At 65.4% G+C, this 54,678-nt stretch carries 52 protein-coding genes and 5 pseudogenes; 34 read left to right on the top strand and 23 right to left on the bottom strand.

The window, feature by feature from the left end; all coding sequences use genetic code 11:
• Positions 1–491, bottom strand: a pseudogene (locus tag K1Y73_RS07540) (IS3 family transposase); the annotation flags it as partial.
• A 265-nt stretch (positions 492–756) separates the two neighbouring features.
• On the opposite strand from K1Y73_RS07540, the gene K1Y73_RS07535 reads away from it, so the two are divergent.
• Positions 757–1,437 carry a GntR family transcriptional regulator gene (locus tag K1Y73_RS07535; RefSeq protein WP_225027607.1) on the top strand — a complete coding sequence of 227 codons (681 nt, stop codon included), beginning with the start codon at positions 757–759 and terminating at the stop codon, positions 1,435–1,437.
• Positions 1,438–1,456: 19 nt separating this feature from the next.
• On the opposite strand, the gene K1Y73_RS07530 is transcribed toward K1Y73_RS07535, so the two are convergent.
• The 3 genes from K1Y73_RS07530 to K1Y73_RS07520 form a co-directional block, all read right to left on the bottom strand.
• On the bottom strand, positions 1,457–2,242 hold the full coding sequence (locus K1Y73_RS07530; RefSeq protein WP_225027606.1) for an SDR family oxidoreductase: 786 nt from the start codon (positions 2,240–2,242) through the stop codon (positions 1,457–1,459).
• Between the two features lie 22 nt (positions 2,243–2,264).
• A complete protein-coding gene (gene hydA / locus K1Y73_RS07525) occupies positions 2,265–3,689 on the bottom strand; it encodes a dihydropyrimidinase (RefSeq protein ID WP_225027604.1) in 1,425 nt (474 codons plus the stop codon).
• 182 nt (positions 3,690–3,871) lie between these two features.
• Positions 3,872–4,798, bottom strand: a complete 927-nt coding sequence (locus K1Y73_RS07520) for a dihydrodipicolinate synthase family protein (protein ID WP_225027603.1) — start codon at positions 4,796–4,798, stop codon at positions 3,872–3,874.
• A 371-nt stretch (positions 4,799–5,169) separates the two neighbouring features.
• Between K1Y73_RS07520 and K1Y73_RS07515 the strand changes: the two genes are divergently transcribed.
• The 4 genes from K1Y73_RS07515 to K1Y73_RS07500 all read left to right on the top strand — a co-directional run bounded on the left by K1Y73_RS07515 (position 5,170) and on the right by K1Y73_RS07500 (position 9,316).
• Positions 5,170–6,162 carry a Bug family tripartite tricarboxylate transporter substrate binding protein gene (locus K1Y73_RS07515; protein ID WP_225027601.1) on the top strand — a complete coding sequence of 331 codons (993 nt, stop codon included), beginning with the start codon at positions 5,170–5,172 and terminating at the stop codon, positions 6,160–6,162.
• A 72-nt stretch (positions 6,163–6,234) separates the two neighbouring features.
• On the top strand, positions 6,235–6,696 hold the full coding sequence (locus tag K1Y73_RS07510; RefSeq protein ID WP_225027599.1) for a tripartite tricarboxylate transporter TctB family protein: 462 nt from the start codon (positions 6,235–6,237) through the stop codon (positions 6,694–6,696).
• Between the two features lie 2 nt (positions 6,697–6,698).
• Positions 6,699–8,204 carry a tripartite tricarboxylate transporter permease gene (locus tag K1Y73_RS07505; protein WP_225027597.1) on the top strand — a complete coding sequence of 502 codons (1,506 nt, stop codon included), beginning with the start codon at positions 6,699–6,701 and terminating at the stop codon, positions 8,202–8,204.
• Between the two features lie 26 nt (positions 8,205–8,230).
• Positions 8,231–9,316: a pyridoxal phosphate-dependent aminotransferase gene (locus K1Y73_RS07500; protein WP_225027595.1), complete on the top strand. Its 1,086-nt coding sequence runs from the start codon at positions 8,231–8,233 to the stop codon at positions 9,314–9,316.
• A 40-nt stretch (positions 9,317–9,356) separates the two neighbouring features.
• Here K1Y73_RS07500 and K1Y73_RS07495 read toward each other — a convergent pair whose 3' ends face one another.
• Entirely contained in the window at positions 9,357–9,773 is a 417-nt protein-coding gene (locus tag K1Y73_RS07495; protein ID WP_225027594.1) for a VOC family protein, read from the bottom strand.
• A 33-nt stretch (positions 9,774–9,806) separates the two neighbouring features.
• Positions 9,807–11,135 carry an LLM class flavin-dependent oxidoreductase gene (locus tag K1Y73_RS07490; RefSeq protein ID WP_225027592.1) on the bottom strand — a complete coding sequence of 443 codons (1,329 nt, stop codon included), beginning with the start codon at positions 11,133–11,135 and terminating at the stop codon, positions 9,807–9,809.
• A 128-nt stretch (positions 11,136–11,263) separates the two neighbouring features.
• On the opposite strand from K1Y73_RS07490, the gene K1Y73_RS07485 reads away from it, so the two are divergent.
• The 6 genes and pseudogenes from K1Y73_RS07485 to trxB all read left to right on the top strand — a co-directional run bounded on the left by K1Y73_RS07485 (position 11,264) and on the right by trxB (position 15,091).
• Positions 11,264–11,971 carry an RraA family protein gene (locus tag K1Y73_RS07485; protein WP_225027591.1) on the top strand — a complete coding sequence of 236 codons (708 nt, stop codon included), beginning with the start codon at positions 11,264–11,266 and terminating at the stop codon, positions 11,969–11,971.
• A 470-nt stretch (positions 11,972–12,441) separates the two neighbouring features.
• Positions 12,442–12,624 (top strand): AAA family ATPase, encoded by a 183-nt coding sequence (locus K1Y73_RS07480; protein WP_225027589.1) that lies wholly within the window; start codon positions 12,442–12,444, stop codon positions 12,622–12,624.
• Positions 12,621–12,743: pseudogene (locus K1Y73_RS22115) on the top strand (ATP-binding protein); the annotation flags it as partial. The gene K1Y73_RS07480 and the pseudogene K1Y73_RS22115, both read left to right, overlap by 4 nt.
• 125 nt (positions 12,744–12,868) lie before the next feature.
• A pseudogene (locus K1Y73_RS07470) lies at positions 12,869–13,183 on the top strand (transposase); the annotation flags it as partial.
• A gap of 139 nt (positions 13,184–13,322) precedes the next feature.
• On the top strand, positions 13,323–14,084 hold the full coding sequence (locus tag K1Y73_RS07465; RefSeq protein ID WP_225027588.1) for a glutaredoxin domain-containing protein: 762 nt from the start codon (positions 13,323–13,325) through the stop codon (positions 14,082–14,084).
• A gap of 41 nt (positions 14,085–14,125) precedes the next feature.
• Positions 14,126–15,091 carry a thioredoxin-disulfide reductase gene (trxB, locus tag K1Y73_RS07460; protein WP_318248224.1) on the top strand — a complete coding sequence of 322 codons (966 nt, stop codon included), beginning with the start codon at positions 14,126–14,128 and terminating at the stop codon, positions 15,089–15,091.
• Here the strand turns inward: trxB and K1Y73_RS07455 are convergent.
• The gene (locus K1Y73_RS07455; RefSeq protein ID WP_225027587.1) at positions 15,088–15,978 is read right to left on the bottom strand and encodes a LysR substrate-binding domain-containing protein; all 891 of its coding nucleotides are present in this window, start codon (positions 15,976–15,978) and stop codon (positions 15,088–15,090) included. The two genes, trxB and K1Y73_RS07455, sit on opposite strands and share 4 nt — an antisense overlap.
• 220 nt (positions 15,979–16,198) lie before the next feature.
• Here K1Y73_RS07455 and K1Y73_RS07450 point away from each other — a divergent pair, with 220 nt between their 5' ends.
• The 4 genes from K1Y73_RS07450 (at position 16,199) to K1Y73_RS07435 (ending at position 22,895) form a co-directional block, all read left to right on the top strand.
• Positions 16,199–17,371 carry a PrpF domain-containing protein gene (locus tag K1Y73_RS07450; protein ID WP_225027586.1) on the top strand — a complete coding sequence of 391 codons (1,173 nt, stop codon included), beginning with the start codon at positions 16,199–16,201 and terminating at the stop codon, positions 17,369–17,371.
• 181 nt (positions 17,372–17,552) lie between these two features.
• The gene (locus K1Y73_RS07445) at positions 17,553–18,698 is read left to right on the top strand and encodes an acyl-CoA dehydrogenase family protein (protein WP_225027585.1); all 1,146 of its coding nucleotides are present in this window, start codon (positions 17,553–17,555) and stop codon (positions 18,696–18,698) included.
• A 10-nt stretch (positions 18,699–18,708) separates the two neighbouring features.
• A complete protein-coding gene (locus tag K1Y73_RS07440) occupies positions 18,709–20,835 on the top strand; it encodes an acetate--CoA ligase family protein (RefSeq protein WP_225027584.1) in 2,127 nt (708 codons plus the stop codon).
• Positions 20,832–22,895: a 3-hydroxyacyl-CoA dehydrogenase NAD-binding domain-containing protein gene (locus K1Y73_RS07435; RefSeq protein ID WP_225027583.1), complete on the top strand. Its 2,064-nt coding sequence runs from the start codon at positions 20,832–20,834 to the stop codon at positions 22,893–22,895. The genes K1Y73_RS07440 and K1Y73_RS07435 overlap by 4 nt, the downstream gene beginning before the upstream one ends.
• A 29-nt stretch (positions 22,896–22,924) precedes the next feature.
• Here the strand turns inward: K1Y73_RS07435 and K1Y73_RS07430 are convergent, their stop codons facing one another.
• Positions 22,925–23,359 carry a PaaI family thioesterase gene (locus K1Y73_RS07430; RefSeq protein ID WP_225027582.1) on the bottom strand — a complete coding sequence of 145 codons (435 nt, stop codon included), beginning with the start codon at positions 23,357–23,359 and terminating at the stop codon, positions 22,925–22,927.
• A gap of 166 nt (positions 23,360–23,525) precedes the next feature.
• Here K1Y73_RS07430 and K1Y73_RS07425 point away from each other — a divergent pair, with 166 nt between their 5' ends.
• The 3 genes from K1Y73_RS07425 (at position 23,526) to K1Y73_RS07415 (ending at position 26,547) form a co-directional block, all read left to right on the top strand.
• Positions 23,526–23,975, top strand: coding sequence for a tripartite tricarboxylate transporter TctB family protein (locus tag K1Y73_RS07425; RefSeq protein ID WP_225027580.1), 450 nt, complete (start codon positions 23,526–23,528; stop codon positions 23,973–23,975).
• The gene (locus tag K1Y73_RS07420; protein ID WP_225027579.1) at positions 23,975–25,501 is read left to right on the top strand and encodes a tripartite tricarboxylate transporter permease; all 1,527 of its coding nucleotides are present in this window, start codon (positions 23,975–23,977) and stop codon (positions 25,499–25,501) included. The genes K1Y73_RS07425 and K1Y73_RS07420 overlap by 1 nt, the downstream gene beginning before the upstream one ends.
• 86 nt (positions 25,502–25,587) lie before the next feature.
• Entirely contained in the window at positions 25,588–26,547 is a 960-nt protein-coding gene (locus K1Y73_RS07415; RefSeq protein ID WP_225027578.1) for a Bug family tripartite tricarboxylate transporter substrate binding protein, read from the top strand.
• A gap of 69 nt (positions 26,548–26,616) precedes the next feature.
• Here the strand turns inward: K1Y73_RS07415 and K1Y73_RS07410 are convergent, their stop codons facing one another.
• From K1Y73_RS07410 to K1Y73_RS07395, 4 genes are read right to left on the bottom strand one after another with little or no spacing between them, the layout of a single operon-like run.
• Entirely contained in the window at positions 26,617–27,177 is a 561-nt protein-coding gene (locus K1Y73_RS07410) for a carboxymuconolactone decarboxylase family protein (RefSeq protein ID WP_225027577.1), read from the bottom strand.
• A 12-nt stretch (positions 27,178–27,189) separates the two neighbouring features.
• Complete coding sequence (locus tag K1Y73_RS07405; protein WP_225027576.1) at positions 27,190–28,185, bottom strand: D-2-hydroxyacid dehydrogenase family protein; 996 nt, start codon at positions 28,183–28,185, stop codon at positions 27,190–27,192.
• The gene (locus tag K1Y73_RS07400) at positions 28,182–29,246 is read right to left on the bottom strand and encodes an AbrB family transcriptional regulator (RefSeq protein WP_225027575.1); all 1,065 of its coding nucleotides are present in this window, start codon (positions 29,244–29,246) and stop codon (positions 28,182–28,184) included. Before K1Y73_RS07400 ends, K1Y73_RS07405 begins: the two co-directional genes overlap by 4 nt.
• A 37-nt stretch (positions 29,247–29,283) precedes the next feature.
• Entirely contained in the window at positions 29,284–30,162 is an 879-nt protein-coding gene (locus K1Y73_RS07395) for an SDR family NAD(P)-dependent oxidoreductase (protein ID WP_225027574.1), read from the bottom strand.
• A 76-nt stretch (positions 30,163–30,238) separates the two neighbouring features.
• On the opposite strand from K1Y73_RS07395, the gene K1Y73_RS07390 reads away from it, so the two are divergent.
• The 4 genes from K1Y73_RS07390 to K1Y73_RS07375 all read left to right on the top strand — a co-directional run bounded on the left by K1Y73_RS07390 (position 30,239) and on the right by K1Y73_RS07375 (position 34,452).
• Positions 30,239–31,168: a LysR substrate-binding domain-containing protein gene (locus K1Y73_RS07390; RefSeq protein ID WP_225027573.1), complete on the top strand. Its 930-nt coding sequence runs from the start codon at positions 30,239–30,241 to the stop codon at positions 31,166–31,168.
• Between the two features lie 110 nt (positions 31,169–31,278).
• Positions 31,279–32,103, top strand: a complete 825-nt coding sequence (locus K1Y73_RS07385; RefSeq protein WP_404819066.1) for an SDR family NAD(P)-dependent oxidoreductase — start codon at positions 31,279–31,281, stop codon at positions 32,101–32,103.
• A 114-nt stretch (positions 32,104–32,217) separates the two neighbouring features.
• Positions 32,218–33,600, top strand: a complete 1,383-nt coding sequence (locus tag K1Y73_RS07380; RefSeq protein WP_225027571.1) for an MmgE/PrpD family protein — start codon at positions 32,218–32,220, stop codon at positions 33,598–33,600.
• Positions 33,601–33,636: 36 nt separating this feature from the next.
• On the top strand, positions 33,637–34,452 hold the full coding sequence (locus tag K1Y73_RS07375) for an enoyl-CoA hydratase/isomerase family protein (protein ID WP_225027570.1): 816 nt from the start codon (positions 33,637–33,639) through the stop codon (positions 34,450–34,452).
• A 158-nt stretch (positions 34,453–34,610) separates the two neighbouring features.
• Here the strand turns inward: K1Y73_RS07375 and K1Y73_RS07370 are convergent, their stop codons facing one another.
• The 3 genes from K1Y73_RS07370 to K1Y73_RS07360 all read right to left on the bottom strand — a co-directional run bounded on the left by K1Y73_RS07370 (position 34,611) and on the right by K1Y73_RS07360 (position 37,383).
• On the bottom strand, positions 34,611–36,701 hold the full coding sequence (locus tag K1Y73_RS07370; RefSeq protein ID WP_225027568.1) for an acetate--CoA ligase family protein: 2,091 nt from the start codon (positions 36,699–36,701) through the stop codon (positions 34,611–34,613).
• A gap of 203 nt (positions 36,702–36,904) precedes the next feature.
• On the bottom strand, positions 36,905–37,090 hold the full coding sequence (locus K1Y73_RS07365) for an IclR family transcriptional regulator domain-containing protein (RefSeq protein ID WP_263626553.1): 186 nt from the start codon (positions 37,088–37,090) through the stop codon (positions 36,905–36,907).
• A gap of 17 nt (positions 37,091–37,107) precedes the next feature.
• Positions 37,108–37,383, bottom strand: coding sequence for an IclR family transcriptional regulator domain-containing protein (locus K1Y73_RS07360; RefSeq protein WP_225027567.1), 276 nt, complete (start codon positions 37,381–37,383; stop codon positions 37,108–37,110).
• Between the two features lie 81 nt (positions 37,384–37,464).
• Between K1Y73_RS07360 and K1Y73_RS07355 the strand changes: the two genes are divergently transcribed.
• From K1Y73_RS07355 to K1Y73_RS22105, 5 genes and pseudogenes are all read left to right on the top strand, one after another.
• Entirely contained in the window at positions 37,465–38,196 is a 732-nt protein-coding gene (locus tag K1Y73_RS07355) for a 3-oxoacid CoA-transferase subunit A (protein WP_225027566.1), read from the top strand.
• Positions 38,193–38,866: pseudogene (locus tag K1Y73_RS07350) on the top strand (3-oxoacid CoA-transferase subunit B). The gene K1Y73_RS07355 and the pseudogene K1Y73_RS07350 overlap by 4 nt, the downstream one beginning before the upstream one ends.
• 1 nt (position 38,867) lies before the next feature.
• Entirely contained in the window at positions 38,868–39,029 is a 162-nt protein-coding gene (locus K1Y73_RS22110; protein ID WP_318248223.1) for a hypothetical protein, read from the top strand.
• Complete coding sequence (locus tag K1Y73_RS07345) at positions 39,026–39,886, top strand: thiolase family protein (protein ID WP_318248222.1); 861 nt, start codon at positions 39,026–39,028, stop codon at positions 39,884–39,886. Before K1Y73_RS22110 ends, K1Y73_RS07345 begins: the two co-directional genes overlap by 4 nt.
• On the top strand, positions 39,777–40,067 hold the full coding sequence (locus K1Y73_RS22105; RefSeq protein WP_318248225.1) for a thiolase family protein: 291 nt from the start codon (positions 39,777–39,779) through the stop codon (positions 40,065–40,067). Before K1Y73_RS07345 ends, K1Y73_RS22105 begins: the two co-directional genes overlap by 110 nt.
• Before the next feature lie 84 nt (positions 40,068–40,151).
• Here the strand turns inward: K1Y73_RS22105 and K1Y73_RS07340 are convergent.
• The 8 genes and pseudogenes from K1Y73_RS07340 to K1Y73_RS07305 all read right to left on the bottom strand — a co-directional run.
• A pseudogene (locus K1Y73_RS07340) lies at positions 40,152–40,388 on the bottom strand (bifunctional hydroxymethylpyrimidine kinase/phosphomethylpyrimidine kinase); the annotation flags it as partial.
• 136 nt (positions 40,389–40,524) lie between these two features.
• Complete coding sequence (locus K1Y73_RS07335; RefSeq protein ID WP_225027565.1) at positions 40,525–41,400, bottom strand: aldo/keto reductase; 876 nt, start codon at positions 41,398–41,400, stop codon at positions 40,525–40,527.
• A gap of 406 nt (positions 41,401–41,806) precedes the next feature.
• On the bottom strand, positions 41,807–42,598 hold the full coding sequence (locus tag K1Y73_RS07330) for an enoyl-CoA hydratase/isomerase family protein (RefSeq protein ID WP_225027564.1): 792 nt from the start codon (positions 42,596–42,598) through the stop codon (positions 41,807–41,809).
• Positions 42,599–42,619: 21 nt separating this feature from the next.
• Positions 42,620–44,224: an AMP-binding protein gene (locus K1Y73_RS07325; RefSeq protein ID WP_225027563.1), complete on the bottom strand. Its 1,605-nt coding sequence runs from the start codon at positions 44,222–44,224 to the stop codon at positions 42,620–42,622.
• Positions 44,225–44,252: 28 nt separating this feature from the next.
• The gene (locus tag K1Y73_RS07320) at positions 44,253–45,554 is read right to left on the bottom strand and encodes a TRAP transporter large permease (protein ID WP_225027562.1); all 1,302 of its coding nucleotides are present in this window, start codon (positions 45,552–45,554) and stop codon (positions 44,253–44,255) included.
• Positions 45,551–46,066: a TRAP transporter small permease subunit gene (locus tag K1Y73_RS07315; protein ID WP_225027561.1), complete on the bottom strand. Its 516-nt coding sequence runs from the start codon at positions 46,064–46,066 to the stop codon at positions 45,551–45,553. Before K1Y73_RS07315 ends, K1Y73_RS07320 begins: the two co-directional genes overlap by 4 nt.
• Before the next feature lie 84 nt (positions 46,067–46,150).
• On the bottom strand, positions 46,151–47,245 hold the full coding sequence (dctP, locus tag K1Y73_RS07310) for a TRAP transporter substrate-binding protein DctP (protein ID WP_225027560.1): 1,095 nt from the start codon (positions 47,243–47,245) through the stop codon (positions 46,151–46,153).
• 79 nt (positions 47,246–47,324) lie between these two features.
• Positions 47,325–48,086, bottom strand: coding sequence for a PaaI family thioesterase (locus K1Y73_RS07305; protein WP_225027608.1), 762 nt, complete (start codon positions 48,084–48,086; stop codon positions 47,325–47,327).
• A 241-nt stretch (positions 48,087–48,327) separates the two neighbouring features.
• Here K1Y73_RS07305 and K1Y73_RS07300 point away from each other — a divergent pair, with 241 nt between their 5' ends.
• The 7 genes from K1Y73_RS07300 to K1Y73_RS07270 all read left to right on the top strand — a co-directional run.
• Positions 48,328–48,777, top strand: a complete 450-nt coding sequence (locus tag K1Y73_RS07300) for a MaoC/PaaZ C-terminal domain-containing protein (protein WP_225027558.1) — start codon at positions 48,328–48,330, stop codon at positions 48,775–48,777.
• A gap of 51 nt (positions 48,778–48,828) precedes the next feature.
• Complete coding sequence (locus tag K1Y73_RS07295) at positions 48,829–50,430, top strand: acyl-CoA carboxylase subunit beta (protein ID WP_225027556.1); 1,602 nt, start codon at positions 48,829–48,831, stop codon at positions 50,428–50,430.
• Between the two features lie 3 nt (positions 50,431–50,433).
• Complete coding sequence (locus K1Y73_RS07290; protein ID WP_225027555.1) at positions 50,434–52,386, top strand: acetyl/propionyl/methylcrotonyl-CoA carboxylase subunit alpha; 1,953 nt, start codon at positions 50,434–50,436, stop codon at positions 52,384–52,386.
• Positions 52,386–52,844, top strand: coding sequence for a MaoC family dehydratase (locus K1Y73_RS07285; RefSeq protein ID WP_225027554.1), 459 nt, complete (start codon positions 52,386–52,388; stop codon positions 52,842–52,844). The genes K1Y73_RS07290 and K1Y73_RS07285 overlap by 1 nt, the downstream gene beginning before the upstream one ends.
• Positions 52,841–53,593, top strand: coding sequence for an SDR family NAD(P)-dependent oxidoreductase (locus tag K1Y73_RS07280; protein WP_225027553.1), 753 nt, complete (start codon positions 52,841–52,843; stop codon positions 53,591–53,593). Before K1Y73_RS07285 ends, K1Y73_RS07280 begins: the two co-directional genes overlap by 4 nt.
• Positions 53,594–53,714: 121 nt before the next feature.
• A complete protein-coding gene (locus K1Y73_RS07275) occupies positions 53,715–54,317 on the top strand; it encodes a TetR/AcrR family transcriptional regulator (RefSeq protein WP_225027552.1) in 603 nt (200 codons plus the stop codon).
• Between the two features lie 9 nt (positions 54,318–54,326).
• Positions 54,327–54,678: aldolase/citrate lyase family protein (locus K1Y73_RS07270; RefSeq protein ID WP_263626552.1), on the top strand; the 352-nt coding region annotated here is incomplete at its 3' end.

Below are 54,678 nucleotides of genomic sequence, written 5' to 3'. Positions count from 1 at the left end.
GGCCCCGAAGGTATCGGACAGAAAGTCCAGCGACCAGCGCTGGTTCGGCCGCATCGGCACCGGCATTGGCGTGCGACTGCCACGCGCCCGTTTGCGGCCACAGCGTCGACGCACCGACAGGCCCTCTTCCCGATAGATGCGGCAGAGCTTCTTCTCGTTCATGATCATGCCCTTGCGCTCCAGCAGGATGCCCACACGCCGATACCCGAAGCGGCGACGCTTCTCGGCGATCTTGTGCATCTCCTCACGGATCTCCGGGCTATCGGGCGGTCGTTCACGCCGCACCGTCTTCGGATCGACACCGATCAGGACGCAGGCCCGACGTTGAGAGATCGGATGATCTTTCATCGCCCGCAACACCGCGTCCCGCCGCGCCATCGGTGTCGTCAGGCCTCAGCCATGGTCCTCGGACCAATGGCGTCCCATGACTTCGATCCCAAGAGATCCTTCAGAACCACGTTATCCAACATCGCATCCGCCAGCAGGCGTTCCGACACCCGCGCCGGGGCAGGGTCTTGGGAGATTAAGCAGCGCGGCGGATAGTTATGATCGTGCCGCCCTTTCCGTCAACCGAGATTTACATGATGTATCGCCAACGCTCGTAGCGGGACACTATTATTGCAACAATCTTATACATATCATAGCCAGCAACGCGCCATTCGAACGTCTGAGCTTGGTGCTTTCCATCCGGCCTTTGTATAAGGGCGGCAGGATCAAGGGAGGCCGCAGATGCCGAGGCCGCGTATGACGAGCAGGATGGACGAGGTCACGGAGCCGCTTGTTCCGGCCGATAAGGCGGGGGTCTCGCTGTCCCGTGTCGCCTATGATGCGGTCCTGCGCCAGATCCTGACCGGAACGCTGCGCGGCAATGACGTGGTGCAGGAGGGCAAGCTGGCGGCCGATCTGGGCCTGTCGCGCACCCCCATGCGCGAGGCGATCGGCAAGCTGGAGGGCGAGGGATTCCTGGTCCGCAACGGCCGCACCCTGATGGTGCAGGAGCTGACGCTGACCGATTACCTGGAAATCGTCCACATGCGGCGCTGCCTGGAATCGGAAGCCATCGCCATCGCCATCGATTCCGTGGGCGAGCCCGATTTCACCGAAGACTTCCTGCAGGGCTTGCGCGACGAATTCGAGGCGCTGCCGCTGGATGCCGGGCAAGAGGCCTATTGGATGATCGACACCCGCCTGCATGGCGCGATCCTGCGCGCCTCGCACAGCAAGCTGTTGCACAACTATGTGCTGTCGCTGCGCCAGCGCACCCTCTTGTTCGGCAGCGACCGCCAGCAGGCCCGGCTGGAGGTCGGGCGGGACGAGCATCTGGCGATCATCGACGCGCTTCTGGCCCGCGACCGCGAGGCCGCCGTCGCCGCGATGCGCCGCCATCTGGACAACATTCGTGACGACGCGCTGCGCAGCCTGTGGCGGTTCGGCTGAGCCGCCACAGGCTTCCGCTTCAGCCGATCGAGGTGATCTGGCCGCCATCAATGCGCAGGAACGATCCGGTGATGAACCCTGCCGAACGCCCGGCCAGGAAGGCCGCCGCCGCGCCGAACTCCTCGGGCGTGCCGTAGCGGCCGACCGGGATCCGCCCCCAGGATTGCGCCCGTACGGCGTCCAGGCTTTGCCCTGTCCGCGCCGCCGCGCCGCCGTCGATCTGCGCCACGCGGTCGGTGTCGATGCGGCCGGGGATCAGCACGTTGACGGTGACGCCATCGGCGCCCACCTCGCGCGCCAGCGTCTTGCTCCACCCCGCCGTCGCCGGGCGGATGGCGTTCGAGACCGCCAGATTGGCGATGGGCTCGACCATGCCCGAGGAACCGACGGTCATGATCCGGCCATAGCCCTGCGCGCGCATCTTCGGCAGCAGGCGCATGGCCAGGGTGACCGGGCCCATGAACAGCTGCTGGAAGGCGGTGGCATAGGCCGCCATCTCCACCCCCGTCGCCGGGCCCGCCGCGGGGCCGCCGCTGTTCAGCACCAGGATCCCCGCGCCACCGAACTCCGCCTCGACCGTGTCGGCCAGGGCGTTCACGCTGGCCAGATCGGCGGTGTCACAGGCCAGGCCCACGCAATCCAGCCCGATCCCGGCCGCCGCCGCCTTGGCCTCGGCCAGGGTGCGCGAGGTCAGGATGACCCGCACGCCTTCCGCCGCCAGCGCCGCGCTGATGCCGCGCCCGATGCCCTTGCCGCCGCCCAGCACCAGGGCCGTCTGCCCGGAAATTCCAAGTTCCATTGTCATCCTCAACCGTTTGGGCCACCGTTCAGACTGCTTTCTCTTGCCAGATCGCCGCGTCGCCCCCGCCGCGCGGCAGGAAGCGGCCATGACCGGGCTGCACCTGCAGCCGGTCCTCATTCACCACCGGCTGACCGCGCAGGTAGACCGCCTCCACCGCGCCGATCAGGTCCCGCCCGGGGTAGGGCGTATAGCCCGTGCCATCCTGCACCGTGTCATCCGACAGGACCGTGCGGGCTTCGGGGTTCCACAGCACCAGATCGGCATCCGCTCCCGGCGCGATGCGCCCCTTGTCCTGCAGATTGTAGATCCGCGCAGGAGCCTCTGCCCCCAGTTCGGCCACCTGCGGCAGGGTCAGCCGCCCGCGCATCGCCGCGTCAAACAGCAGCGGCATGCGGGCGCCCAAGCCGGGCATGCCATTGGCCATCTGCTTGAACGTGGCCCCCGGCCCGGCCGCCAGCTTGCCCGAGGCGTCATAGCGGAAGGGCGCATGGTCCGAGGAGACCAAATCCAGATCGCCCGCCCGCAGCGCCTGCCAGAGGGCGGCCTGATCCGCCTCGGTCCGCAGCGGGGGCGAACACATCCATTTCGCGCCCTCGGTCCCCGGCTTGTCCATCACCGCATCGGTGAGGAACAGGTAATGCGGGCAGGTCTCGGCCCAGAGGGTCGCGCCCCGGGCGCGCGCATCGCGGATCAAGGATAGCGGTTCGGCGGTGGAGACGTGGAAGATCATCACCGGATGGCGCACCAGCTCGGCCAGAGCGATCAGGCGGCCGATGGCTTCGTATTCGGCCAGGCGGGGATGCGACTCGGCCTGATGGCGGGGGGCGGTCTTGCCCTCGGCCAGAAGGCGGGCGGTGGCCCAGTGGATCATGTCGTGGCTCTCGGCATGGACGCAGACCTGCGCGCCCTCGGCCTTGGCCACCTGCAAGAGCTTCAGGATCCCGGCATCGTCGACGATCAGCGGGTCATAGGTCATGAAGACCTTGATCGAGCCATGGCCGCTGCGGATCAGCGCGGGCAGATCCTTCTGCACCGTCTTGGGCGAGGGGTCGGTGATGATCATGTGGAAGGCATAGTCGACCAGCGCGCCCCGGTCGGCGCGCAGGTGGTAGTCCTGTACCACTTCGGCCAGATCCATGCCGCGATGCTGGGCGGCGAAGGGGATGATCGTAGTGGTGCCACCGAAGGCCGCCGCGCGGGTGGCGCTTTCCCAGGTATCGGCGTTCATGATGCCGGCGGCGGTCATCTGCTCGACATGGCAATGGGAATCGACCCCGCCCGGCAGGACATAGCGCCCTTTGGCCGAACGTTCGACACGCCCTGCGGGCAGGTCCGCGCCCAGGGCCGCGATCTTGCCGTCCCGCACCGCGACATCGGCGGTGACCACGCCCGAGGCGGTGACGACCTGCCCGCCGCGCAACACAAGATCATAGGGGGCGCGCTCTGCCATGCCTGCCTCAAACCTGTCCCTGTCCAAAGCCGGTTCTCACCCGATGGTGTGCTCGTGGCAATACGTTCCGTATACAAATCGTATAGCAACGCACGAAATCTTCGCCGCGGGGCCTGTCTGTGCGTACGCGAGCCGTGTCACCGCATGGAAAAAAGGCGCCCCGCAAGACGCCCTTGTCGGTCTCAGAGCGCCGCGCGTTTGTCGGTGCGGGCGATGCGGGCCAGCATATAGTCCACCTCTTCCCGCGCACGGGCCGACAGCGTGCTGCCCGGCTTGCGCTGCACATCATGGGCGATGGCCCCGCGCCCGGCGAGAACGTATTTGCGCACCGCCAGACCGACGCCCGGCTGCTGTTCATAGCGGATCAGCGGCAGGTGGGCGTCGAACAGGTCATGCGCCGCATCGCGCTGCCCGGCCTGTTGCAGATTGAACAGCTCGACCAGCATGTCGGGGAAGCCGTAGCCGGTCATGATCCCGTCCGATCCGCGCTCGCCCTCGAAATCCAGGAACAGCCCGCCATTCGCCGTCAGCATGGACACGCGGCGCATCTGGCCCCCGTCCTGCAGGGCGCGCAGCCTCGACAGTTTCTCCAGCCCCGGCCAGTCTTCGGCCTTCAGCATCACGCAGGAGGGCAGCTCTTCGACGATCTTCGCGATCAGCGGCACCGACATCTGCACCTGCAGGGTCAAAGGATAGTCCTGCAGGGCCCAGGGGATATCGTTGCCCACCGCCTCGATGCACTGGTGGAAATAGGTCAGGATCTGCTCATCGGTGCGCAGGTTGGGCGTGGGGGCGATCATCACGCCCGCGGCGCCCGCCTCCATCGCCTGCCGGGCCAGCAGGCCCATGCCGGTCAGGTTAGGGCTGGAAACGCCCACCACCACCGGCACGCGCGAGCGCGCGATCACCTGCCGCGCGATGGACAGGCTTTCCGGCCCGGTCAGCTTGTTCGCCTCGCCCATGATGCCCAGGATGGTCATCCCGGTGGCGCCTGCGTCCTGATAGAAATCGGTCAGCCGGTCCAGCGAGACGGTGTCGATGCTGCCATCGAGCAGGAAGGGCGTCGCGGCGATCGGGTAGACGCCGGAGGTTTCGGCACTGAATGTCATCGAAGCTCTCACAATGCATGGTTTGCGCGGGCCTGTCCCGCCAGGTCCGCGAAAGGCGCGGGATGTGGTCGACAGGATGGCAGATGCGGGAACGGATGGGGATATCGTCGTGCGGTGTTTGTATACGATGTGGATACCATGGAGCATCGCCTGCAGGGATCGAAGCCCGCCTTAGCGACGAATCGGCCCCCGGGGCCATCGAACTCCTGCACAGGGATTGGGCAGAGGGAAAAATTCTTGCTCAGGGACCCACCGGAGAACAGTTTGCGCCTGGGTGGAATAATATAAGAATAACCCACGTATCCCATTTGGACACGTGACCCGCTATCAGATCCTCAGGAAGAGTTCCGGACCGACAGGAGATGCGCGCCATGAAACTCACTGGTTACATCCGCAAGGCCGTGTGGGGCGTCACCGCCTCGCTAATAGCGATGACGGCCAGCCCGCTGCTGGCTGAAACCGATTACCCAACCCGCCCGGTGACCATCCTGGTCGGCGCGGGCCCCGGCGGCGGCAATGACCTGGCCGCCCGGCTGATCGCCGACGACCTGACCAAGACGCTGGGCCAGGCCTTTGTCGTCGAAAACCGCCCGGGCGCCTCGGGTGCCCGCGCGGCGGAATACATGATGACCCAGCCCGCCGATGGCTACACGCTGCTGCTGGGCAATACCGCGACCCAGATCTACAACGCGATGCTTCTGGCCGACACGACCTTCGACCCCGACCGCGACAGCGCCCTGGCGGGAATGTTTGGCAAAAGCAGCAATGTTCTGGTGGTGAACAAGGATCTGCCGGTGAATTCGGTGGCCGAGCTGGTGGCGCTGGCCAAGGAAAAGCCCGGTGAGCTGAACTACGGTTCGGCCGGGGTGGGCGGCTCGATCCACCTGGCGGGCGCCTATTTCACCCAGCTGGCCGAAATCGACGCGGTCCATGTGCCGTTCAAATCCGGCGCCGAGATGATGACCGACATCATCGCTGGCAACACCGATTTCGCCATCGACAACCTGGCGACCTCGTTCAGCGCCATCTCGAACGGCGATCTGAAAGCCCTGGCCGTGACCAATGCCACCCGCTGGGACTCGCTGCCTGACGTGCCCACCATGGCGGAGGCCGGCTATCCGCAGCTGGACCTGACCTCGTTCTACAGCCTGGTCGCCGCCAAGGACACGGATCCTGCGGTTCTGGACAAGCTGAACACCGCCATCGCTGCCTATGTCGCCAGCCCCGAAGGGGCCGAGCAGCTGGGCCGCATCGGTGCGGTGCCCTTCGATCTGTCCCCGGCCGATTATCCCGCGTTCATCACCACCCAGGGCGAGATCTGGCGCGCGATGATCGTGGCCGGTGGCACCACCCCGCTGAAGTAAGACCGCAAGTTCCATGGGACGCGCCGCGCCTTCGGCGCATCCTTTCCGTTTCGAACCGACAGGAACCCGCCCATGTCAGTCATCAACAAGGAGGTCGGCTGCGGCCTTTTCTTCATAACGGTGGGCGGGCTGTTCCTGCAGCAGGCCTCGGGGCTGGAGATCGGTTCCGTTCGCAGCATGGGTCCGGGCTATATGCCGGGCGTGCTTTCCATCCTGCTGATCGTCATCGGGCTGATCGTCGCGGGCAAGGGGATCTGGACCGCGCGTGAGGTGCTTCCCAAGCTGCCGCTGCGCGCGCTGATCTTCATCCTCGTCCCTCCACTGCTGTTCGCGCTGATGATCGGGCCCTTCGGCCTGGCCCTGTCGATGTTCGTCCTGGCCGCCTGCGCCGCGATGGCGGACCGCACGACGCGCCTGCCGCAGGCGGTGCTGATCGGTCTCATCATGTCGGCCCTTTGCGTGACGCTTCTGGTCTGGGCGCTTGGCGTGCCGATCCGCGTCATCGGGCCCGCGCTGCAATTCTGGGGGGGGTGAGCATGGATCTGCTGAACAACCTTGGCATGGGGTTGGGCGTCGCCCTGCTGCCCGAGAACATCCTGTTCTGCTTCCTCGGCGCGCTGCTGGGCACGCTGGTCGGCGTTCTGCCGGGCGTTGGCCCCGCCGCGACCATCGCGATCCTGCTGCCGCTGACCTACGCGCTGGATCCCTCCACCTCGATCATCATGCTGGCGGGCATCTATTACGGGGCGCAATATGGCGGCTCGACCACCGCGATCATGATCAACCTGCCGGGCGAGACCTCGTCCATCGTGACCGCCATCGACGGCTACCGCATGGCGCGCAAGGGCCGGGCCGGGGCCGCGCTGGCGGTTGCCGCCGTCGCCTCGCTGTTCGCCGGGACCGTCTCGACCCTGGTCCTGGCCGTCTTCGCCCAACCGCTCAGCCGGGTGGCGCTTAACTTTGCCGCACCGGATTATTTCGCGCTGATGGTGCTGGGGATGCTGGCCTGTGTCGCCCTTGCCAGCGGGTCGCTGCTGAAATCGGTGGGGATGAGCATCGCGGGCATCCTGTGTGGCTTGATCGGGACGGACATCTACAGCGGCACCTCGCGGCTGACCTTCGGGCAGTTCAGCCTCTATGACGGGATCAGCATCATCGCCATCGCCTCGGGCGTCTTCGGCCTGGCCGAGATCCTGCGCAATCTGGAGGGCGGATCGGGCAGCAGCACCACGCTGCGCCTGACCGGAAGCCTGATGCCGACGCGCGAGGAAGCGCGGCGGTCCGTCATGCCGGCGATCCGGGGCACCGGGATCGGCACCGTGCTGGGCCTCTTGCCCGGCGGCGGCGCGGCGCTGGCCTCTTTCGCGGCCTATGTCACCGAAAAGCGCATCTCGCGCCACCGGGCCGAATTCGGCAAGGGCGCGGTCGAGGGCGTGGCGGCACCCGAGGCCGCGAACAATGCCGGGGCGCAGATGTCCTTCCTGCCGATGCTGACCCTGGGCATCCCGTCCAACCCGATGATGGCGCTGTTCATTGCAGCACTGATCCTGCAGGGCATCGTGCCCGGCCCGCGCGTGATGGAGGCGCAACCGCAGTTGTTCTGGGGCCTTGTCGCCTCGATGTGGGTGGGCAACCTGATGCTGGTGGTCTTGAACCTGCCGCTGGTGGGCCTGTGGGTGCGGTTGCTGACCATTTCCTACAAGTACCTTTTTCCCGCCATCCTGGTCTTCGCGGTCTTCGGCGTCTATGCCACCCAGAACAGCACGACGGACCTTTACGTCATGGTGGTCTTCGGGGCGCTTGGCTATCTGGCCTCGAAACTGGGGGCGGAGCTTGCCCCCTTCATCCTGGGCTTCATCCTGGGCCCGATGCTGGAGGAATACCTGCGCCGGTCGCTGATCCAGTCGCGCGGCGATTTCCTCATCTTCCTGGAGCGCCCGATCTCTGCCGCCCTGCTGGCCTTGGCCGTCGCCATCGTGATCGCCGCCAGCCTTCCCTCGGTCGCGCGCCGCCGCAATGCGATCTTCGCGCCGGACCCCTGATCCCTGACCTGCCGAAAGTCCCGCCCATGACCCTGTTCCCTCAGCCCTATATCAACGCCACCGCGTTGAGCGTGACCCGCAAGGCCCAACCCGCTGGGGATCCGTCCAGCTGGATCCAGCTTTCGGCCAATGAATCCGCCTTCGGCGCCAGCCCTCTGGTGCATGATGCCCTCGCGAAGGCCAGCCAGCGGCCCGAGCTGTACCCCGAGCCCAGCTCGGCCGTGCTGCGCAAGGCGCTGTCGGAAACCTTCGGCTTCTCGCCCGACAGTCTGATCTGCGGCAACGGGTCCGAGGCGATCATCGAGACGATCTACCGCTGCTATGCCCGCCCCGGAGATGAGGTGGTTTTCAGCCGCCATTCCTTCATCCAGTTCCGCATCTTCGCGGATCGGGTCGGTGCCAAGGCGGTGCTGACCGATGAAACCGACCATCACACCGACATCGACGCGATCCTGGCGGCGATCACCCCGCGCACGAAGATCGTCGTGGTGGCCAACCCCAACAACCCCACCGGCACCGTCCTGCCCACGAGCGAGATCCGCCGCCTGCGCGATGCGCTGCGGCCCGATATCGTGCTGCTGCTGGATTCGGCCTATGCGGAATACGTCGCCGATCCGGCCTATACGGCGGGGCATGAGCTGGTGGAGGGGACCGAGAATGTCATCGTGACCCGCACCTTCTCGAAGGCCTTCGGGCTGGCCGGTCTGCGGGTGGCCTGGGCGCATGGCCCCCAGTCGATGATCGCGATCCTGAACCGCATGCGCCAGATCGGCAATGTCGGCGCGCTGGCCCAGGCGGCGGCGGTGGCGGCCCTGCAGGATATGGCATTCATGCGGAATGCCGTGGCCGAGACGGCGGTGCTGCGCGCAGCCCTGTCGCGGCAGCTCGAGGCGCTGGGGTTCGCCTCGCTGCCCGGTCACGGCAACTTCCTTTGCACGGCCTTCGCGGACTCGCGTGCGGCGCATGCCTTCCTGCTGGAACGCGGCATCATCCTGCGGCCCATCGAGGATTACGACCTGGCGGGCTTCCTGCGCATCACCGTCGGCACGGCGGAACAGAACGCGGCCCTGGTCGCCGCGCTGACGGAATATGCGCAATCCGCCGCCGCGTGATCTGAAAGAGATCCGCCCCCGGGATGCCGGGGGCGGAGGCTCAGCCCGCGTCAGCGACCGGGCGCACCGGATGGCGCCAGCGCGCATCCAGAAATTGTTGGATCTGCAGATGGTATCCCTGCGGATCGCGGAAATAGGTGCCGATCAGCGAGCCATCGCCCAGCTTCTGCGGCGGGTGTTCAAAGGTATCCACGCCGCGTGCCACCAGCGCTTCATACATCGCCTGCACATCCTCGCAGAGGAAGGTGACCATCATCCCCTTGGTGCCCAAGGGGCGGTTCGCCATGCAGCAGACCCCCAGATAGGCCCCCGGCGCGGTGCGGAACACGCGGCATTTCCCCTGATCCAGCACCATCTCCAGCCCCAGCACATCGCTGTAGAACGGCGCCAGTTTCTCAAGGTCATCGGTATACAGCCAGGTCACGGCCTGTTCGATGGGGGGACGGGGAGGGGTCATCACGTTTGTCCTTCAATAGGGCGCTGGCGGTCTTCAGCCAGCGGGATCGTAGACCGAGGCGGGTTTGGCCAGCCCCAGATTCTCGCGCAGGGTGGCGCCGGTATATTCGGTGCGCATCAACCCGCGTTTCTGCAGGACGGGGACGACATGGTCGACGAAATCGTCCAGATCACGGCTCATCACCGGGGGCATCAGATTGAACCCGTCGGCAGCACCGTTGCGGAACCACAGTTCCATCGCATCGGCCACCTGCTCCGGCGTGCCGGTGACGGCCAGGAAGCCGCGCGCGGCGGCGGTCTTCTGGTAGAGCTGCCGGATCGACAGATTGTCGCGCTTCGCCATGTCGATCAGGATCTGGCGGCGCGACTTGCCGCCCTCTGTCTCGGGGATCTCGGGCAGGGGGCCGTCGGGATCATGGTCGGTCAGATCGACGCCCAGAAGGTCGCGCAGCTGGCCGATGCCGACACGGTGATGCACCAGTTGCTCCAACGACGCCGCCTTCGCCTGCGCCTCCGCCTCGGTCGAGCCGATGATCGCCACCAGCCCCGGCAGGATCCGCAAGCTGTCCGGCGCGCGGCCATGGGCGGGCAGGCGTCCCTTCAGATCGGCGTAGAAGGCCTGGCCCGATTCCAGCGTGGGTTGGGCGGTGAAGACCAGATCCGCCGTGCGCGCGGCCAGATCCATCCCGGCCCCGGACGAACCCGCCTGCACGATCAGCGGCGTGCCCTGCACCGCGCGGGCCATGTTCATCGGGCCGCGCACCTGGAAATACGGCCCCTTGTGGTTCAATTCCCGCACCCGACCGGGGTTCAGGTAATTGCCGCTCTCCTTGTCGACCAACACCGCATCTGCGGCCCAGCAATCCCACAGCCCGCGCACCACATCGGCGAATTCGCTGGCCCGGGCATAGCGTTCCGCATGGGGGATCTGGTGCTCGCGGCTGAAGTTCTGCGCCTCGGCCTCGGTCGTCGACGTGACAAGGTTCCAGCCCGCCCGCCCGCCGGAGAGTCGGTCGATCGAGTTGAACATCCGCGCGACGGTGAAGGGTTCGTAATAGCTGGTCGAGGCGGTGGCGATAAGCCCGATGTTGCGGGTGCTGACGGCCAAAGCGGACAGCAGGGTGATCGGCTCGAAGATCGCGGTGCGCGACAGATGCTGGATCGTGTCTCGGTTCCAGTCGCGCCATCCGGCCACATCGGCCAGGAAGACCAGGTCGAACTGCCCCCGCTCGGCGGTCTGCGCGATCCTTTGGTAATGCTCCAGTGTCAGCTCGGACCCCGGATCGGTCGAAGGGTCGCGCCAGCCTGCCTGATGGTGCCCGAAGCCCTGCAGGAACGCCCCCAACGCCATATGTTCAACCATGCCGACCCCGCTTGTCCGATGCTTCCGGCCGCGTGGTTCGTAGCCGACAATCTGTTGTATTTTGCGTATACGAACGATACAATTATATAATACAACAAGGTGTCAATCGCGCCAGAGAAGGGTGAGAGATGCTCGAAATCCAGGCGAAACTGCGTGAATGCCAGGTCGCGACCCTGACCTCCACCCTGTTCAAGCGCGGCCTGAACACCCGGTTCTTCTCGGGCCTGAAGCCGCTGACCTCCGACAAGACCCGCATCGTGGGCGAGGCTTTCACCATCCGCGCGATCCCCGTGCGCGAGGATCTGCGCGCCGCCGTGGGCAAGGGCGGGGCACCCAACCTGCACCGGCTGGCCATGGCGGCGACCGGGGCGGGGCAGATCATCGTCTATGACGGTAATGGCTGCGCCGATGTCTCTCCGCTGGGGGACATCATCGCGCTGGCCCTGCGCGACAAAGGTGTACTGGGCTTCATCACCGATACCGGCGTGAACGACCTTCCGGCCATCGGCGAGATCGGCTTCCCGATCTGGGGCAAGGGCCCGGCGGGCATTCCCGGTGGCGCGAAGATCCAGGTGGCCGACTGGAACCTGCCCATCGGCTGCGCCGGGGTGGCGGTCTTCCCGGGCGATCTGATCGTCGCGGATGAGACGGGCGCCGTCTGCATCCCGCGCGAGATCGCCGCCGAGGTGGCCGGGGAGGCCTGGGAGGTCGAGCAGCTGGAGATCTTCATGACCGCGGAGATCGCGGCGGGCGCGCCCTTGGAGACGACCTATCCGCCGGATGCCGAAACCCGCGCGCGGTATCAGGTCTGGCGCCAAGCGCGGATCCGCCCTTGAGCAGTGGCGTGTGCCGTATTGTGGATCCAGTCGCGCAGATGGGACAGCCTCAAGCGCAGGATCTGAGCTCGAGACAGATCAGGGCAAAGCGAACGCCGGATATTGTCCCCGCGTCGGTTGTGATGCTGCAAGCTGCCGCTACGTCAAGCAAATTACAGAACGTGGCCACGCAGCAGCATTAGAATGCGAATGTCAGCTTCGGGCGGCACTGCAATCATTAAGATCGAAAATTTGCTGCGACGTGTGTCGAACGCCAGCTTCTGGGTATGCCGCCACGCAGCTTCGGTCGGGGATGACCGGCGGCCCTGGGGCCGATCGTCGTCGCGGGTGGTTCGGCGAGCGGACGCAGAGATTGACTGCCGCGCCTTGCCTGCGAACGGTGGGCGGAGGCGCCGTGCTCCCAGATGTCAGGTCATTGTCTCCCAATCAGCATGAGTGCTAGTTCCAATCTACAAAGATCGGAAGCTGACATGTACGAGCGGTTCGTTACGCAGCGCGTGGAAGAGGTGCTGGCCGATACGCCTGTTGTCCTGATCGTCGGGCCGCGGCGGGCTGGCAAGACCACGCTGGTCCGTAAGATGGGTGAGGTCGGGCGCAGATACATCACACTTGATGAACAGACCGTTCTGGAGGCCGCCCGGACGGATCCATAGGCTTCATTCGTGGTCTTGACCTTGCGATCATCGACGAGATCCAGCGCGCGCCCGACCTGCTGCTGGCGATCAAGAAATCCGTCGACGACGACTACCGTCCGGGACGGTTCCTGTTGACCGGCTTTGCCAATGTTCTGACGCTGCCCCGCGTGGCCGACAGCCTTGCGGGGCGGCTGTCGGCCAATCGATCAGCCATGAAGTCCATTGACCAGACCGTGTTCGGGGCCTCTGGGGCGCTAAGTTCAGCGACTGCACCGGCGCCGCGGCCCTTCTGGGCAGTCTGCCCAACGCGGAATGGCTGATCGCGGACCGGGGCTATGATGCCGACTGGTTCCGGGAAGCTTTGAAAGACAAGGGGATACGCCCATGCATCCCTGGTCGAAAGTCCTGCGGCAAGACCGTCAGATCCGACAAGCGGCGCTGTCGCCGCCGTAACAGGATCGAGATCATGTTCGGCGGATTGAAGGACTGGCGCCGCATCGCCACACGCTAGGACAGATGTGCCAAGACCTTCCTGTCCGCCGTCGCCCTCGCTGCCACCGTCTTGTTCTGGCTTTGACGGTCAATGAGTCTGGAACCTGGCCTTCCGAGCCATCGCAATCGGCGATGGTGCCCATGCGAACCACTGCTTTGCCATCCTGGCGCACCGCTGCACAACAAAGCGATGAGCCAATCCGCTCGGGATGAAAGGGCATCAGATGAACAAGCAAACAACCGATATTCAGGTCTTCTGGCAGCCCGGCTGCTCTTCGTGTCTGCGGACAAAAGAGTTCCTGACCAAGCAGGGCGTGGCTTTCGAATCAATCGACGTCCACAACGATGCCGAGGGGCGGGCCCGCCTGCTGGCGCTTGGCGCGCGAACGGTGCCGGTCGTCGCGCGGGCGGGCAAGTTCACCTACTGCCAGACAATGAAGGATGTGATCGCTTTCCTGCAGCTTGACACGACGATGAACGAGCCACTTTCTCCGCAGGTTCTGAAGGATCGCTTGATCCTTGTGATCACTGCTGCCGTGCGTTTTACCCGCCAGATGCCGGCGGAGTTTGCCTTTTCTCCTTTCCGCGACCGTGACCGCTCCTTCGCCTCCACCGCGTTCCATACCTTTCGGGTGGCCGAGATGGGCATAGAGGCGGCCCGCCAGATCGAGCTGCGGTCGGAAGGGTTCCGAGAGGTTCCTCCGTCAGACTGGACGACCGGGGATATCGCGCTGTGGGGCGAGGCCGTTGCCTCCAAGGTGGCGGATTGGTGGGATGAACCCGGAAATGACCGGGGCTTCGCCTATACGGTGCCGACCTATTACGGCACTCGCCCGATGCATGAGGTGTTTGAGCGCACCGTATGGCATGCGGCCCAGCACACGCGGCAGCTGATGCTGATGCTGGAAAGCTATGGCGTCACCCCCGACCGCCCGCTGACAGAGACCGATCTGGCCGGCTTGCCGATGCCCGACAGCGTCTGGTGATTGGTTTGCATCGAGATATCGCGATGCCAAGGCATGCAAGGGTGGTGATCCTGGGGTCAGGTCCCGCCGGTTACACCGCTGCAATTTATGCGGCCCGGGCCAATCTTCGCCCCCTGGTCATCGCCGGGGATGTGCCGGGCGGCCAACTGACGACGACCACCGATGTCGAGAACTGGCCCGGAGACCTGCCTGCGGTGCAGGGCGGAGAGCTGATGGCGCGGATGGCGCATCACGCAGAAGCCATGGGCGCCGAGATCGTACAGGATGTAATCACCTCCGCTGATCTGTCTCGCAGACCCTTTGTGCTGGCCGGGGCGATGGGCACGAAATATCTGGCCGATACGCTGATCATCTGCACCGGCGCCACCGCGCGCAGTATCGGACTGCCATCCGAGGCGCTGTTCCGCGGTCGCGGCGTGTCAGGGTGCGCGACCTGTGACGGCTTCTTTTACAGGGATCAGGACTGTTCCGTGATCGGAGGTGGAAATACCGCTGTCGAAGAGGCGCTTTTCCTTGCCGGCATGGCGCGGCGTGTCCATCTGATTCACCGTCGTGACAGGCTGCGGGCCGAGCCTGCGTTGCTTGACCGGCTACAGGCAAGGGTCGAGGCCGGCCAGATCGTGCTTCATATGAACCGCACTCTTGAAGAGGTTCTGGGTGATGAGGGCGGGGTCACGGGCGTGCGTCTGCGCATCGTTGGGGGCGGAGCCGAAACTCTGAAGGTGACCGGGTGTTTCGTTGCCATCGGCCATGATCCGAATACCGGGCTATTCACCGGCCAGTTGGAGGCGGAGGCGGGCTATCTGGTGACAGGCCGGGCCGATCCCGCTTACAGAATGATGACCAGTGTGGCCGGGGTCTTCGCGGCGGGTGATGTGCAGGATGCGGTCTATCGGCAGGCGGTCACCAGCGCAGGCGCGGGCTGCATGGCGGCACTGGATGCGCGGCGCTTTCTGGAAGAGCGTTTGCCCGATGCCGCGATGGGCAGCAGCATGGTGCCGGCCTAGGCGGCCCCGGTGCGCAGGCGATCGAACATCAGACGCGCCGCACTTGGCAGGGCGGCGCTTGACCGGACGCCGATGCGGAACTGCCGCGCGGCCCAATTGTCGATCAGGGCGACGATTGTGTAATCCATTGCCGGAGCATGGCGGCGGGCGATGTCTTCCGGCAGGACGCCAAGGCAATAACCAGAGCTGACCATCATGCACAGCGCTTCAAACGTCCGAACACGTACCCGGACCTTGACCTGACGCCGGTCCCGCTCGGCGGCCCGCGTCAGTCGTGTCTGGGTCGCATTGTCACGGCTGAAGCCGACATAATCATAGTCCAGCGTCTCGGCGAAGGTAACAGACGAGCGTGTCGCAAGTTCGTGGTCGCGGGGCAGGATGACCACCAGCCGATCCGAATGGAACGGGTGTGTTTCTAGACCCATGTCATTCACCTCGTCAGTGAAGATGCCGATGTCGGCAGCATTGCCCATCACGGCCCGGGGAACCTGACTGCTGATCTCTTCCTGAAAATGTACCCTGATCTCGGGAAAATCCTTCAGCACTGAATTGACCCGCGACGGCAGAAACTGGGCGAGAGCGGAGGTGCTGGTACAGATGCGAACCAGTCCCTTGATGCCGCTGGAAAACCCCTGCATCTGCACCGGAATCTGGTCAAATTCATGCAATGCGCTGCGGGCCAGCGACAGAAGTTCGACCCCGGCCGAGGTCAGCTTTGCGCCCTTGTTCGAACGGAGGGCCAATGGCGTCTGCAAGAGCGCCTCAAGATCCGAGATGCGCCGGCTGACGGCGGCGGCGGCGATATTCTCGCTTTCAGCGACCGCGGCGATCGTGCCGGTTTCGGCCAGCCGCACGAAAAGCCTTAGCGTCAGGGGATCAATGCGCATTTTTCAACCTGTTGCGAGGGGCGCGCCCTTTGCGCGGAACCGGCGTGAATGGTCCAAGAATGCCCTGCGCTGCGGTACAGGCAAGCTCGATATGTCGCCGAAGCCTCACCAAAGCCTGCACAGAGCCAAACCTCAGGTTAAGTGCAACCGACGCTGCCCTGTCCTAGTCTGCCGCCAAAGCCACGCGCGGGGGAGCGCGTGTCGCAGGGGGGCGCGGTTCATGACCAACGCGAAACATTTCAATATGGCCGCCGTTCCAACGCGGATCATAAGGGGCGGTTCGTCCAAGGGGATATATCTCTGGCGCGACGATCTGCCGGCCGCAGGGGCGGAACGGGATGCACTGGTCCTGAAGGTCTTCGGCTCGCCCGACCGGCGGCAGATTGATGGGTTGGGCGGGGCCGACAAGCTGACCAGCAAGGTCGCGATCATGGGGCCGCCCACGCGGCCCGACTGCGACATCGACTATCTGTTCGGGCAGGTGAATACCGAGCTGCCGCGGGTCGACTGGCGCGCGAATTGCGGCAACCTGTCGGCGGGGGCGGCACTTTACGGCGCGCTGACCGGGGCCGGGCGGGTTGAGGGCGACCGGATGCTGGTGAATGTCCATCAGGCCAATACCGGCCGGGTGTTGCGCACCATCGTGCCGATGGTGGACGGGTTCCCTGCGGTGGATGGCGATTTCAGCATCGGTGGCGTGCCGGGCACCGGAGCGCGGATCGACGTCGATTTCGGCGATTTCGCGGGATCGGCGCTTGGCGCGTCGGTTCTGCCGACCGGCAATGCCCTTGACCGGATCGAGGTGCCGGGCATTGGCGCGCTGGATGTCAGCGTGGTCGACATGGCCAATTTCCTGATCTTTGTGCGGGCGGCCGATATCGGCATGGATACCGCCGCCTCGATCTTTGACATGCAGGCCGATACCGCGCTGGTCGCCCGGCTGGAGGCCGTGCGGAAAGCGGTTTCCGCGCATGTCGGTTTCATCACCGGGTCGAATGCCGATGAGGAACTGCGCGTCAGCACCAACCCGCTGATCTTTGCCGTCGCCCCTCCGCGCGACTATGGCGCGACAAATGGCGGGCAGGTGACGGCCGACAGCCATGACCTCTTTTCGAGGTCGCTTGCGCGGTTCGAGTTTTCCAAGGCCTATCCCGGTTCGGGCGCGGCGGGCACCTCGGTCGCGGCGGGTATTCCCGGCACGCTGGTGCATGAGGCGGCGGGCGATATTGGGCAGGCTCGGGGCATCTTTGACCTGCGTGTGGGCCATCCAGGCGGCGTGCTGAGCGTTTCGGCCCAGGTTTCCGCAGGCCCCGGTGGCGTGCAGGTGCAAAAGGCGCTGATCGGGCGGACCGGGCGTCTGTTGATGGACGGCATGGCCTATATCCGCCGCTGACCGGATCACAGAGGAAAGGTCGGGTTCGGCGGTGGGCGCTGCCATGCGAACCTATGATCATTTCATCGCCAGTTTTTCTGGTGTTGACTAACCATAAGTCACCAACGCCTGACCTCTGCCGAGTTGTTCGTTGCGGGGGCTGTGGCAGAACACTCCCCATCGAACGGGAGGCCGAGACACAATGCAGCAGTTTTTCACCGAGGATCAGGCGGCGCTTGCGCAATCCGTGCAGAGTTTCGCGCGCAACGAACTGGCGCCCGGGGCGCTGGACCGGGCCCATTCGCGCGAATACCCGTGGGACGTGGCGCAGAAGCTGGCGGGGATGGGGCTGCTTGGCATCACGATGGATGAAAAGGATGGCGGCGCGGGCGGCACGCTGATGGATGCGGTGATCGCTATTCAGGAAATCGCAATGTTCTGCCCCAAAAGCGCGGATGTGGTGCAGGCGGGCAATTTCGGCCCGATCCGGACCTTTGTGGAGTATGCCTCCGACGAACAGAAAGAACGCTTTCTGGCCGATCTGATCGGCGGTCGTGCCCTGATCTCGCTGGGGATGAGCGAACCGGACGCGGGTTCCGCCGTGACCGAGCTGAAAACCTCGGCGCGCGAGGACGGTGACGGCTATATCATCAACGGATCCAAGGTCTTTTCGACCCATTCGCCCGAAGCGAACCTTTTCCTGATCTATGTCCGGTTCGGGCCGGGGCTGAACGGCATCGGATCGGTTCTGGTGGAACGCGGCACGCCGGGCTTTACCGTGGGCCAGCGGTCCAGCTTCATGTCGGGCGAGGAATGGTGCCCCCTGTATTTCGAAAATTGCCGCATTCCGAAGGAAAACGTCCTGTTGGGGCCGGGCGGGTTCAAAAAGCAGATCTCGGGCTTCAACGTGGAACGGCTGGGCAATTCCTCGCGCGCGCTGGCCTTGGGCCGCTATGCATTCGAGGCGGCGAAACTTCATGCCACCGACCGCAGGCAGTTCGGCCGGCCATTGTGCGAATTTCAGGGCCTGCAATGGAAATTCGCCGAAATGCTGATGAAGCTGGAGGCGGCGCAGATGTTCCTTTACCGCGCGGCCAATGTGCCGAACGGCACGCTGCCTTCCGCCAATGACACGGCCATGGCCAAGCTGGCCTGCAATACCGCCGGCTGGGAAGTGTCGAACGAGGCGCTTCAGGTGATGGGCGGCTATGGCTACTCGACCGAAAGCCTTGTCGAATATTGCGTCAAGCGCACGCGAGGCTGGATGATCGCGGGCGGCTCGATCGAGATGCTGAAGAACCGCATTGCCGAGCATGTCTTCGACCGCCGCTTCGACCAGCGTGCGTAAGGGGGGCAAGATGGTGAATGAACTGGCCAATGCCCTTCTGAACCCCCGGCGCGTGGCGCTGGTCGGGGTGTCCGATGATCCGTCCCGCACCTCGGGACGGCCACTGCAATTCCTGCGTCGCGCCGGGTTCGCGGGAGAGGTGCAGGTGGTGAACCCCCGGCGCGAGACGGTGCAGGGCGAAAAGGCCTTCCCCTCGCTCTCGGCGCTGCCGGACCGGCCCGATCATGCCTTTATCCTGACCGATGCCGATAAGGCACTGGATGCGCTGGAAGAGTGTCAGGCGCTTGGCGTGCCGGTGGCCACCATGCTTTCGGCAGGTTTTGCGGAATCGGGTGCGAAAGGGGCCGCGAATGAGGCGCGGCTGGCCGCGATCCTGTCGCGCGGCGGCATCCGTCTGGTCGGGCCTTCCAGCATCGGGGTCGTGAACCTGCATGCCGGGCTGACACTGACCGCCAACGCCGCCTTTGCTGAACCCGATCTGCCGCGCGGCGGCATTTTCGTCGGCTCGCATTCCGGCAGCCTGATCGGCGCGCTGGTGTCGCGCGGCAAGCGCAAGGGGATCGGCTTTGCCGGTCTGGTTTCGGTGGGCGCGGAAACCGATCTGTCGATCGGAGAAATCTGTGCCGCAACGCTGGATGACCCGAAGGTCACCAGCTACATGCTGTTTCTGGAAACCATGCGCCATGCCGAGGCTTTGCGCGCCTTTGCCATCGCTGCGGCCGAACGCGGCAAGCCGGTTGCCGCCTTCAAGCTGGGTCGGTCGGATGAGGCGGCGGAGCTGGCAGTTTCACACACCGGATCGCTGGCGGGTGCGGATGAGGTGGCCGATATCTTCCTGAAGGAATGCGGCATCGCCCGGGTCGAGTCCTTCGAGGGGCTGATCGAGGTGATGCCCCTGCTGGAACGGGTGGCGGCAAGCCCGGTGCCCCGGCGCGGCCGGGTGGGCGTCGTCACCACCACCGGGGGCGGTGCGGCCATGGCGGTGGACCGCATGGCGCTGCAGGGGGTGGATGTCGTCCCCGCCTCGGACCAGACGCGCGACAGGTTGCGGGCGGCGGGGGTCGACCCAGGTCATGGGCGGATCATCGACCTGACGCTGGCCGGCACACGATATGATGTGATGAAGGCCACGCTCGACATCCTGCGTACCGCGCCTGAATTCGATCTGGTTCTGGCCTCGGTCGGGTCATCGGCCCGCTTCAACCCCGAGCTGGCCGTGCAGCCTGTCTTAGATGCGGCGGCAGAACCGGGCAGTCCGGTCGCGGCCTTTCTGGTGCCCGACGCACCCGAGGCGGCGCGGCTTCTGGCGCGTTCGGGCGTTCCGGCGTTCCAGACCCCTGAAACCTGCGGCGACGCGGTGGCCGCCGCGCTGCACCGGCGGCTTCCCCGCCGGACCGCGCCGCTGATGCCGGGGCAGGGGGATGGGCCGTCGGACGTGCTGGACGAGGCGGCGTCTTACGCGCTGCTGGCAAAGACGGGCCTGCCCGTCGCCCCGCATCTGGTGCTGTATGTCGACGCTCCGTTGCCCGACGCGCTGCCCTTTGACTGGCCCGTGGTCGTCAAGGTGCTGGACGCGGCGATTCCGCACAAGACCGATGCCGGCGGTGTGGTGCTGGGTGTGACTGACCGTCAGGCCTTGGCCGATGCGATGGCGACGATCCGCGCCCGCGTGGCGGAACGCACCGGCGGGCATCAGGTCCGCCGGGTGCTGGTGCAGCAGATGGCCAGAGGGTTGGGCGAGGTGCTGATCGGCTTCCGCCGTGACCCGCAGGTCGGCCACATCGTCGTGCTGGCTGCCGGGGGGATCTATACAGAACTTTACCGCGACAGCGCGATGCGGCTGGCCCCGGTCGACCGCACGGGGGCAGAAGAGATGATTGGCGAACTGAAATTCTCGCGCGTTCTTGACGGTTTCCGCGGCGGACCGAAGGGCGATCTTGCGGCGCTGGCCGATGCCATCGTGGCGGTGTCGCAACTGGCCACTTCCGGGGGCACCGGTATTGAAGAGGCTGAGATCAACCCGCTGTTCGTACTGCCGCGAGGGCACGGTGTGCTGGCCATCGACGCACTGGTCCGGGTCGAGGCGACAAGGGATGCGGCGGCACCGGCTGGGGCGATGACGGAGGCGGTGGAATGAGCGGGACGGTTCATCTGGAGCGTGACCGCGGCGTTGGCTTTCTGGTCATCGACAACCCGCCGGTGAATGCGGGCTCGGCCGATGTGCGCCGCGCGCTCTTGGCCCGGATCGCCGAGGTCGAGGCTGATGCGACACTGTTGGCCGGCGTGCTGATCGGGGCGGGGAACAGCTTCGTTGCGGGCTCCGACCTGCGCGAGTTCGACCTGCCGCTGTCGCCCCCGCAATTGCCGCAGGTCATAGCGGCTCTGGAAAGCTCGGCCAAACCCTGGGTCGCAGCACTTCACGGCGCGGCCCTTGGCGGCGGGTATGAGCTGGCCTTGGGATGTGATGCGCGCATCGCGGCAGCAAAGACCGAAGTGGGTCTGCCGGAATGCGGTCTTGGCATCATCCCGGGCGCGGGGGGCACGCAAAAGCTGCCGCGTCTGGTGGGCAAGGCGCGTGCCATCGCTTTGATCTGCGTGGGAACCCGGGTCAAGGCGGCCGAGGCGCTGTCGCTGGGCATGATCGACGCGCTGGCAGCGGCGGATTTGAAGGTGGAAGCGGCCAGTCTGGCGCTGTCGCTGGCGAAGGATCCGCAGGGGTCGAAGCGTCGCGTGATCGAGCGGGCACCGCCCGATGATCCCGAGGCCGAGATCGAGGCCGCCGTGACCAAAGCCACCGCGCAGGGGCGCGGGCGTCCGCATATCCTGTCGGCCATCGCCTGCATCCGTTCTGTGGGCAAGATACCGGCTGCTGAGGGGCTGGCCACTGAGCGCGCGGAATTCCAGCGGCTGCGCATCCTGCCTGAGGCCAAGGCGCTGCGTCATATCTTCTTTGCCGAACGCGCAGCCGGGCGCGAGACCGGGACCAAGGTCGCCCCGCTGGCCGTGCGGCGCATTGGTGTCGTGGGGGCTGGTACAATGGGGGCGGGGATTGCCCTTGCCGCGCTGCAATCTCGGTTGCCCGCGGTGATCGTCGACAGCGATCCGGCCGCACTGGAGCGGGCGCGCCAGCGGATCGCAGGCGAAATCGACCGCAGCCAGAAAGCCGGGCGCATGAGCAATGCGGTGGCCGACGCGGCCCGTCAGGGGCTGGTCCTGTCGCAGGATATGTCCGCCCTGTCGGACTGCGACCTGATCATCGAGGCCGTGGTTGAGGATCTGGCCGTCAAACGCCAGGTGTTCAGGGCCATTGAACAGGTGGCCCGTCCTGATGCGCTGTTGGCCACCAATACCTCCTATCTGGATATCGACGCGATTGCGGGCGCGACCTCGTCCCCGGATCGCGTGATCGGGCTGCATTTCTTCAGTCCAGCGAATGTCATGAAGCTGCTGGAGGTGGTGGCGGGCACCGCAAGTTCGGATCAGGCGGTGGCGACCGGGCTGGCGGTTGCGCGGGCCTTGGGCAAACAGCCGGTGCGCGCCGGAAATGCCTTCGGCTTCATCGGCAACCGCATCTATGCGGCTTATCGCGCGGCTTGCGAGTTCATGCTGGAAGACGGTGCCCTGCCGCAAGAGGTGGATGCCGCCCTGCAGGGGTTCGGCTTTGCGATGGGGCCCTTCGCGGTGGCCGACCTGTCGGGTCTGGATATCGCCTGGCGCATGCGCCAGCAGACGACCGCGACCCGCGATCCGCGTGCGCGCTATGTCTCGATCCCCGACCGGCTGTGCGAGGCGGGCCGGCTGGGGCGCAAAACCGGCGCGGGTTACTATCTTTACCCCGAGGGCAAGCCAGTCCCTGATCCCGTGGTCGATGCCATCGTCATCGCCGCCTCGGCCGAGAAGGGCACTGCCCGCCAGCCGCTGGATGCCGAGACGATCCGTCGCCGGGCCCTGGCGGCCATCGTGAACGAGGCGGGGCTGGTGCTGGAGGAGGGCGTGGCCCGCAGCGCGGGGGATGTCGATGTGGTGCTGGTCAACGGCTACGGCTTTCCGCGCTGGACCGGCGGGCCGCTGCATTGGGCGGGCACGCAGGACGCGACGCAGTTGCAGGCCGATTGCGCGGCGGCCGCACGGGCCGCGGGGCCGGACCGACCTATTGCCGATCTGGCGGGGCTTGGCCTCTGGCCGGATGCTGGCTGACAAAAGGGGTGGCCCGGACCGCGGGCCGCCTAATCCTTGCGGTGGCTCAGCCGCCAGATGCCCTGTGCCGAGACGATGGGCCCCTCGCCGCAAAAGAGCGTGCCTTCCAAAAAGGCCATCCGCGGGGTGATCCGCGTGACCCGCGGCGTGATCTGCGCGAAATCGCCAATCCGCATCGGAGTCATGAAGTTATGATTCAAGCTGACGGTCGACCCGCGCAGCGCGCCGGAACTGGTCCGGGCGGTGACGCCGAACACCCGGTCGATAAAGCTCATCAGCATCCCGCCATGGACGAAGCCGTTGCGGTTGGCAGCAAATTCCGGTGCAACAAGCCCAAAACTGCGGCCTTCCGGCGCATCCTTGATCCAGATCCCGCCCAGAAAGGCGATGAAGCCTTCGGAAGAGTCATGCACCCAGCCCTGCTGCGCCAAGACTGCGCTGATCGGTTCGTTTTCCATCGTCATGCCGCCAAGGATTGGCGCAGGCGGGCCAGACTGACAATCGCGGTTGCGGTGCGGGAGCCTGACTTCCGGTTATGGTTCCATGCGCTATTGCATGTTGAACGCAGGGATCAATGCCGGGACTATCCACGAGCCTTGAGGAGGGCGCAGGGACGGCAAGGGGGGCATGATGGCCAAACCAGACCTTCGAGAATTTTGCGGCGGTGCGCTGCTGACCGCAGGAGGGGTCGGCTTTGCCGCCTATGCGGCGATGCATTACACGATTGGCACTGCCACCCGTATGGGCCCGGGCATGGTGCCGGTGATCCTTGGCGTGCTGCTGGCCCTGTTCGGCCTGATGATCGCCGCCGGCGCGTTCCTGCGCGCCGCCCGCATGGATGAAATCCGGATCGTCGTGCCCCTGATCATCTCGGCCAGCATTCTGGCTTTTGCCGTGCTGATCCGTCCGATGGGCATGATCCCGGCCGTCTTTGCCTGCGTGGTCATTGCGACGCTGGCCGAAGGCAAATTCCGCCCGGTCGTCAGCTTTACCCTCGCCGCGGTCCTTTCGGTCACCGCCTGGCTGATCTTTGTCGTCCTGCTTCAGCTTCCCATCGCTATGATCAACTGGCCCTTCTGATGGATATCCTTGCAAATATCGCCCTAGGGCTTGAGACCGCGCTGACGCCGGTCAACCTGATGTACTGCTTCTTTGGCGTGTTCGTCGGAACCCTGATCGGTGTTCTGCCGGGTCTGGGTGCGCTGGCCGCCATTTCGATGCTGTTCCCGCTGACCTTCCATCTGGAGCCGACCACGGCCCTGATCATGCTGGCCGGCATCTATTACGGCACGGCTTATGGCGGGTCGACCGCGTCGATCCTGCTGAACATTCCGGGCACCACTTCCAGCGCGGTGACCTGCCTTGACGGCTATCCGATGGCCCAGCAGGGCCGGGCGGGCGCGGCGCTGGCGATGACGGCTGTTGGGTCATTTTACGGTGGCATCTTCGGCATTCTGGTGCTGAGCATCTTTACCCCGGTCGTCTCCGCCTGGGCGCTGTCCTTCGGATCTGCCGAGTATTTCGCCCTGATGCTGTTGGGTCTGGTCGCAGCCTCGGCCATCTCGGATGCGTCGGTCGTCAAAGGGTTGGCCATGGTCTGCCTTGGTGTCCTGCTGGCAACCGTTGGGATGGATCCGCAAAGCGGCACGGCACGGTTCACCTTCGGATCGCTGAGTGTGCTTGACGGACTCAGCATTTCGGCCCTGGCGATGGGTCTGTTCGGCGTGTCCGAGATCATCAGCTCGATCCGGCGAACCGAGTCGCGGCGGCTGGATCCCAAAGCCATCAACATGCGCAGCCTGATGCCGACGCGCGACGATTTCCGCCGGTCCTGGATGCCGATGCTGCGCGGCTCGACCATCGGCTCGATCTTCGGCACGCTGCCCGGAACCGGGCCGACCGTGGCGGCCTTTGTCTCTTACGGGCTGGAGAAGCGCGTCGCGGCCGAACCAGAGCGTTTTGGCAAGGGCGCGATCGAAGGGGTCGTTGCGCCGGAATCGGCCAACAACGCCGCCGATCAGACGGCCTTCATCCCCACCCTGTCGCTGGGCATTCCGGGCAGCGCGACCATGGCGCTGATGATCGGGGCGCTGATGGTGCATGGCATCCATCCCGGGCCCAAGCTCGTCTCGGACCACCCCGACCTGTTCTGGGGCCTGATCATGAGCTTCTGGGTCGGCAATCTTCTGCTGGTCATCCTGAACCTGCCGCTGATCGGACTTTGGGTCAGGCTGCTGTCCGTGCCGTATCACCTGCTGTATCCGGCGATCCTGATGTTCGTCTGCATCGGTGCCTATTCGGTCCATTACAGCGCCTTTGACGTCATGGTGGTGATGGGGTTCGGCATCCTTGGCTATGCGATGCGGATCTTTGGCATGCCTGCGGCCCCGCTGCTTCTGGGCTTCGTTCTGGGTCCGCTGATCGAACAGCACTTCCGCCGGGCGATGGTTCTGGCGCGGGGCGACTTCTGGAGCATGATCGAACGTCCGATCACCGGTGTCGTGCTTGTCATCACCGCGCTTTTGCTGGTGTGGAGCATCTGGGCCGGCGTCAGAGCGCAGCGGCGCCAGAAGGCCCGGATGGCTTTGGCCGAGTCCGAAGACTGATGAACAACCCCGGCGAGGGCGTATTGCTCTGCCCCCGCCGGCAAGCCGGGCATGGCCCGGAAATCGAGAAGATGGGAGGAGAAACCATGAACACGAAACTGATGTCATCTGCCATTCTGGCGTTTGTCGTTGCAGGCGGGGCTGCAATGGCGCAGACCTTTCCCGACAAGCCTGTCACGATCATCGTGCCCTACAGCGGCGGCGGATCGACCGACCTGATCGGCCGCCAGCTGGCGCATGAGCTGCAAGAGATCTGGGGCCAGCCGGTGGTTGCGGAAAATCGGGCCGGCGCGGGCTCGATGATCGGGACCGCCTATCTGTCGCAATCGGCGCCCGATGGCTATACGCTGCTGGTGAACACGCCCGCCATGGCCACGGCGCCCGCAGTGCAGAAGGATCTGCCTTTTGATGTGATGACCGACATCACGCCCATCGGCATGGTTGCGACCAGCCCCTATATGGCCGTGGCCGGTGCAGCGGTGAACGCGACCACGTTTGCCGAGTTCATCGACGAGGCGAAGGCCCGGCCGATGTTCTTCGCGACCGCCGGCGTCGGCACCTCCAGCCACTTTACCGAGGAACTGCTGATCCAGCAGTCGGGCATCACGGCGGATATCGTCCACTTCTCCAGCGGCGGGGATGCGCAGGTCAACCTGATGGGCGGCCATGCTGACGTGTACATCAGCAACACGGCCAGCGTGATGCCCTATGTGAACAACGGGCAGGTCAAAGCCCTGGTGATCCTGGGGTCGGACCGGTACGAACTGCTGCCCGATGTCGAGGCCAGTGCCGAAGCCGGTGTCGCCGGCATCGACGTTGACAGCTGGGTCGGCCTGTTCGGCCCGGGCGACATGGATCCTGCGCTGGTCGAAAAGATCAATGCCGATCTGCACACCGCCCTGGCCAGCGAAAGCTTCCAAAAGGTGCTGGCCGACAACTTCGTTTTGGCCGGCAATGACACGGCGGCCGAGTTCAAGGATCAGGTCTATAGTGAAATCGACCTGTGGAAGAAGCTGGCCGAAGAACGTGGTATCGTCGCGCAGTAAGCTGAACTTGTTCAGATGAAAGGAAAGGCCCGGCGGATTCGCCGGGCCTTTTCATTGCGTGGCGCAGGGTCAGCGCGCCGAGGTTCCCGACAGCTCCGGGCTCTCCCCTTCGGGCAGGGGCACTTCAAAGGCATTCAACGTCATCGAGATCAGGGTATAATACCCGCAAAGCCCGATCAGATCGACCAGACGGTCACGCCCCAGCAGGTCCAGCGCCGTGGCGTAAAGCGCGTCGGGCAGGCGGCGCTTGGTAGAAAGGGTGGTGATCACGGTGTGGACAATCTCTTCCTCGGCATCGGCAAAGGCGGGCGGGCGGCCCGCTGCCAGCGCATCGGTGACGCTCTCGCTGAGTCCAGCCTTCAGCGCGATGGGCTTGTGCGCCCACCATTCGAAATCCGATTGCCAGACCACAGCCATGGTCAGGATGGCAAGCTCGGACAGGCGCGGTTCCAGCGAGGAGCCATAGCGACAATAGGCGCCCAGCGCCTGCGCGGCCTGTGCAAGTTCGGGGCGGTGCAGCCAGATCGCCAGCGGGCCGCGCACCTGGCCACGGGGGCCGCGGGTGATGATATCCTGCACGCGCCGCTGCTCTGCGGTCATCGTGGCGGGGTCGGGGGGGCCAAGACGCATGGGCTTCTCCTCTCAGATCTCTGCCAGCCGTCGGGGCTGCCCATCCAGCCAGCCCTCAAGGTTCTCGACCGTCTCGCGGTAGAAATTGGTGAAGGTCTCTTGCACGGAATAGCCAAGATGCGGGGTCAGCAGGGCATTGGGCAACTGCCGGATCGGGGCGTCGGCGGGCAGGGGTTCGCTGTCATAGACATCGATCCCGGCACCGCGCAGCTTGCCTGATTGCAATGCGGCAACCAGCGCGCCGGTATCGACCAGCGGGCCCCGGGCGGTGTTGACCAGAATGGCATCGGAGCGCATCAGCGCCAGATCCGCGGCCCCGATCACGCCACGCGTCGTCGGTCCCAGCACCAGATGCAGAGAGACGACATCGGACCTTTGCAGCAGATCCTCTTTCGTCACGTAGGTGGCCCCCGCAGCCTCGGCCCGTTCGGGCGTCAGGTTCGGGCTCCAGGCCAGAACTTCCATGCCGAAGGCGCGGGCGATATCGACCATGCGTCCGCCCAGCTTGCCCAAGCCCACCAGCCCCAGCGTCCGGCCGTAAAGCGCATTGCCCAGCCGGGTCTGCCAGCCGCCCGTCCGCATTGCAGCGGATTCCTCGGGAATATGGCGCATCAGGCCGATGATCAGCCCCCAAGCCAGTTCGACCGTGGCATAGATGCCGTTGCCGCTGCCTGATGTGGTCATCACCGCAATGCCAAGATCACGCGCGGCGGCATAGTCCAGCGTGCGGTTCAGCTTGCCCGTCGCCGCGATGGCGCGCAACTCGGGCAGTTGGCGCAGCAGATCCGCCGGGATCGCGCTGCGTTCGCGTAACAGGCAGATGGCGTCAAAGCCACGCAGGCCCGCCACGGTTGCCGGTCCGGGCGGCAGGGCCTCGGTCAGAAAGGTCACATCGGCCCGGGCCTGAACCCGGCTCCAGTCGGCGAGGCGGTGAGCCACGCCCATGTAATCGTCCAGCACGGCGATTCGGGGGCGGCGGTCCTGCGGTAGGGGGCGGAATTCGGTCATTGCGGATCTGATCCTTTCGGGGCGCCGCAGCGTCGCTCGAGCCGGATGATAAGGGCGACGATCCACGGAATGTTGGGCATGAAGATGAAGATGCGGGTCAGGTGGAACGCGGTCACGATGGTCGCGTCCTGATGCAGAAACTTGGCCGTCAGAGCCATTTCGGTCACTCCGCCGGGGGCCGCGCCCAGAACCAGCAGCCGCCAGTCCAGACCCGACGCCCAGGCGATGCCGGCGGCCATGGCGGAACACAGCGCCAGCATTGTCAGGATCGACGCGGTCGAGGTCAGGACCAGCCGCCCGGCGCGGGCCAGAATCTCGCGCCGGAAGGTGGAGCCGAGCCAGCAGCCCAGCACCACCTGCGCCAGCGCAAGGATGAAGCCGGGATAGGGGCCGGGCGCATGGCCACTGGCGGCCAGCGCGGCGGCAACCGTCAGCGGCCCCAGGAAATTCGGGTTCGGCACGCGCAGCATGCGAAACACCCGCATCGACACAAAGCCGCAGACAGCGAGGATCAGCACGTTTTGCAGCACGAAGGGCGTATCGGCATAAGGCATCGCCCGACTGGCAGGCCAGCCCTCCAGCGCGAACATCGCCACCGGAAGGACCAGCACCACGGCCGAAAGCCTAAGCGTCTGGGAAAAGATCACGGGCATCGGATCAATGCCCTTTTCATCGGCCATGGCCGCCGCCTCGACCGGGCTGGTCGGCACCGAGGCGAGGAAGCTTTGCGCGGGCGACATGCCGCTCCATCGCGCAAAGGCGAAGGATATTGTGAGGATGCAGATCAATGTTGAAGTTGCGGTCACCACAATGACGGGGGCGAGGGACACAAGCTTTTCCATCGTGGCCGGCGAAAAAGTCAGCCCGATCTGGGTGGCCACGATGACCTGTCCGAAGGGGCGGATCCGGTTCGGCACCTGCACCGCCAGAAGGCCCGAAAGGCACAGGATCGCGGTCACCACCAGCGGTCCGATCATCCAGGGCAGCGGTGATCCGATGTATTGAAACAGCCAGCCGCCGGCCGTGCCGACAGCCATGAACAGCCCAAGACGCGCGCGCATCAGAAGCCGCGCGGGAAAGGGAACGAAGGGGGCGGGATCAGTCACAGCGCGCCGACATTCCCCCGTCAACGACAATCTCGGTTCCGGTGACAAATCGTGCCTCGTCGGAGGCAAGGAAAAGAGCGGCATTGGCCGTATCGCGGCCATCGCCCATGAAGGGCAGCGGAATGCGCGATTGCCGTTTTGTCAAAAGGGCCTGCACGTCACCGCCTTCGCGTTGGCCCGCAAGGCGCGCCTCGACCATGGGGGTGTGCATCTGGCCCGGCACGACCGTGTTCACCCGAATGTTCCACGGCGCATATTCCACCGCCGTCACGCGCGAAAACTGGATCACCCCGGCTTTTGATGCGGCATAGGCCACCTGCGCGGCGCCGGTCCAGCGCGTACCAGAAGTGGAGGAAGTGTTGATGATCGACCCGCCGCCGGCCGCTTTCATCACCGGCAGCACATGTTTGCAGGTCAGGAAAACGCTGGTCAGGTTGAAGTTCAGCTGCTTCAGCCAGATCTCCTCGGTCATTTCGACCGCACCGCCACGGGCCGATCCGCCGACATTGTTCACCAGTACGTCGATGCGGCCGAACCGTTCCTGCGCGCCGGCGATCAGGGCAGCGACCGAGGCGCTGTCGGTCACGTCGCAGGGACTGAACCAATAGTTCGCCCTTGCCTCGTGCAGCAGATCTTCGGTTTCCGCGAAAGCCGCCGGGCTGATGTCGGTTGCAACGATGGTCGCGCCTTCGCGCGCGAAAAGCAGGGCTGCCGCACGACCATTGCCCCAGCCCGGGCCAATGCATCCCGCGCCGGTGATCACGGCAACCTTGCCCGACAGACGACCCGTCATGGCTATATCCTCTCCCTCTGAACCGCCAAGAATGCCCGCTGCCGCGCTGCGGCCGGGCAGGATTTGCGATCCGGCCACTTGGCTTGGGGGGAATGCTATCCTAGCTTGAGCGAAGTTTGACTGGCCTTTCGTTGCCCAAGGGAAACAAAATCTTATGCAACAGCGCCGACTGACCCTTCCGCTGAACCCGTTGCGGGCCTTTGCCATCGCCTCGCGGCACAAGACATTCACCGCTGCCGCGCGCGAGTTGGGCGTCAGCCAGGTGGCGATCAGCCGGCAAATCGCGATTCTGGAAAACTATCTGAACGTTAGCCTGTTCGAACGCGGTATCCGTTCGGCCAAGCTGACCGAGGTGGGGCGGGCCTTCGGGCTGGAGATCTCGGGCCTGTTCGACGATCTGGAAAATGCGACGCAGCGCATGATCAACCAAGAGACGCAAAGCACGGTCAGCCTTCGAGTCTATCCGACCTTTGCCCATCACTGGCTGATGCCGCGGCTGGCGGATTTCCGGGCGCGCTATCCCGACATCCATATCCGCTTTGACACAAGGGTAGAGCCCTTGGATTTTCGCGGCACCCATCTGGACGTGGCCCTGCAGCTGGGAACCGGAAACTGGCGCGATGCGCGGTATCGCAAGCTGTTCGATGAAGAAGTCGATGCCGTCTGTTCGCAAGGCTATCTCGACCGGCTGGATGCACCGCCCGAGCTGGAGAAGGTGGCGGAATATGACCTGCTGCATGCCCGCTATCGCCGCCGGGCCTGGGAATCCTGGGCCGAGGCGGTGGGGGCGGACATCAGCCGCCACCGCCCGGTGGAATTCGACACCTCGCTTCTGACCTTTTCGGCGGCCGAGCAGGATTTCGGCATTGCCATCGGCCAGCTTGCGCTTCTGGACCGGGCGATTTCGGCGGGGCGGCTTGTGCGCCCGTTCAGCCGTCCGGTGAAAACCGGATCAGCCTTCTATGTGGTCTGGCCAACGGCAACATCGGTCAATGCCAAGACCCGACGATTCATCGATTGGCTCCTGGAGCAGGTGAATTTGGCCCCTGAATTCTTCAAGTCGGGCGATTCCAGTCGCTCCTGATCTCCACCCGGGGCAAAGCTCACATCGGTTTTGACAAACCAATCGTCAGGCTCTTCGCCCTGCATGGCCTGTTAGTCTGTTCCCGGATCAGCGAACCTGGGAGGGGTTTCGTGACTGGCAGGTTAGAGGGAACTGGCAGGTTAGAGGGAAAAGTCGCCGTCATCGTGGGGGCGGGGCAGCAGCCGGGTTCCAGCATGGGCAATGGCCGGGCGACCGCGGTGCTGTTCGCGCGCGAAGGTGCGACCTGTCTGCTGGTCGACCGCAATGCCGATTGGGCCGCCGAAACGCTTGATCTTCTGGCGGCTGAATCCTGCGGCGCCCGGGATGCAAGCGTGCTGGCCGCCGATGTGACGGATGAGACCGCCTGTGCCATGATCGCGGCCGAGGCCGTGGCGCGCTATGGCCGGATCGACATCCTGCACAACAACATCGGCACCTCGACCGGCGACAGACAGACGCCTGATCTGCCCGTCGAGGACTGGGACAGGATCATGACGCTGAACCTGAAAAGCATGTTCATGACCTGCAAGCATGTGCTGCCGGTGATGCGCGCGCAAAGCGCCGGGGCGATCATCAATATCTCGTCCACCTCGTCTTTATCCAAGCGGCCGACGCTGGCCTACAAGACCTCAAAAGGTGCGATCAATACGCTGACCCAGCATGTCGCGGCCGAGAATGCGGCCTATGGGATCCGGGCGAATGTGATCGTGCCGGGGCTGATCGACACGCCGATGGCCATTGAACGCCGCGTCCGCGAGACCGGGCGCAGCCACGAGGACATCCGCAGCGAGCGCGACGCGCTGGTGCCTGTGGGTTTCATGGGCAACGCCTGGGATGTGGCCCATGCCGCCGTTTATCTGGCCTCGGACGAGGCGCGCTATGTCACCGGGGTTCTGCTTCCGGTGGATGGCGGGCTGTTGCTGAAGCGCGGTTAGCAGGCTGACAGGCGCTAGGGCCATGCGGACATTTCGTCAGGGGAAACGGGTGGTTCGGGCATCGCATACTGAAGAAGCCGGGCCTGCGCATCCCGGCGCGAGGAAGAGGGAAGAATGACGGATCAGATGCAGAACCCGCTGATGCGGTTGGCGGAAGCCGCAGCCGACTGGACGCGTCGTCCCTTGCCCGCGCCGGTTGCCCATGACGCGCGCCGTGCGGTGCTGGACTGGTTCGCAGCCCTGTTGCCGGGCACGGTCGAGGGGCCGGCGGTGGCGCTGTCGCAGGCACTGGCCTCGGAGCGGGGGCAGGGGCGTGCGGTTTCCTATGCCGGCGGGCAGGCGGGTGCGCCGCGCCATGCTGCGATGCTGAACGGCACGGCCAGCCATACAGCCGAATTTGACGACATCTTCCGTGATGGCGGCTATCATCCCGGATGCCCGACGATTTCCGCCGCATTGGCCGTGGCGCAGGACGTTGGGGCCAGCGGCGAGGAATTCCTGCGCGCGGTTATCGGCGGCTATGAGGTGGGCTGTCGCATCGCCATGGCGCTGCAACCCAGCCATTACCGCAACTGGCACATCACGGCCACGGTGGGCACCATCGGTGCGGCCGTCTCGACCGCGATGCTCAAAGGGGGCGATGCTGCCACCATCGGCCATGCCATCGCCATCGCCAGCAGCTTTGCCGGCGGCCATCAGGAAAACCTGCAGGGCGAGGGGCTGACCAAGCCAATGCACGGCGGCCATGCTGCCGATGCCGGGGTTCTGGCCGGGCTGGCCGCCGCCGCAGGCGTGACCGGATCGCCCGACAGCCTTCATGCCCCGCATGGCTATGCCGCCGCCACCAGCGACAGCACGGGCAACTGGTCCGCCGGGTTCGAGGGGCTGGGGGAGTGGACGCCGATCTCGCGCATGACCTTCAAGAACCACGGCTGCTGCGGCCATATCTTCCCGACGTTGGACGGGCTGACCTGGTTGCGCAGCCAGACGCCCTTTGGTCCCGAAGACGTGCGCCGGATCGAGGTGCGGGGGTATGGCCCCACCCAGTCGATCTGTGACCGGATGCAGGTGGCCAGTGCCCGCGACGCCCGCTTCAGCCTGCAATATTGCGTCGGCGCGCTTCTGGTGCTGGGCCGGGTGCGGCTTGAGGCATTCTCGGCCGCCTCGCTGGAGATGGAAGAAATCCGGGCGGTGATGCCGCGCGTATCGATCTTGGTCGATCCAGAGATTGCCGCCGCCTATCCGCGCCGCCGCATGGCGAGGCTGCGGGTGGAACTGACCGATGGCCGTGTGCTGGAGCATTTTCAGGAGACCCGGAAGGGCGATCCCGATGATCCGCTGAGCGATGCCGAACTGATTGCCAAGTTTGACGAGCTTGCCGCGACCGCGCTGGACCGGCCCGAGGCCGATGCGCTGCGACAGCGCATTCTTGAAGGCAGTGACGTGCCCGGCACCTCCGGCCAGCCCATGCGGGCCTTGGCCGATGCCGGCGTGTGATGATGTAGCCCACAATACCCAGAGAACAGGCATTCCATGAACCAGATCTCTTCGACAGAGACCCCGCAGACGATGAAATACATCCGTGTCGAGTTGCGGAATTCGGTGGCCACGATCACGCTCGATCGGCCCGATGTGCGCAATGCGATCAATGATGAGATGCGGGCCGAACTGATCTCGGCCTTCGATTGGGCGGATGGGGCGCGTGGCGTGCGGGCCGTGATCCTGACCGGCGCGGGCAAGGGTTTCTGCTCGGGCGGGGATGTATCCGGGATGAGGGCGCGGCTTGAGGCGCCGCAGGGCGAGGTCGCCTTCAACGGCTGGAAGCGGCAGAAACAGACCCACCGGGGCATCAGCTGTATCCACAACATGACCAAGCCGGTGATCGCGGCGGTCAACGGTGCGGCGGTTGGTCTGGGGCTGGACATGGCCTTGTGCTGTGATTTCGTCATCGCCTCCCAGCAGGCCAAGATGTCGATGAGCTTCATCCGTCGGGGATTGGTGTCGGATGGCGGCGGGATGTATTTCCTGCCGCGCCGCGTGGGCCTTGCGCGGGCGAAAGAGTTGATCCTCAGCTGCCGCGTGGTCGAAGCGCCAGAGGCGCTGGCCATGGGCATGATCGACCGCATCGCCGCGCCAGAGGCGTTGCTGGAGGCAGCGCAGGCCTGGGCCGAGGAGCTGAGCCAAGGCTCGCCCGCAGCGGTGGCCCTGACCAAGGCGATCATTGATCAGACCTTTGAGCGGAGCGCGGATGAGATCTTTGCCCTGGGTCGCGAGGCGCAGGCGATCTGCTACACGACCAGCGAACACCGCGCCTCGGTCGAGGCCTTCCTGAACAAGACCGGCGGCTGAACCGGCCGATTGGGAAAGGGAAGGGCGGTCCCGCCGGGGACCGCCCTTTTCGTTTGCGCAGAGGGGGCTGTGCCGGGTGGTGCCTGGCCAATGCCGCATTAAAAAGCGGGCCCCCATGACGGGGACCCGCGACCAGCCTGATCGAAAGGAGAGCGTTCTCAGTCGATCACGGCCAGACCGTCGGCTGCCGCCACACCCTGACCGGCGGGCATGACGAAAAGCGGGTTGACCTCGGCCTCGGACAGGCGGGGTCCAAGGCTTTCGCCCATCTGCGACAGGGACAGGATCGCCTGCACCAGCGCCTCGGTGTCATAGGCCGGACCGCCGCGATAGCCGGCCAACAGCTTGGACAGGCGCAGGTCGGCCACCATCGACCGCGCCTCGGCGTCAGAAACCGGCAGCAGGCGGATGGCGCTGTCGCCCATGATTTCGGCCATCACGCCACCTGCGCCCAAGAGAACTAGCGGGCCAAGCTGCGGGTCACGCCGCAGACCAAGGATGAACTCGATCCCGCCGGTCAGCATCTGTTGGACCAGATAGCCCTCGATCTGGCCGAGGTTTTGCGCCGCCAGATGTTCCGCCATCGCATCCAGCGCCGGTCCCACGGTTTCAGACGTCAGTCCGACCCTCACGCCGCCCACGTCGGATTTATGCGCGATGGCTTGCGACAGGACTTTCAGCACGACCTTGCCGCCGATGGTCTTTGCGGCCTCGGTCGCTTCGGCGGCGGTGCGGACGATCACCTGCCGCGCGCCGTCCAGCCCGTAATGCGCGAACAGATCGCGGGCTTCTGCCTCGTTCAGCGTGCCCTGCCGCAACGTGGCGGGCGCTGCCGGAACATTGGCCGAGCCCTCTGCGGCGGACAGGGGCCGCGGTCGCGCTGCATTTAGCGCCACCGCACAGGTCTCCGGCGCGGTGAAGGCCGGGATGCCCTGCTGGTTCAACTGGCGCACGATATGGGGCGCATCGGGGCTGACATAGGCGATCAGCGGCTTGCTGCTGCCGGCGGCCCCCTCGGTCAGCGCGCCGATGGCGATCTCGGGCTGGGCCAGCGCGGACGAGCCTACGATCACCACCACCGCATCGACCGTATCGGCCGCAAGCAGGGTTTCGGTCGCGGCGGTCATCACCTCGGGCTTCACGCCGGCCAGCGTGACATCGACCGGGTTGCCGGTCATCGGCGCTTCGGTCTTCAGGATCGCGGCCAGCTTTTCGGCAGTCGGCGCATCCAGAAGCGGCACATCCAGCCCGCCCATGCCGCAGGCATCGGCAACAAGGCTGCCCGCCCCGCCGGTCGAGGTCAGCACTGCGACCCGGCGGCCCTCCATCGGTCGGCCTGCGGCCAGCATGGCGGGAATGTCCAGAAGGTCGCTGAAGCTTTCGGCGCGGATCACGCCGCATTGGCGGAAGAGCGCGTCATAGACCCGATCCTCGCCCGCCATGGCCCCCGTATGCGACACGGCTGCGCGCGCGCCGAATTCCGACCGGCCCACCTTGAAGACGACAACAGGCTTTCCTGCGGCGCGCGCGGCCAGCGCGGCGGCGCGGAAACGGTCGACCGAGCGGATCCCCTCGGCATAGACGGCGATCACCCGGGTGGCATCATCGGCGGTATAATACTCAATCAGATCAGCCAGATCGAGGTCGATCTCATTCCCGGTCGAGGCGAGCTTGGCGAAACCGATCCCGCGTGCGGCACCACGCGACAGGATCGCGCCGAGAATGCCACCGCTTTGTGAGGCAAGCGATATGCCGCCTGCGGGCAGGTTCTTGCCTTCAAGCGCGCCGCTGGCCGAAAGGACGATGCGATTGTGCAGATCCATCGCGCCGATGGTGTTCGGACCCAGCAGGCGCATCCTCCCGGCGGCCTGACGCAACTGGTCCTGACGGGCTTGTCCTGCCTCGCCCGCCTCGCCAAAACCGCTGGCCAGAACGATCGCCAGCTTGGTGCCCCGCTCGGCCAGCTCGCGCACAGCCAGATGCGCGCGTTCGGCACTCAGAAGGACGATGGCGGCGTCGGGCGTATCGGGCAGATCCGCGACCGAGGCATAGCTGGTCAGGCCCGCGATTTCGGCAACCTTGGGGTTGATCGGCCAGATCTGACCGGAAAATCCGTGTTGTTGCAGATAGTTCACCGGACGCCCGCCGGTCTTGGTCGGATCGGCCGAAGCGCCGACGATGGCCACCTTGCCGGGCTTGAAAAGCGCATCAAGCGCCATGGATGCGCCAATGGCATTCTGTTCGGTCATGGGTCTCCTCTCCGGCTGCCTGCGCCTGTCGGTCGCAGCCGTCCCCCTCCACGGGTCTTATTGCGGTATGCCCCAGCACAGAGCAAATCCCGAGGCTGAGGAAAACTGACAATTACGGGCCGGTGCCCAACGAAGAGTTTGCCAACCTGCCGGTGCAAGGGGGCACTGGCGCAGCAGGGCCTTCAGCCGACCCTGCACCTCAATCAGCGGTGACAGATACAGCGGTTGCACGGCTTTGGCCGGGCCGGTAGCCGCCACCCGGCATCCAGCGCCGCCACCACGCGGCCGCGCGCATTCAGCATCGGCACTGCGATCGAGCGCAGTCCGTCCTCCACCTTCTGCTCGATCTGGGCAAAGCCCTGCGCCCGCACCCGCTCCGGTTCCGCCATTCCTGCCGCGGGATCTGTCAGGGGGCGCGCGGGGGCCGGGCGGGCAGCGGGCCTGCGCCCAGCACCTCTCGGGCCTCGGCTTTAGACAGGGCGGCCCGCATGATCCGACCCATGCTGGTGCAGCGGGCGGATAGGCGTGAGCCCGCCATCAGCGCAATCGACATCACCCGCCGTTGTGCCGCGCGGGCGATATAGACGATCTCTGCCCCGTCCAGGATGGAAACCGAGGTGCTTTGCCCGATCCGTTCGGACAGCCCATCCAGAAACGGCTGCACGATCTGCGGCAGCGGCATGGTGGCCAAACAGGCAGTGCCAAGGGGCAGCACGCGCGGGGATCGTCTCGATCATGCCTGCCCCCCGCCGAGGAGGCTTCCATGGACAGGACCTTGCCCGATCTGGCCATCGCCGTGGCCGGAATCGAAGATGGCATGACAGTGATGATCGGCGGTTTCGGCGGTGCGGGTTCGCCCATCAAGCTGATCCACGCGCTGATCGACCGCTTTTGCGCCACCCGCCATCAGAAAGACCTGACCGTCGTCAACAACAATGCCGGCAACGGCCATGTCGGCCTTGCCGCCCTGATCGAGGCGGGCATGGTCAGGAAACGGACCTGCGCCTTCCCGCGCGCAGCCGATCCGGTGGTATTCACGGACGCCTATCTGGCGGGCAAGATCGAGCTTGAGCTGGTCCCGCAGGGCACTTTGGCCGAACGCATCCGGGCCGGTGGCGCGGGCATCCCGGCTTTCTACACACCGACCTCCTTTGGAACGGATCTTGCCGCTGGCAAGCCGGCCGAGGTCTTCGAAGGCCGGTCTTATATGCAGGAGCGCTGGCTCAAGGCGGATGTGGCGCGTGTCAAGGCAGAGCTTGCCGATATCCATGGCAATCTGACCTTCCGTGCCGCCTCGCGCAGTTTTGGCCCCTCGATGTGCATGGCCGCAGCACAGGCCGGGGTGCAGGCCCGCAGCATCGTGGCGCCCGGCACCATCGACCCGGAGCATGTGATCACCCCCGGCATCTTCGTGCAGAAGATCGTCGAACTGGCGAACCCGGTTCAGGACGAAGACCTGAATCTGGCCAAAGCCGCCTATCCGCTGGAGGCATGAGCATGGAAAAACTCTCCAACAACCGGATCGCATGGCGCGCCGCGCAGGACATTGCCGACGGGGCCTGGGTGAACCTTGGCATCGGCTTCCCCGAAAAGGTTGCGCAATTTCATCCGCCGGGGCGTGAGGCGATCTTTCACACCGAAAACGGCATCCTGAATTTCGGTGAAGCCCCCGCCAAGGGCAGCGAAGACTGGGATGTCATCAATGCTGGCAAGAAGGCCGTGACGATCCGGCCTGACGCCGCATTCTTCCACCATGCCGACAGTTTCGCCATGATGCGCGGCGGCCATCTGGATGGGCCATTCTGGGCACCTATGAGGTGGCCGAGACCGGCGATCTGGCGAACTGCTCGACCGGTCCGAAGGGCTTGCCCGCCATGGGCGGCGCGATGGACCTTGTCCATGGTGCAAAGCGCGTGGCGGTCATCACCGACCATGTGACCAAGGACGGCAAGCCCAAGCTTCTGGAGCGCTGCACCTTACCTTTGACCGGGGTAGCCTGCGTGACGCGCGTCTATTCGTCCCTGGCGGTGATTGATATCGAAGGGGGCCGTTTCGTTCTGCGCGAAAAGCTTCGCTCGCTGACGCTTGCGGCGCTTCAGGCCTTCACCGGCGCGAAGCTGCACCTGGACGGTCCGGTGGCCGACCTGATTGTTCCGGTGGTTTGACATGGGCCGTGACGTCTTCATCTGCGACTATATCCGCACCCCGATTGGCCGTTATGGCGGGCCGCTCTCCTCGGTTCGCCCGGATGATCTGGGCGCGGTGCCGCTGCGGGCGCTGATGGCGCGCAATGCGGGCGTCGACTGGCAGGCGCGGTTGATGATGTGATCTTCGGCTGCGCCAATCAGGCGGGCGAGGACAACCGCAATGTCGCGCGCATGTCGCTCTTGCTGGCCGGGCTGCCGCTGGAGATCGGCGGAACCACGATGAACCGCCTATGTGGTTCGGGCATGGATGCGGTCATCACCGCCGCGCGGGCGATCCGCGCGGGTGAGGGTGATCTCTATATCGCCGGCGGTGTAGAGAGTATGTCGCGCGCGCCCTTCGTCATGCCGAAGGCGGAAACTGCCTTCAGCCGTGACAATGCGGTCTATGACACCACCATCGGCTGGCGCTTCGTCAATCCCGCGATGAACAAGGCCTACGGCACCGATTCCATGCCACAGGCCGGTCAGAACGTCGCCGATGACTACGGCATCAGCCGCGAGGCGCAGGATGCTATGGCGCCCTTCTCGCAAGCCAAGGCTGCCGCGGCGCAGGCCTCAGGTCGTCTGGCGCAGGAAATCACCCCGTTGGTGATCCCGCAGAAAGGGCGATCCGATCACCGTCGACCGCGACGAACACCCCCGCCCCACCACACCCGAGCTTCGGCCAAGCTGCGCGCGCTGTTCCCGAACGGCTCGGTCACGGCCGGCAATGCCAGCGGCGTGAATGACCGGGCGGCGGCGCTGGTCCTCGCGTCGGAGGAGGCGGCGAAAAAGCATGGCCTGACCCCGATTGCTCGCGTTCTGGTGGTGCGGTCGCCGCGTTCCGCCCCGCATCATCGGGATCGGGCCAGCACCCGCCAACCAGAAGCTGCTGGCCCGGCTTGGCCTGACACAAGACCAGTTCGACGTGATCGAGCTGAACGAGGCCTTTGCCGCCCAAGCCATCGCCACCCTACGCCAGCTGGGCATCGCCGGTGACGATGCCCGGGTGAACCCCAACGGCGGGGCCATCGCGCTTGGCCATCCCTTGGGCATGTCGGGCGCGCGGATCACCGGCATCGCAGCGCTGCAACTGGCGCTGGCCGGCGGTCGTCGGGCGCTGTCCACCATGTGCATCGGTGTGGGCCAGGGCATCGCCATCGCGACCGAGCGGGTCTGATGATCTGCTGGCCGTGGCGCCCACACGCCAAGATGATGGCTTTTATGCCATGCGCGTGAAGCCTGCTAACCTGTTTCCTTGGTGCATGCCGATCTTGACCGCGCCCATGGCGAGATCGTCGAACACCGCCTTGATCTGGGCGCGTAGGATGGCGGGGAGCAGGGCGGCGATGGCGCTGACGGCGCGGGCGTTTTGCGCGGTGATCGCGGTCAGCACACTGGCGCCACAGGTACCAAGTGCCGAGAAGGTCTTCAGATCGGCCTGACTCCCAGCCCCACCGCCGCTGTCGGGGCCTGCAATGGTCAATGCGATGGTCGTCACGTCGCCCCCAAAATTGACCGAAGGACTGGGTCTGGGGGCTTGGCGCACGGCTGGAACTCCGCCGTGACATGCTTGAGCTACCCGTTCCCTCCGCCGCTATGAACCGGATCAGGTTCGATGTTTCGGCATGAGCCTCTCAGCCCCGACCGCCCAGGACACCCCAACGAGTAAGTGCCCGAAGGTTAGGGCGGTTTCGGCCCGGGGCAAGGCCGGGACAGAATAACGGCCCGGCAGCCGCGCCGAGTTCGGCGGCTTCGCCAGACGACAGGCTGAGGCCCGCAGCAACGGAGTTCTCTTCGAGATGTGCGGCCCGGAGCGTGCCGGGGATGGGAAGAATGACCGGGCTGCGCTGGAGCAGCCAGGCGAGTGCCACCTGACCGGCATGGGCGTCGTGGGCCTTCGCGATGCGGTCGACCGCGCCGCCGGGCCGGGTCAGGCAGCCCTCCGCCAGCGGATACCATGGGATGAAGCCGATGCGGTTGGCCGCGCAATACTCCAGCACATCATCGCTGCCGCGGTCGATAAGGTTGTAACGGTTCTGCACCGTCGCCACCGGGAACACCTTGCCGGTGGCCTTGATCTCTTCAACCGAAACTTCGCTCAGGCCCGCATTGCGGAGAATGCCCGCGTCGAGCACTTGCCTGATCGCGCCGAACTGGTCGTCGCGCGGCACGCGCGGGTCAATGCGATGGAGCTGCCAGAGACCAATCTGCTCGACGCCCAGCGTCTTGAGGCTTCTTTTGGCGCGCCCGATCAGATGGTCGGGCCGGCCGTTCGACGTCCACACGTCAGGACCGCTCCGCGTCAGCCGGCCTTGGTGGCGACCAGTATGCGGGCTGATCTGGTCACGCTCAGCCCCGATATGGAGGTGCTGCTGGCCATCGCCCCCCTGCTCGACAATGGCGTATCTGGCGCTTTGGTCGTGTCGCCGCAGGGCGCCGCGCTGAGGTTGAGAAAGTCGTGGCAACCAGCGAGGGATCATTGCAACAGGCCGTGAATCCTTGCGCTGCAAGAACCGCGCCTGACCCCGATCAGGGGGCAATCCTGGACAGTGATTGACTGTGGTGTACCACCTCGTCTGCCTGGCGGCGGGGCCCGGAAGGTGAGCGGCCTTGTCGGCTCTGGCTTGGCGGTTCTGAGCGGGGCTTGACCATGGAGTCGCCGTCACAGGCCCGGGCTTCTAGATTGCCGGCAAGCGATTGCCTGTAAGCATCCGTAGCACAGCGAGGCGCCGGCGTTCGGCTGGGGGCCATGTGGCGCTGTTCGGCGTCATCGCAACCGCGTTTTGCGAGAACCGCCATATCGGGGCCGGCCTTTCGGCCTGACAGGCACCGGGGCCAATGCCCCATCAGGCTGGGCACTTGCCCTGCCGGCAGCGTTCGGCGGCGATGCCGCCTTCAGGTCGCCGGCAGGGATCGTCACGAGAAATCGGGGGCCGTCTTGCCATGAAAGGCCTTGATCCCGATCTGCCAGTCGCGGCTGTCGATCAGCATGGCCAGGCTTTCCAGCCCGAACTTGCGCGCCGTGCGCAGGTCGGCATCCTCGCACAGATAGACCGAGGCCTTGCTTTGCGCGATGGCGCGGGGGCTTAGCGCGCGCAGCTTGCCCGCCAGATCCAGCGCAGAAGCCAGCAGCGCTTCGGGTTCGGCGATGGCATAGAGAAGGCCGCGACGCTCGGCCTCTTCGGCCGGGATGTGGCTGCCCAGCAGGATCCATTCCATGGCCTTGCTGCGCCCGACATGGCGCGACAGTTTCTGCACCCCGCCGGCCCCGGCCAGCGCCCCCAGCTTGACCTCGGGCAGGCCCAGGAAGGTGCCCTTGGCCATGATGCGGAAATCGCAGGACAGCGCCAGTTCGCAGCCGCCACCAAGCGCATAGCCGTTGATGGCCGCGATGGTCGGCCAGGGCTGTTCCTCCAGCCGGTCGAACAGGGCGGCGATGCGGTTCAGATAGCTGTCGCGCAGCCGGAAGCGGGCATCCTGGCCCATGTTCTCGGCCTCGAAATAATCCAGATGCGCGCCGCAGCAGAAGGCCCGGCCAGAGCCGGTCAGGATCATCGCCCGGATGGGCTTCGGGCCCAGCTCGTCCAGGATCGCCTCAAGCTCGTCCAGGAAATCGTGGCTCAGCGTGTTCATCGCGCTGCCGCGGGTCAGGGTGACCAGAGCGACATCGGGCTCCGGCCAGGTCAGGGTCATGGCGTGGGTGGACACGGGGTCTCCTTTCAGGACGGATCAGCGGGTCAGCACGATCTTGGCCGCCTCGCGGTCCCAAAGCGACCCGAGGTTTGCGTTGGCCCAGTCGCGCAGACGGTATTTCTCGATCTTCTCGGACGAGGTCTTGGGCAGGGCCTCCAGCACGTGCAGATAGCGCGGCACCATGAAATAGGGCATGTTCCGGTCGCAGAACCGGATCACTTCGGCGAAGTCGATCGTCGCATCCTCGGCCGCGACCACGAAGCACAGGACGTCATCCTCGCCCAGATCCGATTTCACCGCGACGGCGGCGGTTTCCCGGATCGAGGGGTGGCGCGACAGGATCATTTCCAGCTCATAGGCCGAGATATTCTCGCCCCGGCGGCGGATCGCGTCTTTCTTGCGGTCGACGAAATACAGGTAGTTGTCTTCGTCAAGATAGCCCCGGTCGCCGGTATGCAGCCACAGCGTTCCCATCGCCTCAAGCGTGGCTTCGGGCATGCCGTAATAGCCTGTCATCATGATGCCGGGCAGGCTGGGGCGCAGGGCGATTTCGCCGGTGGTGCCGGGGGGCAGCCGGTTGTCTTCCTCATCCAGAATGGCGACCTCGACATAGGGGTAGACCCGCCCGGCCGAGCCCAGTTTCAAACCGCCCTCATCGGGGCCGTAAAGCGTGACCGCGAAAGTCTCGGTCTGGGCAAAGAGGCTGGTGATCTTCACCCCAAATCTTTCGGTCAGCGGCCTTGCGACCTCGGCGCTCAGCGCGGGCACCACCATCATCTGCCGCAGGCGGATGCGGGGGGTGTCGGCGCGGTCGATCTCTTTGATGACGATATTGGCCATGGCGCCCAGTACATTGGTCTGGGTGGCGCCGCAGTCTGCCACCTCGTCCCAGAAGCGCGAGGCCGAGAAACGGCGCGAGATGGCCAGTGTCGCCCCGGCACACAGCGCGGGCATGAAGGAATACCAAAGCGCATTGCCGTGGAACAGCGGCAGGCAGGTGTAAAGGATATCGGCCTCGGTATAGCGATAGACGTGATGCAGCTGGCTGCCGACGCTGATCCCCTGCGAATGCGGGCTGATCACGCCTTTCGACGGGCCGGTCGTGCCCGATGTGTACATCAGATACATCGGATCGCGCGGGGTGATCTGGACCGCGGGCCGGATCGCGGGGCCCGTCTCCAGATCCGAGAAGTCCAGCATGCCCTCGGGCAGGGGGGCGCCATCGCGGGCGCCGACGATCACGACGCGTTCCAGCAGCGGCACCTGGTCCAGCACCGGCAGGACGCGGTCAAGATGTTCGTGATCGACGATCAGGATCCGGCTGTGCGAGTTTTCAAGGAAATACCGCAGCAATTCGCCCTTCGCGGCCGTGTTCAACGGCACCGCCACGGCCCCCAGCCGGGCCAGGGCGAAGATCGTCCACACGAATTGCGGCGAATTGCCAAGGAAAAGGGCGATGTGCTGGCCCTTGGCGATGCCCAGCTCGGCGGCCATCCGGGTCGCGACCCGGTCGGCATGGCCGTCGGCGAAGGCATAGGAAAAGTCCTCGCCCTCCCACCGGATCAGGGGCTTGTCGCCGAACCGGGCGGCCTGTTCGGCCAGGAGTTCGCCCAGAGTGGTCTGCATGGCGCCAAAGGTCATGGTCGTCTCTCGTCGGATAAGGGTATTGTCAGCGGCCCAGCGGCCACAGCACGATTTGAGGGAAGGCGATCAGCAAAAGGATCAGCGCGAGCTCGATGAAGACGAAGGGGATGCAGCCGATGAAAACCTCTTTCAGCGGCAGGTTCGGCACCGATCCCTTGACCACGAAGACATTCAACCCCACCGGCGGCGTGATCAGCCCGATTTCGACGGTCTTGACCACCAGGATGCCGAACAGGATCGGATCGACGCCCAGCTGCTGGACGATGGGAAAGACCACCGGCATGGTCAGAAGCACCATCGAGAAGCCGTCGATGAAGGCGCCCAGGAACAGGAACGGGATCAGGATCAGGATCAGCATCACGGTCGGCGGCAGATCGACCGATGCCGCCATCAGCGCCAGTTCGGTGGGCAGGCGGCTGGTGGTCAGGGCGATGCTGAACAGGCCCGCGCCGATGATCAGCGCGAAGACCGTGCAGGTGACGCTGCCGCCTTCCTTCAGGCCGCCCCTGAGGATCCTCATCCGCCCCTTGCGGGCCATCGCCATCAGGAAGGCGAGAAGCGCCCCCAGGGCTGCGGCCTCGTTCGGGGTGGCGATCCCGAGGTAGATCGAGCCGATCACCACGCCAAAGAGCAGGATCGCTTCCCAGGTCAGCGCCAGGCTCTGCACCCGCTCTTTGAAAGGAATGCCGGGGCCGGTGGGCACGCCCCCGACCAGGGCGGGGCGCAGATGGCCCATGACCATGATGCCGATGACATAGGCCACCGCGGTGATCAGCCCGGGGATCAGCGCGCCGCTGAACAGCTGCACCACCGATGTGCCCGTGGCGAGGCTGTAGATGATCAGGATGCTGCTGGGCGGGATCAGCACGCCCAGCGTGCCGCCTGCCGCGATGCACCCCGCTGCCAGCCGGTCGGAATATCCGGCGGCCCGCATCTCGGGGATCGCGATCCGCGCGATGGACGAGGCGGTGGCGATGCTGGATCCGCTGACGGTCGAGAACAGCGCGCAGGCAAAGACCGAAGCGGTGGCCAGCCCGCCGCGCATCCCGTGGGTGACCTTGTAGGCCATCTGGAAGGCCCGGTTCGACATGCCTGTCGCGTAGGCCAGATAGCTCATCAACATGAACAAGGGCACGACGACATAGGCGAAATTCGCGACGTAGGAATAGGGGAAGGTCGCCACGACGAATTCGAACCCCGCAGCACCCCGGGTCAGGAAGATGCCGACCAGGGCGCTGCTGATCAGCGCGAAGGCGATGGGCATGCCCATGATCAGCAACAGGATCAGAAGGGCGATGATCAGCCAGCCAACTTCAATCGGCGTCATTCTTGCAGGCCCCCGCTTTCGCCCTGGTCGGTCTGAAGGCCGAGGCAGAGCCGGATTGTGTCCATCAAGAGTTGCAGCGTGAGGAGGGTCAGGCCAAGGGCGACGGCGATCCGCGCCGGCCAGACCGGAAAGACGATGGCGCCGAACGTCATCTCCTGGGTTGCGGTGGCGTGCCAGGCCTCGGCCAGGGTGAACCAAGCCAGGATGCCGATCGCGATCATCGACAGCAGCGTGGTCAGGATGTTCAGCGCCGCCCGGGTGCGCGCCGCGACCGTGCCGATCAGGATCTCGACCCGGTAATTCTGCTTGGAAGCCTGGACAGCGGCCAGACCCAGATAGATCAAGGCCACCAGCAGAAGGGTGCTGAGTTCGGTCGCCCCCGGGATCGGCATGTTGAAGAGCGCGCGCATCGCGACGTCGATCACGACGATGAGGGTGATGACGAAGATCATCAGGCCCGACAGAACGCCCAGGCCGTGGTGCAGGCGCTCTATAGCTTGGAAGACGCGCATGGTGGTTTCCCTGTTGCAGAGCGGGCTTTCCGCCCGTCATCGGTGGAATCCGGGCCGCGCGGCGACGGCCCGGTTTCGTCGCGGTCAGTCTTTGCCGTAGCGATCCATGTAGAGTTCCAGGCCCGGCGTGTAGGCCGCCGTCGCCTCGCTCTCGCGCACCAGCGCGATGTAGCGGTCCAGGATCGCCTGACCGTCATAGCCGGCGGCATTCGCCGCGGTCAGCCAGTTCTTCCACAAGGTGTCGGTCACCGCATCGCGGACGCGCTTCGCCTGGTCCTCGGACATGATGACGACTTTGGTCACGCCGACGGAATGCAGCTTGTCGACGCTTTCGGACACGAGGTCGTTCATGATCGCCGCGTAATGGTCGGGCACTTCGGCCGCAACCTCGGTGAAGATGGCCTGCTCCTCCGGCGTCAGCCGGGCCCAGGCATCCGCGTTGATGCCGGTGCTGGAAACGGCATAGACGCCCATCCCCCCGCCATCCGAGACATAGGGCGCGAATTCATGCACCCCGACGGCCATGCTGGTCAGGAAGGGCGCCGAAGACAGCCCGTCCAGCAGGCCGCGCTGCAGGCTTGACACCGCATCGGCGAAGCCCATCGACACCGGCACCGCACTCAGGATCTGCAGCGCGTCCGCGATGCTCATGACCGAGCGGATCCGCATGCCGGAAAGATCTTCGATCGTGTGGATCGGCTTGTTCGACCAGATGCTGTTTTCCGGGAAGGACAGCCCATACAGCAGGTGGATGTTGCGGCTTTCGTATTCCGTCTTCAGCTCGGGCAGTTCTTTGTACAGCTGGTTGAAGGCATAGGTCGTGGCGACCGCGTTTTCGGTGATGTAGGGCAGGGTGACATTCGTCAGGATGTATTCGGTCGGATGGAAGGCCGAGGGCACGCTCATGCCCATATCCACCGCGCCACGCGACAGGCCGGGATAGATCTCGGGGCCGCCCAGCATCGCCCCGCCGATATACTGGTCGAAGGTGATCGCGCCTTTGCTGCGTTCGGTCACCTGCGCCATGAACCACATGTCGACCTGCACCAGCGGATCGCTGCTGCTGAAATAGGTCGCATAGCTTAGCGTGGCATCGGCGCTTGCTTGCGTTGCCAGTCCGGCGAAAGCCGTCAGGGCGGCCGCGCCAAGCGCGGTGATGCGGGAGTTCGTCTTCGTCATTGTTCCCTCCTCGTTGCCAGTCGCGAAACCCTCCCCGATTTCTACCTAACGACTGTCCTAAAATCAGAGTAGCGAGTCTTCACCGCATTGCAAGCCCGCTGTCGAGGCTTCCAGCAGAAGGCGGGGCGACAAAGGTGAAAACGGCCGTCGCGACAGGGGTGGTTTCGCCAGGATGCCCGGCGCGGGCCGAGACGAAACTGACCGCACGGCCAGGCTTTTCAACCTGGGCGGTGGCCAGAAGATCCTGTGGCCGACCATAGATCAGAAAACTGTACTGCGCGGTCGCCACCTGGGGGGTGGGCGTGTCGCGCATCAGATGGCGCGCCGATTCCAGCAGATGCGCGGCGATGGCGCCGCCATGCAGCGCGGGCAGGCTGCCATTCCCGATCAGCCCGACGCGATAGGGCAGAAGAATCGCGCCATCCGCTTGGGCGGTGAATCCCATAAGGCTTTGATAATCTGGGAAGCCATCAAGGACTCGGTCGCTGTGCAGGCTGTGCGCCCTGTCGGGTCGGGGCAGTTTCTTGCGGTAGAACCGTCCCAGTGCCCGCGCGCAGTCTGCCTGGCTTTCGGGCGTGCGGGCGCTGGCCGCAACCAGAACCGCGCCCCGTGCGGCGCTGCCCGAGATATGCGTGACCCTGGCGGTGGCCTGCAGATCCTGCCCGGGAAGGGCGGGCGCCAGATGGTCGATCCGCAAGTCCAGCGTGGCGGTTGATTCGCGATAGTCCAGGCCGGCCATCGCCGAGACACCGCAGACCGTGTCCAGAAGCGTGGTGATTGCCCCCTCGTCAATCCCGTCGTGGCTGGTTCGGGTCAGGGCCGGCCGGTAGGGCAGGCGCATCTGCACCAGGCCATCTTCTTGAACTGAAGTGACAATTCCAAGTTCCTGGTCATGCACGATGGCCCCACCCAGGGTGGCTAGCAGATCTGGCTGCCCTGGCCCTTGGCCCTTCATCCTGCGGCTCCTGTTCCTGTTGGGCCGGGTGCCGATCTTTGCGCAGATCCCGGTTGACCAAACTCTTCCCTGCTGTTTAATCTACCTAACAACTGTCCGAAAATCTACTGTGACTTGGGGCTGCTGAATGGGACTGACCTTCGAGGAATTCTTCACCGAACAGCGTTGGGTGACGCAGGGCCGCACGGTGACCGAGGGCGAGGTCGCGCAGTTCTGCGGCCTGTCCGGCGACTTCAACCCGCTGCATTCGGACGAAGAGCATTGCCGCGCCACGCCTTTCGGCACGCGCATCGCCCATGGGCCGATGACGCTTTCGATGGCGATCGGGCTGATGTCGCAGCTGAACCTGATCAACGGCACCGCGATGGGGCTGTTGAACCTGAACTGGGACTTTCGCGCTCCGGTCAAACCCGGCGACACGATCCATGCCGTCGTCACCACCCGCTCGGTGCGCCCGACCCGGGCGGGGCATGGCGTGGTCGTGCTGGCGCTGGAGGTGAAGAACCAGACCGGCGCGGTGGTTCAGGAGGGCGCGCTGACACTTCTGATGAAATCCGGCCACAGCCGCACCGCCTGAGCCTTTGCCTGAAGACTGCGGGCCCGCCCGCAAAGCCGAAAGCGAGCATCCATGACCACATTGACCACAGCGATCGATCCGCGCGACAGCGGCTTCCAGACCCGGACAGGGGCCTATCAGGGCCTGCTCGACCAGTTGCGCGACCGCCTGGAATGGTCGCTGGCGGGCGGCGGCCCCCGGATGGTCGAGCGCCACCGCGCCCGGGGCAAGATCCTGGTGCGCGACCGGATCGACCTGTTGATCGACCCGGGTACGCCCTTTCTTGAGCTGAGCCCGCTGGCGGGCTGGGGCCTGTACGAGGGGCAGCTGCCCGCGGCGGGCCTTGTCACCGGCGTCGGCACGGTGCGCGGCACTGCCTGCATGATCATCGCCAATGACGCGACCGTCAAAGGCGGCAGCTTCTTCCGCGAGACGGTGAAAAAGCACATCCGCGCGCAGGAGATCGCCTGGGAGAACCGTCTGCCGATCCTCTATCTGGTCGATTGCGGCGGTGCGAACCTGAACCAGATGGAAGAGGTTTTCTACGACGAGAACCATTTCGGCGGCACCTTCTACCGCCAGTGCCGCATGTCGGCCGAGGGGATCCCGCAGATCGCCATCGTGTTCGGCGAATGCACCGCCGGCGGCGCCTATATCCCCGCGCTTTGCGACGAATTCATCATGGTGGACGAGATGGCCTCGATCCACCTGGGCGGGCCCTCGATCGTGAAGGCCGCGATTTCCGAGGTGGTGGACCGGATGACCCTGGGGGGCGCGCGGATGCATGCGCTGACCTCGGGCGTCAGCGACCATCTGGCGGCCGATGAAAGCTCGGGCCTGGGGCGGATGCGCGACATCGTGGGGGCGCTGAACTATGTCCAGCCGCTGGCCCCCGTGCGCCAGACCCCGGAAGAGCCGCTGTTCGCGGCCGACGATCTGCCCGGCATCGTCGGCACCGATCTGAGCCGCCCCTTCGATCAGCGCGAGGTGATCGCGCGTCTGGTCGATGGCAGCCGCTTCCACGAGTTCAAGCCGGAATGGGGCGAAACCCTGGTCTGCGGCTTTGCCCATATCGACGGCTTCCCGGTGGGGATCATCGCCAACAATGGCGTGCTGTTCGGCGAGGCCTGCCTCAAGGGCGCGCATTTCATCGAGCTGTGCGACCAGCGGCATACGCCGATCGTCTTTCTGCAGAACACCACCGGCTTCATGGTCGGCAGCGATGCCGAGCGGAACGGCATTTCCAAGCATTCGGCCAAGCTGGTCTATGCCATGTCGAACAGCCGGATGCCGCGCTACACCATCGTGACCGGCAGTTCTTATGGTGCTGGCAATTACGGCATGTCGGGCCGGGGCTTCCGGCCGCGCTTCATGTTCGTCTGGCCGAATGCCCGCGTCGGCGGCATGAACCCCGATGTCGGCAGCGCCGTGCTGATGGAACTGCGCCTGGCCTCGATCAGCAAGAATCCTGCCACGCCCGAAGAACTTGCCGCCTATGACGCCGGCGTCCGCAAGATGTTCGAAGACAAGTCGGACCCGTATTTCTGCACCGCCCGCCTGTTCGATGACGGGATCATCGACCCGCGCGATACCCGCCGCGTGCTGGGGATCTGCCTTGCGCTTGGCTTTACCCGCCCGCAGCGCGGCGCGCCGCGCGCCGTCTACAGGATGTGACTCATGAATGAATTCCTTAAAGCGTCCCGGCCGATCCGGTCTGTTCTGGTGGCCAACCGCGGCGAGATCGCCTGCCGGATCATCGCCGCCTGCCACAAGCTGGGGCTGCGCGCGATCGCCATCTATTCCGAAGCCGATGCCGATGCGCGGCATGTCTCGCTGGCGGATGAGGCGCATCTGATCGGGCCGGCGCCCTCGGCGCAAAGCTATCTGAACATCGAGGCGGTGATCGCCGCGGCGCGCCGCTCGGGCGCCGACGCGATCCATCCGGGCTATGGCTTCCTGTCGGAAAACGCAGGGTTTTCAGCGGCCTGTGCCGCGGCCGGGATCGTGTTCGTCGGGCCCAGCCCCGAGGCCGTGGCCGCGATGGGATCGAAGATCGAGGCAAGGCGCATCGCCGAGGCGGCCGGTGTGCCCATCGTTCCCGGATACGAGGCCAGGAATGCCGGCATGGCGGATATCGCTGCGGCGGCCGACCGCATCGGCTATCCGGTCATGGTCAAGGCCAGCGCCGGCGGGGGCGGGCGCGGCATGCGCGAGGTTGCGGATGCCAGCCAGCTGCAGACCGCGATCCAAAGCGCCCGGGCCGAGGCCGGCGCTGCCTTTGGCGACGATACCGTGTTCATCGAGCGCCTGATACTGGCGCCGCGGCATCTTGAGGTGCAGGTCTTTGGCGACGGCAAGGGCGATGCGCTGCATTTCTTCGAACGCGACTGTTCGATCCAGCGCAACCACCAGAAGCTGGTCGAAGAGGCTCCGGCGCCGAACCTGCCGGACGCGATCCGGTCGATGCTGTACGAGAACGCGCTGAAACTTGCCCGGGCCATCTCCTATGCCGGGGCGGGAACGGTCGAATTCATCATGCAATCGGGCTCGGACGAGGTGTTCTTCCTGGAAATGAACACCCGCCTGCAGGTCGAGCATCCGGTGACCGAAGCGATCTGCGGTGTCGATCTGGTCGAGTTGCAGTTGCGGCAGGCGGCCGGATTGCCGCTGGGTCTTACGCAGGATCAGATCGTTGCGCGCGGCCATGCGATCGAGGTGCGGTTGAATGCCGAACGCCCGGATGCGGGCTTTCTGCCCGCCACGGGCCGCTTCGTCGATATCGTGGCGCCGCGGGGCCTGCGCTTTGACACCGGCGTCATGCCCGGATCAACCGTCGGCACGCATTACGATTCCATGCTGGCCAAGCTGATTGCGCATGGTCCCGACCGCGAAAGCGCGCGGCTGCGGCTGATCGAAGGGCTGGAGATGCTGGCGATGCCCGGCGTCCAGACCAACCAGCCCTTCCTGGCCGATTGTCTGCGCGCGCCGGTCTTTGCCCAAGGTCAGGCGACGACCGGCTTTCTGGCCGACCATTTCCCCGCAGGCTGGGCGCCCGATCGGGGGCATGTCCTGAAACTGCGCGCCGGCGCTTCGCTGCAGGCGATCGCCGCCCCCGGAACCGACCCGCTGCGCCGCAGCGACGGGTTCCGCGTCACCGCGGCCAGTCGGCCGGCCACGATCCCCCTTCGGGTCGAGGACGAGGCGGGCACCGCCGATCTGCGCATCGAGCTGTCCTCGCCGCCGCGCGTGGTGCAGGCAGAGGAAAGCCAGCCCCTGACCGGGATGGAAACGGCCCGCTACTGGCGGCAGGGCGATGTGATCCATGGCTGCTGGCTTGGCCATACCGTGGCGGCAAAGGTCCGGGCACTTTCGGAATCCAGTCTGGACAACCAGGCATCCGGCGATCACGCCGGGCAGATCCAGGCGCCCCTGACCGGGCTGGTCTCGGCCATCCATGTGCAGCCCCAGGATATGGTCCGCAAGGGCGACCCCCTGGTCGAGATGGAGGCGATGAAGCTGGTTCACAGTCTGGTCGCGCCCTTTGACGGCCGGGTGACGCGGCTTGGCTGTGCGGTGGGCGAAACGCTGACGGCGCGCAGCATTCTGGTGGAACTTGAGGAGGCAGTCTGATGGCAGGGCTTTGGTTCGAGGATTTCGAAGCAGGGATGGTGTTCAACCATGAATGGACACGCACGATCACCGAAACCGACAACCGCTGGTTTTCGCTTCTGACGATGAACACCCAGCCGGTTCACATCAGCGTGGCGGCGGCCGCCAAGACGGTCTGGAAGAAGCCGCTGGTGAACTCGTTGCTCACGCTGGGCTGCATGGTCGGCATGACGGTGAACGACACCACCTTCGGCACGACGGTTGCCAATCTGGGCATGACGGATGTGAAATTTCCCCATCCGCTGTTCGAGGGCGATACGATCCGCATGAAGACCCTGGTCGTGGCCAAGCGCGAAAGCAAGTCGCGCCCCGGCGAGGGCATCGTGACCCTGCGCCACGAATGCTACAATCAGGATGACGTGCTGTGCGGCACCTGTGACCGGGCGGCGCTGATGATGAAGCGCCCGGTATCGGCATGACCGAGGCGCCCTTGCGGGCCCTGGTCGTGGGCGGAACCGGCGGGATCGGGCGGGCCATCGCCGCGCGCCTGGTGCAGGACGGCGCGCGCGTCGTCATCGCCGGCCGCGACCCCGACCGGGCGCAGGCCGCCGCGGCCGCCTTGGGCTCGGCGGTCCTTGCGGTGACGGCGGAGGCGGGCGATCCGGCGCAATGCGCCGATATGGTCGCGGCCGCCGAGGCGCATCTGGGCGGCATCGACGCGCTTTTCTCATGCGCGGGCGGCAATCCGATGCCGCGGCTTCTGGCGCAGATCCCGCTGGAAGAGTTGATGGGAACCATCGGCCGCTCGCTTGCGCCGACGATCCTGCCCGCGCGCGCCGTGCTGCCGGGCATGACGGCGCGCGGCGGCGGTTCGATCCTGTGCGTGGCCTCGGACGCGGGCAAGCTGGCAACGCCGGGCGAGGTTGCGATCGGAACCGCGATGGCCGGGATCATGATGTTCTGCCGCGCCATGGCCTATGAGGCCAAGCGGCAAGGCATCAGGGTCAACTGCCTGACCCCTTCGATCGTCGAGGGCACGGCCCTGCATGACAGCGTGATGGCAGACGAATTCGCCGGCCGCCTGTTCGGCAAGGCCAAGACCCTGGCCCATCTGGGCGTCGTCCAGCCGCAGGATCTGGCCGAGATGGCGGTGTTTCTCGCCTCGCCCCGCGCGGCGCGGATCACCGGGCAATGCATCTCGATCACCGGCGGGATCTCGGCGATATGACCGTGCCTGCAGACCGGCTGGCGCCTGCCGCTGATGCAATGGGCAGGCGGACGCCGCAGGATGGGGTGCGCAGCGCGCAAGGGCGTGGCAGAATGGGTCCGGTGCAGACAGGACATCCAGAATGAGTGAGCTTCAGCCCCCCCCGACCCGGAAAATCGGCAAGGCCGACGTTGCGCGGGCGGAAATCCTTTCCGCCGCTGCCGGCCTGATGCGGCGGGTGGGCTATGCCGAAATGTCGCTGCGGGATCTGGCGGCCGAAGTGAACATGAAGGCGGGCAGCCTGTATTATCACTTCCAGTCCAAGGATGACCTGGTGACCGAGGTCATGCGCATCGGCGTCGAGGTGGTCGAGGCTGCGGTGCGCGAGGCGCTGGCCAGACATCCCGACCTGCCGCCGACCGATCGGATCATGATCGCCGTGCGGGTTCATCTGGATACGATGCTGAAGAAAAGCGACTTCGTCTCCAGCCACATCCGCTGCTACCCCTTCGTGCCGACGCCGATCCGCAACCGCCTGCGCGAGGTGCGGCGCAGCTATGACCGGATCTGGATCGACCTGCTGGGCGAATATCTGGGGCCGGATGCCGCCTATGACGATGTCCGCTACCTGCGCCACCTGCTGATCGGGGCGCTGAACGGGGCTCTGGAATGGTTCAACCCCAATCGCGACTCGGCCATGGCTTTCGCCGGTCATATCGAGGCGCTGCTGCGGAACGCCCGCTGAAGGATTGCCATGGACTATCGTTCCTACCTTTTCGTGCCTGCCGACCAGCCGCGCAAGCTGGCGGGGGCCGCCGCAGGCCCGGCGGATGCCATCATCCTTGATCTGGAAGATGCCGTGGGTCTGGCGCAGAAAGATGCCGCGCGCCAGATCGTGGCGGGCTTCCTGGCGGCAGGGCACGGCGCCCATCCGTCCGGCCCGGCCCGGCTGATCCGGGTGAATGCGCTTGCGACCGGGATGACCGAGGCCGATGTCATCGCCACCGCGCGCCATCGCCCCGCGGGCTATGTGCTGCCGAAATGCGCGGGGCCTGCCGATGTCGAGGCTTTGGCCCGGCTTGTCGCGACGCATGGCGGCGGCGATG

The organism is Xinfangfangia pollutisoli (genome assembly GCF_020179405.1).
Taxonomy (GTDB): Bacteria; Pseudomonadota; Alphaproteobacteria; order Rhodobacterales; family Rhodobacteraceae; genus Pseudogemmobacter; species Pseudogemmobacter pollutisoli.
Note: the sequence above shows the minus strand (reverse complement) of the source record. Positions and strands in the feature narration are given on the sequence as shown.

Excerpts from the sequence above, each read along its gene's own strand:
- K1Y73_RS07465 (WP_225027588.1), top strand. The coding sequence starts at position 13,323 with ATGAACAAGCAAACAACCGATATTCAGGTCTTCTGGCAGCCCGGCTGC.
- K1Y73_RS07400 (WP_225027575.1), bottom strand. The coding sequence starts at position 29,246 with ATGCGCGCGCGTCTTGGGCTGTTCATGGCTGTCGGCACGGCCGGCGGC.
- dctP (WP_225027560.1), bottom strand. The coding sequence starts at position 47,245 with ATGACGAAGACGAACTCCCGCATCACCGCGCTTGGCGCGGCCGCCCTG.
- K1Y73_RS07515 (WP_225027601.1), top strand. The coding sequence starts at position 5,170 with ATGAAACTCACTGGTTACATCCGCAAGGCCGTGTGGGGCGTCACCGCC.
- K1Y73_RS07410 (WP_225027577.1), bottom strand. The coding sequence starts at position 27,177 with ATGCGTCTTGGCCCCCCCGACCCCGCCACGATGACCGCAGAGCAGCGG.
- K1Y73_RS07520 (WP_225027603.1), bottom strand. The coding sequence starts at position 4,798 with ATGACATTCAGTGCCGAAACCTCCGGCGTCTACCCGATCGCCGCGACG.
- K1Y73_RS07280 (WP_225027553.1), top strand. The coding sequence starts at position 52,841 with ATGACCGAGGCGCCCTTGCGGGCCCTGGTCGTGGGCGGAACCGGCGGG.
- K1Y73_RS07440 (WP_225027584.1), top strand. The coding sequence starts at position 18,709 with ATGGTGAATGAACTGGCCAATGCCCTTCTGAACCCCCGGCGCGTGGCG.
- K1Y73_RS07300 (WP_225027558.1), top strand. The coding sequence starts at position 48,328 with ATGGGACTGACCTTCGAGGAATTCTTCACCGAACAGCGTTGGGTGACG.
- K1Y73_RS07435 (WP_225027583.1), top strand. The coding sequence starts at position 20,832 with ATGAGCGGGACGGTTCATCTGGAGCGTGACCGCGGCGTTGGCTTTCTG.
- K1Y73_RS07495 (WP_225027594.1), bottom strand. The coding sequence starts at position 9,773 with ATGACCCCTCCCCGTCCCCCCATCGAACAGGCCGTGACCTGGCTGTAT.
- K1Y73_RS07275 (WP_225027552.1), top strand. The coding sequence starts at position 53,715 with ATGAGTGAGCTTCAGCCCCCCCCGACCCGGAAAATCGGCAAGGCCGAC.
- K1Y73_RS07285 (WP_225027554.1), top strand. The coding sequence starts at position 52,386 with ATGGCAGGGCTTTGGTTCGAGGATTTCGAAGCAGGGATGGTGTTCAAC.
- K1Y73_RS07320 (WP_225027562.1), bottom strand. The coding sequence starts at position 45,554 with ATGACGCCGATTGAAGTTGGCTGGCTGATCATCGCCCTTCTGATCCTG.
- K1Y73_RS07355 (WP_225027566.1), top strand. The coding sequence starts at position 37,465 with ATGGACAGGACCTTGCCCGATCTGGCCATCGCCGTGGCCGGAATCGAA.
- K1Y73_RS07370 (WP_225027568.1), bottom strand. The coding sequence starts at position 36,701 with ATGACCGAACAGAATGCCATTGGCGCATCCATGGCGCTTGATGCGCTT.
- K1Y73_RS07415 (WP_225027578.1), top strand. The coding sequence starts at position 25,588 with ATGAACACGAAACTGATGTCATCTGCCATTCTGGCGTTTGTCGTTGCA.
- K1Y73_RS07380 (WP_225027571.1), top strand. The coding sequence starts at position 32,218 with ATGACGGATCAGATGCAGAACCCGCTGATGCGGTTGGCGGAAGCCGCA.
- K1Y73_RS07295 (WP_225027556.1), top strand. The coding sequence starts at position 48,829 with ATGACCACATTGACCACAGCGATCGATCCGCGCGACAGCGGCTTCCAG.
- K1Y73_RS07485 (WP_225027591.1), top strand. The coding sequence starts at position 11,264 with ATGCTCGAAATCCAGGCGAAACTGCGTGAATGCCAGGTCGCGACCCTG.
- K1Y73_RS07455 (WP_225027587.1), bottom strand. The coding sequence starts at position 15,978 with ATGCGCATTGATCCCCTGACGCTAAGGCTTTTCGTGCGGCTGGCCGAA.
- K1Y73_RS07535 (WP_225027607.1), top strand. The coding sequence starts at position 757 with ATGGACGAGGTCACGGAGCCGCTTGTTCCGGCCGATAAGGCGGGGGTC.
- K1Y73_RS07480 (WP_225027589.1), top strand. The coding sequence starts at position 12,442 with ATGTACGAGCGGTTCGTTACGCAGCGCGTGGAAGAGGTGCTGGCCGAT.
- K1Y73_RS07365 (WP_263626553.1), bottom strand. The coding sequence starts at position 37,090 with ATGGCGGAACCGGAGCGGGTGCGGGCGCAGGGCTTTGCCCAGATCGAG.
- hydA (WP_225027604.1), bottom strand. The coding sequence starts at position 3,689 with ATGGCAGAGCGCGCCCCCTATGATCTTGTGTTGCGCGGCGGGCAGGTC.
- K1Y73_RS07405 (WP_225027576.1), bottom strand. The coding sequence starts at position 28,185 with ATGACCGAATTCCGCCCCCTACCGCAGGACCGCCGCCCCCGAATCGCC.
- K1Y73_RS07530 (WP_225027606.1), bottom strand. The coding sequence starts at position 2,242 with ATGACAATGGAACTTGGAATTTCCGGGCAGACGGCCCTGGTGCTGGGC.
- K1Y73_RS07375 (WP_225027570.1), top strand. The coding sequence starts at position 33,637 with ATGAACCAGATCTCTTCGACAGAGACCCCGCAGACGATGAAATACATC.
- K1Y73_RS07420 (WP_225027579.1), top strand. The coding sequence starts at position 23,975 with ATGGATATCCTTGCAAATATCGCCCTAGGGCTTGAGACCGCGCTGACG.
- K1Y73_RS07425 (WP_225027580.1), top strand. The coding sequence starts at position 23,526 with ATGGCCAAACCAGACCTTCGAGAATTTTGCGGCGGTGCGCTGCTGACC.
- K1Y73_RS07490 (WP_225027592.1), bottom strand. The coding sequence starts at position 11,135 with ATGGTTGAACATATGGCGTTGGGGGCGTTCCTGCAGGGCTTCGGGCAC.
- K1Y73_RS07445 (WP_225027585.1), top strand. The coding sequence starts at position 17,553 with ATGCAGCAGTTTTTCACCGAGGATCAGGCGGCGCTTGCGCAATCCGTG.
- K1Y73_RS07390 (WP_225027573.1), top strand. The coding sequence starts at position 30,239 with ATGCAACAGCGCCGACTGACCCTTCCGCTGAACCCGTTGCGGGCCTTT.
- K1Y73_RS07290 (WP_225027555.1), top strand. The coding sequence starts at position 50,434 with ATGAATGAATTCCTTAAAGCGTCCCGGCCGATCCGGTCTGTTCTGGTG.
- K1Y73_RS07430 (WP_225027582.1), bottom strand. The coding sequence starts at position 23,359 with ATGACGATGGAAAACGAACCGATCAGCGCAGTCTTGGCGCAGCAGGGC.
- K1Y73_RS07315 (WP_225027561.1), bottom strand. The coding sequence starts at position 46,066 with ATGCGCGTCTTCCAAGCTATAGAGCGCCTGCACCACGGCCTGGGCGTT.
- K1Y73_RS22110 (WP_318248223.1), top strand. The coding sequence starts at position 38,868 with ATGGGCCGTGACGTCTTCATCTGCGACTATATCCGCACCCCGATTGGC.
- K1Y73_RS07450 (WP_225027586.1), top strand. The coding sequence starts at position 16,199 with ATGACCAACGCGAAACATTTCAATATGGCCGCCGTTCCAACGCGGATC.
- K1Y73_RS07360 (WP_225027567.1), bottom strand. The coding sequence starts at position 37,383 with ATGCCGCTGCCGCAGATCGTGCAGCCGTTTCTGGATGGGCTGTCCGAA.
- K1Y73_RS07505 (WP_225027597.1), top strand. The coding sequence starts at position 6,699 with ATGGATCTGCTGAACAACCTTGGCATGGGGTTGGGCGTCGCCCTGCTG.
- K1Y73_RS07510 (WP_225027599.1), top strand. The coding sequence starts at position 6,235 with ATGTCAGTCATCAACAAGGAGGTCGGCTGCGGCCTTTTCTTCATAACG.
- K1Y73_RS07325 (WP_225027563.1), bottom strand. The coding sequence starts at position 44,224 with ATGACCTTTGGCGCCATGCAGACCACTCTGGGCGAACTCCTGGCCGAA.
- K1Y73_RS07305 (WP_225027608.1), bottom strand. The coding sequence starts at position 48,086 with ATGCGCCTGCCCTACCGGCCGGCCCTGACCCGAACCAGCCACGACGGG.
- K1Y73_RS07500 (WP_225027595.1), top strand. The coding sequence starts at position 8,231 with ATGACCCTGTTCCCTCAGCCCTATATCAACGCCACCGCGTTGAGCGTG.